47 protein-coding genes, 1 pseudogene and 1 riboswitch (1 of these 49 running past the window's edge) are annotated in these 57,671 nt (G+C 70.7%); of the genes and pseudogenes, 26 read left to right on the plus strand and 22 right to left on the minus strand.

What is annotated here, in order from left to right; all coding sequences use genetic code 11:
* Both ABZX90_RS34885 and ABZX90_RS34890 read right to left on the minus strand, forming a co-directional pair.
* On the minus strand, positions 1-1,293 hold a 1,293-nt coding region (locus tag ABZX90_RS34885; protein WP_355211730.1), incomplete at its 3' end, for a maltotransferase domain-containing protein.
* Between the two features lie 222 nt (positions 1,294-1,515).
* Complete coding sequence (locus ABZX90_RS34890; protein ID WP_351130781.1) at positions 1,516-2,712, minus strand: S8 family peptidase; 1,197 nt, start codon at positions 2,710-2,712, stop codon at positions 1,516-1,518.
* Positions 2,713-3,040: 328 nt separating this feature from the next.
* On the opposite strand from ABZX90_RS34890, the gene ABZX90_RS34895 reads away from it, so the two are divergent.
* Positions 3,041-5,659, plus strand: a complete 2,619-nt coding sequence (locus tag ABZX90_RS34895; RefSeq protein WP_355211733.1) for a glycosyltransferase family 1 protein — start codon at positions 3,041-3,043, stop codon at positions 5,657-5,659.
* 91 nt (positions 5,660-5,750) lie between these two features.
* On the opposite strand, the gene ABZX90_RS34900 is transcribed toward ABZX90_RS34895, so the two are convergent.
* From ABZX90_RS34900 to glgX, 9 genes and pseudogenes are all read right to left on the minus strand, one after another.
* Complete coding sequence (locus tag ABZX90_RS34900; protein ID WP_351130779.1) at positions 5,751-6,251, minus strand: DUF1990 domain-containing protein; 501 nt, start codon at positions 6,249-6,251, stop codon at positions 5,751-5,753.
* A 70-nt stretch (positions 6,252-6,321) separates the two neighbouring features.
* A complete protein-coding gene (locus ABZX90_RS34905) occupies positions 6,322-7,986 on the minus strand; it encodes a M4 family metallopeptidase (RefSeq protein WP_351130778.1) in 1,665 nt (554 codons plus the stop codon).
* A gap of 310 nt (positions 7,987-8,296) precedes the next feature.
* Complete coding sequence (locus ABZX90_RS34910) at positions 8,297-10,360, minus strand: M4 family metallopeptidase (RefSeq protein WP_351130777.1); 2,064 nt, start codon at positions 10,358-10,360, stop codon at positions 8,297-8,299.
* A gap of 433 nt (positions 10,361-10,793) precedes the next feature.
* The gene (locus tag ABZX90_RS34915; protein ID WP_355211738.1) at positions 10,794-11,771 is read right to left on the minus strand and encodes an NAD(P)-dependent alcohol dehydrogenase; all 978 of its coding nucleotides are present in this window, start codon (positions 11,769-11,771) and stop codon (positions 10,794-10,796) included.
* Between the two features lie 215 nt (positions 11,772-11,986).
* Positions 11,987-13,744 carry an ABC transporter ATP-binding protein gene (locus tag ABZX90_RS34920; protein WP_355211741.1) on the minus strand — a complete coding sequence of 586 codons (1,758 nt, stop codon included), beginning with the start codon at positions 13,742-13,744 and terminating at the stop codon, positions 11,987-11,989.
* Positions 13,741-15,646 (minus strand): annotated as a pseudogene (locus ABZX90_RS34925) (ABC transporter ATP-binding protein). The gene ABZX90_RS34920 and the pseudogene ABZX90_RS34925 overlap by 4 nt, the downstream one beginning before the upstream one ends.
* Before the next feature lie 34 nt (positions 15,647-15,680).
* Positions 15,681-17,729, minus strand: a complete 2,049-nt coding sequence (locus ABZX90_RS34930; protein ID WP_355211744.1) for an ATP-binding cassette domain-containing protein — start codon at positions 17,727-17,729, stop codon at positions 15,681-15,683.
* Complete coding sequence (locus ABZX90_RS34935; RefSeq protein WP_355211747.1) at positions 17,726-19,564, minus strand: ABC transporter ATP-binding protein; 1,839 nt, start codon at positions 19,562-19,564, stop codon at positions 17,726-17,728. Before ABZX90_RS34935 ends, ABZX90_RS34930 begins: the two co-directional genes overlap by 4 nt.
* 121 nt (positions 19,565-19,685) lie before the next feature.
* Entirely contained in the window at positions 19,686-22,007 is a 2,322-nt protein-coding gene (glgX, locus tag ABZX90_RS34940) for a glycogen debranching protein GlgX (protein ID WP_351130768.1), read from the minus strand.
* Positions 22,008-22,158: 151 nt separating this feature from the next.
* On the opposite strand from glgX, the gene ABZX90_RS34945 reads away from it, so the two are divergent.
* The 6 genes from ABZX90_RS34945 to ABZX90_RS34970 all read left to right on the plus strand — a co-directional run bounded on the left by ABZX90_RS34945 (position 22,159) and on the right by ABZX90_RS34970 (position 28,825).
* Entirely contained in the window at positions 22,159-23,388 is a 1,230-nt protein-coding gene (locus ABZX90_RS34945; RefSeq protein ID WP_355211751.1) for an Ig-like domain-containing protein, read from the plus strand.
* 180 nt (positions 23,389-23,568) lie between these two features.
* Positions 23,569-24,819 carry an Ig-like domain-containing protein gene (locus tag ABZX90_RS34950; RefSeq protein ID WP_355211754.1) on the plus strand — a complete coding sequence of 417 codons (1,251 nt, stop codon included), beginning with the start codon at positions 23,569-23,571 and terminating at the stop codon, positions 24,817-24,819.
* Positions 24,820-24,922: 103 nt separating this feature from the next.
* Entirely contained in the window at positions 24,923-25,690 is a 768-nt protein-coding gene (locus ABZX90_RS34955) for an enoyl-CoA hydratase-related protein (protein WP_351130764.1), read from the plus strand.
* Positions 25,691-25,985: 295 nt separating this feature from the next.
* The gene (locus ABZX90_RS34960; RefSeq protein ID WP_351130763.1) at positions 25,986-26,489 is read left to right on the plus strand and encodes an ATP-binding protein; all 504 of its coding nucleotides are present in this window, start codon (positions 25,986-25,988) and stop codon (positions 26,487-26,489) included.
* 300 nt (positions 26,490-26,789) lie between these two features.
* Positions 26,790-27,629, plus strand: a complete 840-nt coding sequence (locus ABZX90_RS34965; protein ID WP_351130761.1) for a polysaccharide deacetylase family protein — start codon at positions 26,790-26,792, stop codon at positions 27,627-27,629.
* A complete protein-coding gene (locus tag ABZX90_RS34970) occupies positions 27,629-28,825 on the plus strand; it encodes a hypothetical protein (protein WP_355211759.1) in 1,197 nt (398 codons plus the stop codon). The genes ABZX90_RS34965 and ABZX90_RS34970 overlap by 1 nt, the downstream gene beginning before the upstream one ends.
* A gap of 54 nt (positions 28,826-28,879) precedes the next feature.
* Here the strand turns inward: ABZX90_RS34970 and ABZX90_RS34975 are convergent, their stop codons facing one another.
* Complete coding sequence (locus ABZX90_RS34975) at positions 28,880-29,515, minus strand: GNAT family N-acetyltransferase (RefSeq protein WP_355211762.1); 636 nt, start codon at positions 29,513-29,515, stop codon at positions 28,880-28,882.
* Between the two features lie 54 nt (positions 29,516-29,569).
* Here ABZX90_RS34975 and ABZX90_RS34980 point away from each other — a divergent pair, with 54 nt between their 5' ends.
* The 3 genes from ABZX90_RS34980 (at position 29,570) to ABZX90_RS34990 (ending at position 31,644) form a co-directional block, all read left to right on the plus strand.
* Positions 29,570-30,484: a MerR family transcriptional regulator gene (locus tag ABZX90_RS34980; RefSeq protein ID WP_351130757.1), complete on the plus strand. Its 915-nt coding sequence runs from the start codon at positions 29,570-29,572 to the stop codon at positions 30,482-30,484.
* Between the two features lie 60 nt (positions 30,485-30,544).
* Positions 30,545-30,757: an EF-hand domain-containing protein gene (locus ABZX90_RS34985; protein WP_351130755.1), complete on the plus strand. Its 213-nt coding sequence runs from the start codon at positions 30,545-30,547 to the stop codon at positions 30,755-30,757.
* Between the two features lie 224 nt (positions 30,758-30,981).
* Positions 30,982-31,644, plus strand: a complete 663-nt coding sequence (locus tag ABZX90_RS34990) for an NAD(P)-binding domain-containing protein (protein WP_351130753.1) — start codon at positions 30,982-30,984, stop codon at positions 31,642-31,644.
* Between the two features lie 40 nt (positions 31,645-31,684).
* Here ABZX90_RS34990 and ABZX90_RS34995 read toward each other — a convergent pair whose 3' ends face one another.
* From ABZX90_RS34995 to gcvT, 7 genes are all read right to left on the minus strand, one after another.
* Entirely contained in the window at positions 31,685-32,227 is a 543-nt protein-coding gene (locus ABZX90_RS34995) for an MOSC domain-containing protein (protein ID WP_351130752.1), read from the minus strand.
* Between the two features lie 87 nt (positions 32,228-32,314).
* Positions 32,315-33,487, minus strand: coding sequence for a N(5)-(carboxyethyl)ornithine synthase (locus tag ABZX90_RS35000; protein ID WP_351130750.1), 1,173 nt, complete (start codon positions 33,485-33,487; stop codon positions 32,315-32,317).
* Between the two features lie 220 nt (positions 33,488-33,707).
* Positions 33,708-34,265, minus strand: coding sequence for a glycoside hydrolase family 25 protein (locus tag ABZX90_RS35005; RefSeq protein ID WP_351130749.1), 558 nt, complete (start codon positions 34,263-34,265; stop codon positions 33,708-33,710).
* 232 nt (positions 34,266-34,497) lie between these two features.
* A complete protein-coding gene (locus ABZX90_RS35010) occupies positions 34,498-35,865 on the minus strand; it encodes an L-serine ammonia-lyase (protein ID WP_355211769.1) in 1,368 nt (455 codons plus the stop codon).
* 162 nt (positions 35,866-36,027) lie between these two features.
* Positions 36,028-37,290, minus strand: a complete 1,263-nt coding sequence (gene glyA, locus ABZX90_RS35015) for a serine hydroxymethyltransferase (protein ID WP_351130745.1) — start codon at positions 37,288-37,290, stop codon at positions 36,028-36,030.
* 11 nt (positions 37,291-37,301) lie between these two features.
* Complete coding sequence (gene gcvH / locus ABZX90_RS35020) at positions 37,302-37,679, minus strand: glycine cleavage system protein GcvH (RefSeq protein ID WP_261705604.1); 378 nt, start codon at positions 37,677-37,679, stop codon at positions 37,302-37,304.
* A gap of 158 nt (positions 37,680-37,837) precedes the next feature.
* Positions 37,838-38,971 (minus strand): glycine cleavage system aminomethyltransferase GcvT, encoded by a 1,134-nt coding sequence (gene gcvT, locus ABZX90_RS35025; protein ID WP_351130744.1) that lies wholly within the window; start codon positions 38,969-38,971, stop codon positions 37,838-37,840.
* Positions 38,972-39,118: 147 nt separating this feature from the next.
* A riboswitch (glycine riboswitch) is annotated at positions 39,119-39,215 on the minus strand.
* Between the two features lie 203 nt (positions 39,216-39,418).
* On the opposite strand from gcvT, the gene ABZX90_RS35030 reads away from it, so the two are divergent.
* The 10 genes from ABZX90_RS35030 (at position 39,419) to ABZX90_RS35075 (ending at position 50,906) form a co-directional block, all read left to right on the plus strand.
* A complete protein-coding gene (locus ABZX90_RS35030; RefSeq protein WP_351130742.1) occupies positions 39,419-40,087 on the plus strand; it encodes an AAA family ATPase in 669 nt (222 codons plus the stop codon).
* 62 nt (positions 40,088-40,149) lie between these two features.
* Positions 40,150-40,926 carry an enhanced serine sensitivity protein SseB gene (locus tag ABZX90_RS35035; RefSeq protein ID WP_351130741.1) on the plus strand — a complete coding sequence of 259 codons (777 nt, stop codon included), beginning with the start codon at positions 40,150-40,152 and terminating at the stop codon, positions 40,924-40,926.
* Between the two features lie 229 nt (positions 40,927-41,155).
* Positions 41,156-41,956, plus strand: a complete 801-nt coding sequence (locus ABZX90_RS35040) for an enhanced serine sensitivity protein SseB C-terminal domain-containing protein (protein WP_351130739.1) — start codon at positions 41,156-41,158, stop codon at positions 41,954-41,956.
* 475 nt (positions 41,957-42,431) lie between these two features.
* Complete coding sequence (locus ABZX90_RS35045) at positions 42,432-43,430, plus strand: ABC transporter permease (protein WP_351130737.1); 999 nt, start codon at positions 42,432-42,434, stop codon at positions 43,428-43,430.
* Between the two features lie 59 nt (positions 43,431-43,489).
* The gene (locus ABZX90_RS35050; protein WP_351130736.1) at positions 43,490-45,241 is read left to right on the plus strand and encodes an ABC transporter substrate-binding protein; all 1,752 of its coding nucleotides are present in this window, start codon (positions 43,490-43,492) and stop codon (positions 45,239-45,241) included.
* A 72-nt stretch (positions 45,242-45,313) separates the two neighbouring features.
* Positions 45,314-46,321, plus strand: a complete 1,008-nt coding sequence (locus ABZX90_RS35055) for an ABC transporter permease (RefSeq protein WP_351130735.1) — start codon at positions 45,314-45,316, stop codon at positions 46,319-46,321.
* Positions 46,318-47,415, plus strand: coding sequence for an ABC transporter ATP-binding protein (locus ABZX90_RS35060; protein WP_351130734.1), 1,098 nt, complete (start codon positions 46,318-46,320; stop codon positions 47,413-47,415). The genes ABZX90_RS35055 and ABZX90_RS35060 overlap by 4 nt, the downstream gene beginning before the upstream one ends.
* 35 nt (positions 47,416-47,450) lie before the next feature.
* Positions 47,451-48,695 carry a dipeptide ABC transporter ATP-binding protein gene (locus tag ABZX90_RS35065; protein WP_351130787.1) on the plus strand — a complete coding sequence of 415 codons (1,245 nt, stop codon included), beginning with the start codon at positions 47,451-47,453 and terminating at the stop codon, positions 48,693-48,695.
* A gap of 106 nt (positions 48,696-48,801) precedes the next feature.
* The gene (locus ABZX90_RS35070; protein ID WP_351130733.1) at positions 48,802-50,193 is read left to right on the plus strand and encodes a M1 family metallopeptidase; all 1,392 of its coding nucleotides are present in this window, start codon (positions 48,802-48,804) and stop codon (positions 50,191-50,193) included.
* Between the two features lie 47 nt (positions 50,194-50,240).
* Positions 50,241-50,906, plus strand: coding sequence for a trimeric intracellular cation channel family protein (locus tag ABZX90_RS35075; RefSeq protein ID WP_351130732.1), 666 nt, complete (start codon positions 50,241-50,243; stop codon positions 50,904-50,906).
* Here the strand turns inward: ABZX90_RS35075 and ABZX90_RS35080 are convergent.
* A complete protein-coding gene (locus ABZX90_RS35080; protein ID WP_355211779.1) occupies positions 50,806-52,209 on the minus strand; it encodes an alpha/beta hydrolase-fold protein in 1,404 nt (467 codons plus the stop codon). The two genes, ABZX90_RS35075 and ABZX90_RS35080, sit on opposite strands and share 101 nt — an antisense overlap.
* 160 nt (positions 52,210-52,369) lie before the next feature.
* Here ABZX90_RS35080 and ABZX90_RS35085 point away from each other — a divergent pair, with 160 nt between their 5' ends.
* Complete coding sequence (locus ABZX90_RS35085; RefSeq protein ID WP_351130730.1) at positions 52,370-53,230, plus strand: thioesterase family protein; 861 nt, start codon at positions 52,370-52,372, stop codon at positions 53,228-53,230.
* A gap of 332 nt (positions 53,231-53,562) precedes the next feature.
* Here ABZX90_RS35085 and ABZX90_RS35090 read toward each other — a convergent pair whose 3' ends face one another.
* Positions 53,563-54,153 carry a TIGR03086 family metal-binding protein gene (locus ABZX90_RS35090; RefSeq protein WP_355211782.1) on the minus strand — a complete coding sequence of 197 codons (591 nt, stop codon included), beginning with the start codon at positions 54,151-54,153 and terminating at the stop codon, positions 53,563-53,565.
* 102 nt (positions 54,154-54,255) lie between these two features.
* Between ABZX90_RS35090 and ABZX90_RS35095 the strand changes: the two genes are divergently transcribed.
* Both ABZX90_RS35095 and ABZX90_RS35100 read left to right on the plus strand, forming a co-directional pair.
* Positions 54,256-55,218, plus strand: a complete 963-nt coding sequence (locus ABZX90_RS35095) for a YafY family protein (protein ID WP_355211785.1) — start codon at positions 54,256-54,258, stop codon at positions 55,216-55,218.
* Positions 55,219-55,352: 134 nt separating this feature from the next.
* Positions 55,353-55,721: a hypothetical protein gene (locus tag ABZX90_RS35100; protein ID WP_355211788.1), complete on the plus strand. Its 369-nt coding sequence runs from the start codon at positions 55,353-55,355 to the stop codon at positions 55,719-55,721.
* A 128-nt stretch (positions 55,722-55,849) separates the two neighbouring features.
* On the opposite strand, the gene ABZX90_RS35105 is transcribed toward ABZX90_RS35100, so the two are convergent.
* Entirely contained in the window at positions 55,850-56,476 is a 627-nt protein-coding gene (locus tag ABZX90_RS35105) for a TetR family transcriptional regulator (RefSeq protein ID WP_351130724.1), read from the minus strand.
* A gap of 184 nt (positions 56,477-56,660) precedes the next feature.
* Here ABZX90_RS35105 and ABZX90_RS35110 point away from each other — a divergent pair, with 184 nt between their 5' ends.
* From ABZX90_RS35110 to ABZX90_RS35120, 3 genes are all read left to right on the plus strand, one after another.
* Positions 56,661-56,828: a hypothetical protein gene (locus ABZX90_RS35110; protein ID WP_351130723.1), complete on the plus strand. Its 168-nt coding sequence runs from the start codon at positions 56,661-56,663 to the stop codon at positions 56,826-56,828.
* Between the two features lie 240 nt (positions 56,829-57,068).
* Positions 57,069-57,281: a DUF4190 domain-containing protein gene (locus ABZX90_RS35115; protein WP_351130785.1), complete on the plus strand. Its 213-nt coding sequence runs from the start codon at positions 57,069-57,071 to the stop codon at positions 57,279-57,281.
* A gap of 143 nt (positions 57,282-57,424) precedes the next feature.
* A protein-coding gene (locus ABZX90_RS35120; RefSeq protein WP_355211792.1) for a cysteine desulfurase family protein crosses the window boundary here: on the plus strand, positions 57,425-57,671 show its 5' portion. It continues 923 nt past the right edge of the window; 247 of the gene's 1,170 nt are visible here — the first part of the coding sequence; its start codon is at positions 57,425-57,427; its stop codon lies off the right edge, out of view.

Consider the following 57,671-nt stretch of genomic DNA (forward strand, 5'->3'; position numbering starts at 1 on the left):
GCCCTCGGGGGAGCCGATGGCCCAGGGCACCCCGACGTCCTCGGGCGTGGCCGACAGCGTGTTGTCCGGTCCTTTGCGGTAGGTGGTGCCGATGGAGTGGATCGGCGGGAGGTAGACGACGTCGAAGCCCATCTCCGCGATCGCGGGCAGGCGTTCGGCGGCGGTGCGGAAGGTGCCGTGCACCGGCGGGTCCAGCTGCCCGCTCTCCGAGCGCGGGAAGAACTCGTACCAGGAACCGAACAACGCCCGCTCCCGCTCCACCAGCAGCGGCAACGGCTCGGACGACGTCACCAGGTCGCGCAGCGGATGCCGGGCCAGGACCTCGTCCACCTCGGGTGTGAGGGCGGCGGCGAGCCGGGAGGCGACGGGACGGCCGGTGTCGCGCAGCGCGTCGACGGCCCCGAGGACCGTGTCCCTGCCGCTCTTGCCCTTGGGCCCCTTCGGCATGGCGGCGACCGCCCGCTCGTACAGCAGGGCGCCCTCCTCCAGCACCAGTTCCGTGTCCAACCCCGCCGGGATCTTGATCCCCGCGTGATGCCGCCAGGTGGTGATCGGATCCCCCCACGCCTCCACCGTGTACGTCCAGCGGCCCTCCTTGCCGGCGCTCACCGCGGCCCCCCAGCGGTCGGTGCCGGGGGCCAGCTCGCGCATCGGCGTCCACGGGCCGACGCGGCCGTCCGGATCGCGCAGGACGACATTCGCGGCGACCGCGTCATGACCCTCGCGGAAGACCGTGGCCGAGACTTCGAACTGCTCGTCCACCACCGCTTTCGCGGGACGGCGCCCGTGCTGCACGACCGGGCGGACGTCGAGGACGGGGATGCGCCCCACGGCCGTCGCCGTTGAGACCACGGGGGCGGGGGCGGGGGCGACGGGGACATCGGCGGTACGGGTGGCGGGGACGGCGGCCTTGCGCGCCCTGGGAGCGGACTTGGCCGTCCTGGGCTTGGATGCGGCGCTGCCTGCCTTGGGAGCGGACTTGCCGGTCTTGGGAGCGGACTTGCCCGTCTTGGGCTGGGAAGCGGACGTGCCCGAAGCGGACGTGCCCGAAGCCGAGGCGTTGGGAACGGAGGTGCCGGGGGCGGCGGATTCGGTGGCGGAGGCTGTCGCCCCGGAGGCTGTCGCCCCGGATTCCGTCGTCCCGGAGCCGGCCGCGCCGAGGGCGGCCGGGCTGCTGCCGCCGGGGGCGGCGGAGGGTTTGTCCGGAGTACGGGGACCGGCTTCGGTCTTGCGTGTTCGGGGTGTCTCGGAGGTGGTCGTCGGGGGTGGCGACGTGTGGTGCGTGGCGGGCATGACCGCTCCTGTCCGCGTCAACGTGGGTGGGCGGATGAGGGTGTGGGGAGGTGGGGCCTGCGGGTGTACCGGAGGAGCCTTCCCACCCTATGCGGGTGAGCATTCCGGCACTTTGTTAACTACTCACGCGTATGTCTACACACAAGACCGGCCTCGTCCCGGGCAGGCGAGGCCGGTGCGGTGTGGCCGAATCACCCTGGTTGTACCAGCGTCGCACCAGGGTCAGCCGACTTGCAGGAGTTTGTTCGGTGAACCCGGGCCGACGCCCGACAGCTTTCCCGAGGCCGCCCGCTTCACCAGCGCCTTCACCACCTGGGCCGGTGCGGCCCTCGGATGACCGGCCAGATACAGCGCGGCCGCTCCGGCGCCGTGCGGACACGCCATCGACGTACCGGAGTAGGTCGCCTTCCCCGTATCGCTTGTGTACGAAGCCGACGTGATGGCGACCCCCGGCGCGAAGAGGTCGAGCGCCGACCCGGTGTTCGAGAAGCCCGCCCGAGCGTCGGTCCGGTCGCTCGCGCCGACCGTGAGGGCCTGGGCGACCCGGGCCGGGGAGTAGAAGGCGGCCGGCAGTCCGTCGTTGCCGGCGGCGACGGCGTAGGTGACGCCGGAGGCGATGGAGTTGCGGACGGCCGTGTCCAGCTGGGTGTTGGCGTACCCGCCCAGGCTGAGATTGGCCACGGCCGGCTTCCTCGCGTGCCGGGTGACCCAGTCGATGCCGGCGATGACCTGGGCGGTGGAGCCGGCCCCCTGGTCGTCGAGGACGCGGACGGCGACGACCCGGGCCTTCTTGGCGACGCCGTACCCGGTGCCGGCAATGGTTCCGGCCACATGCGTGCCGTGGCCGTTGCCGTCCTGTGCCGTCCTGTCGTTGTCGACGAAGTCCCAGCCGGAGCTCGCCCGGCCCCCGAAGTCCTTGTGGGTGACGCGGACGCCGGTGTCGATGACGTACACGGTCACCCCCGAACCCGACGGGTCGGGTGCCGCGTAGCGCTTGTCGAGCGGCCGGTTCGGCTGGTCGATCCGGTCCAGGCCCCACGAGGGAGGATTGCTCTGGACGCGGTCGAGCATCACCCGGGTGTCCTGGACGACCGAGGCCACGCGGGGGTCCGCGGCGAGCCGCCGGGCCCGTCTCTCGTCGACGCGCACGGCGAAGCCGTTGAGGGCCGTGCCGTACGTATGGCTGATTCTCGCCCCGTACTGCTCGGCGATGCCCGTGCCGGCCGACGACGGAGCCCGCGTACCCCCCTTCAGCGTCACGATGTAGCTCCCGCTGACGGAACCGGGGTCCCCGGCTCCGAGTATCTGCCCCTCCGGGGCCGCCTGGGCGGGCGGGGCGATGGCCGAAAGCACTCCGGCCGTCGTGACCGCTGTGAGACCCGCCGCCCAGCGCAGACGCCACTTCCTCGTCCGTGCCATGACTGGAGTTCCCCTCCTCAACTCGACGTACGCAGGCCGGGGCCGACCGCTGTGGGCAGGGTCCGGCCGTACGTCACCTGGCGAGCCTCTCGTGCGGTGCGAAGCACCACAAGGCCGCCCAGGAGGGCGGAATCGGCCATACCGTCCCCGAGGTGCCCGCGAAGGTTGCGTCGATTTCTCGCCGACGTCACACAGTCGGCCCTATCCGGGGCCGCGCCGCGATGCGCCGTGTTGCGAAGGCACCCTCGCCGCTAACGTCGTGGGTGACGAAGGCCGCACACCGCCGTGCGGCCCTCTGCCTCGTACGTCCTCCGTGAAGGTGGAACTCGTGAAGGCGATCCGCAGATTCACCGTCCGACCCGTTCTCCCCGAAGCCCTTCACCCGCTCAGTGACCTGGCACGCAACCTCCGTTGGTCCTGGCACGCCGAGACCCGCGACCTCTTCCAGTCCGTCGACCCGGAGCGCTGGGCCGCGTCCGGCGGCGACCCCGTACGACTGCTCGGCAGCGTGTCGGCCGCACGGCTCACGGAGCTCACGCAGGACAGCCGCTTCCTGCGCCGCCTCGCCGAGGTCTCCGACGACCTGCGCGAGTACGTGACCGGCGAGCGCTGGTACCAGACGCAGACCTCCGATCTGCCCGCCGCCATCGCCTACTTCTCGCCCGAGTTCGGCATCACCGCCGCGCTCCCGCAGTACTCCGGGGGCCTCGGCATCCTCGCGGGCGACCACCTCAAGGCCGCCAGCGACCTCGGCGCCCCGCTGATCGGCGTGGGCCTGCTCTACCGGCACGGCTACTTCCGCCAGTCGCTGTCCCGCGAGGGCTGGCAGCAGGAGCACTATCCGGTCCTCGACCCCAACGAACTGCCCGTGGTGCCCCTGCGCGAGGACGACGGCACGCCCGCCCAGGTGTCCCTCGCCCTGCCCGGCGGCCGCGCGCTGCGCGCCCGGATCTGGCTGGCCCAGGTCGGCCGCGTCCCACTGCTCATGCTCGACTCCGACATCGAGGAGAACGGCCTCGGCGAACGCGGGGTCACCGACCGGCTGTACGGCGGCGGCAGCGAACACCGCCTGTTGCAGGAGATGCTGCTCGGTATAGGAGGGGTGCGCGCGGTCCGGACGTACTGCCGGCTGACCGGGCACCCGCAGCCCGAGGTGTTCCACACCAACGAGGGGCACGCGGGGTTCCTCGGCCTGGAGCGGATCGCCGAACTCGCCGACGAGGGGCTGGACTTCGCGTCCTCGCTGGAGGCGGTCAGGGCCGGCACCGTCTTCACCACCCACACCCCCGTGCCCGCCGGCATCGACCGCTTCGACCGGGAGGTGGTCGCCCGCCACTTCGGCGCCGACGCCGAACTCCCGCGCATCGACGTGGAGCGCATCCTCGCCCTCGGTATGGAGACCTATCCCGGAGGCGAGCCGAACCTCTTCAACATGGCCGTGATGGGGTTGCGTCTCGGCCAGCGGGCGAACGGGGTCTCGCTGCTGCACGGCCAGGTCAGCCGGGAGATGTTCTCCGGACTCTGGCCGGGCTTCGACCCCGAGGAGGTGCCGATCACCTCGGTCACCAACGGCGTCCACGCGCCGACCTGGGTGGCGCCCGAGGTGTTCCGCCTCGGCGCCCGGCAGATCGGCGCGCAGCGCACCGAGGACGCGCTGACCGTCGGCGGTTCGGACCGGTGGGACGCGGTGGCCGAGATCGCCGACCAGGAGATCTGGGACCTGCGGCGGGTCCTGCGGGAACAGCTGGTCGCGGAGGTACGGGACCGGCTCCGGGCGTCCTGGCGTCAGCGCGGCGCCGGTACGGCCGAACTCGGCTGGGTCGACGGAGTGCTGGACCCGGACGTCCTCACCATCGGCTTCGCGCGCCGGGTCCCCTCGTACAAACGCCTGACCCTCATGCTGCGCGACCGTGACCGGCTGATGGACCTGCTGCTGCACGCCGAACGGCCGGTCCAGATCGTCGTGGCGGGCAAGGCGCACCCCGCGGACGACGGTGGGAAGCGGCTGATCCAGGAGCTGGTCAGGTTCGCGGACGACCCCCGGGTGCGCCACCGGATCGTCTTCCTGCCCGACTACGGCATGGCGATGGCGCAGAAGCTGTACCCGGGCTGCGACATCTGGCTCAACAACCCGCTGCGCCCGCTGGAGGCGTGCGGTACGAGCGGCATGAAGGCGGCGCTCAACGGCTGTCTCAGCCTCTCCGTCCTGGACGGCTGGTGGGACGAGTGGTTCCAGCCGGACTTCGGCTGGGCGATCCCGACCGCGGACGGCACCGCGACCGACGACGACCGCCGTGACGAGCTGGAGGCCGGGGCCCTCTACGACCTCCTCGAACAGCGGGTCGCCCCCCGCTTCTACGAGCGCGGCCAGGGCGGTCTGCCCGACCGCTGGATCGAGATGGTCCGCCGGACACTGACCCACCTCGGTCCGAAGGTCCTGGCCGGCCGGATGGTGCGCGAGTACGTGGAGCGCCTGTACGCCCCCGCGGCCCAGGCCCACCGTTCGCTCACCGCCGACACGGCCCGCGAACTGGCCGGCTGGAAGTCCCGTGTCCGCGCCGCCTGGCCGCAGGTCACCGTCGACCACGTCGAGGCGTCCTCGGCCACCACGACCGCCGAACTCGGCACCACCCTGTCGCTGCGCGTCCGCGTCGGCCTCGGCGACCTCGCCCCCGACGACGTGGAGGTCCAGGCGGTCGCGGGCCGCGTCGACACCGACGACCGCATCGGGGACGCGGTCTGTGTCCCGCTGAAACCGACCGGCGGCCCCGACCTGGAAGGCCGCTGGGTGTACGAGGGCCCGCTGTCCCTCGACCGCACGGGCCCCTTCGGCTACACGGTCCGCATCCTGCCGACCCACCGCCTCCTGGCCTCCGCCGCGGAACTCGGCCTGCTGGCGGTGCCTTCGGAGGAGATGGGGGAGGGGGCGGGGGTTCTGTTGCGGTGAGGCGCGGGGGCGCCGTCAGGGCCGGCCGTGCGCAACGGCTCGCCCTGACGGCGCCGTTTCCGGCCCTCCGGCCCGTGGATCCCGGGGGGCCTCAGCTGTCGAGCCCCGCGCACAGCCGTCGCAGTACCTTCCCGCAGCGCTGGGCGTACGCGTGCTGGAGGCCTCTCGTGGCGGCGCCGCCCGCGCGGGCGTACCACTTGGCCGCGCGGCTGAAGGCCGTGATCGTCAGCCAGACGGTGCCGTCGCCGGTGCGGGAGACGACGAACGCCTCCTCGCCACACTCGGGATGGCCGGAAAGCGTTCCGTAGGCCCAGGCGGTGCGACGGGGTTCCTCGGCCGTCCAGACCACGCGGCAGGGGGCCTTGATCGGGCCGAGACCGACCGTGACCGCGACGCCCGGTGCCGCCTTGTCGGCATCGCAGACCATGCCGATTCCCATGGCGCGGTGCAGCTCCCAGGTCATCAGGGCATCGGAGGCGCGCCGGAAGACGGCCTCGCCCTCGCCGATCCGGAAGCGGACGTGCAGTCGGTGGAAGCCCGGGGGGCAGCGGTCCTCGCGGGTCGCGCCCACGTCCTCGTACGTGTAGGGCATGGGGGCAAGAGTAAGGCGGCACCCGGGGCTGTCCTTGCCCGGGTGCCGCCTTCGTTCGACTACGCGCGTACTAGCTGACGTTGACCGCGGACCAGGCGGCGGCCACCGTCTTGTACTCCGTGCTCGTGGAGCCGTACAGGGCCGACGCCGCGGAGAGCGTGGCCGTGCGGGCGCCCGCGTACTTGGTCGTCGACGTCATGTAGGTCGTCAGCGCCTTGTACCAGATCTGCAGCGCCTTGGCCCGGCCGATGCCGGTGACCGTGGTGCCGTTGGACGTCGGGGAGTTGTAGCTGACCCCGTTGATCGTCTTGCTTCCGCTGCCCTCCGAGAGGAGGTAGAAGAAGTGGTTCGCGACGCCGGACGAGTAGTGCACGTCCAGGTTGCCGACGCTGGAGGACCAGTAGTTGGCGGAGCCGCCGTCCTTGCTGGGCTGGTCCATGTAGCGCAGCGGGGTGCCGTCACCGTTGATGTTGATCTTCTCGCCGATGAGGTAGTCACCCACGTCGGAGGAGTTCGCCGCGGCGAACTCGACGCCCGTGCCGAAGATGTCGGAGGTCGCCTCGTTCAGACCGCCGGACTCGCCCGAGTAGTTCAGGCCCGCGGTGTTGGCGGTGACGCCGTGGCTCATCTCGTGGCCGGCCACGTCCAGCGAGGTCAGCGGGTGCGTGTTGCCCGAGCCGTCGCCGTACGTCATGCAGAAGCAGCTGTCGTCCCAGAACGCGTTGACGTACGCGTTGCCGTAGTGGACCCGGGAGTAGGCCGCGACGCCGTTGTTCTTGATGCCGCTGCGGCCGAAGGTGTTCTTGTAGAAGTCCCAGGTCGCCTGCGCGCCGTAGGCGGCGTCGACGGCCGCGGTCTGGTCGGTGGTCGAGCTGGAGGCCGCGCCGGTGCCCCAGACGTCGTCCGCGTCGGTGAACAGCGTGCCCGCGGAGGAGCTGGTGGTGTGGGACTTGTTGTACGTCTTGTGGCTGCCGCGGGTGCCGTCGGTCAGCTGGTACGTCGAGCCCGACAGGGTCGTGTTGAGGGTGACCGTGCCCGAGTAGAGGCTCTTGCCGGTACCGGTCTCGACGCCCTGGTACTCGTAGAGCTTCTTGCCGGTGGCGGCGTCGGTGATGACGTGCAGCTCGTTGGGGGTGCCGTCGTCCTGGAGGCCGCCGACGACGGTCTCGTAGGCGAGGGTCGGCTTGCCGGTGGCGGCCCAGATCACCTTGCGGGGCGCCTTGTCGGCGGTGGTCTTCTCCGAGCCGGCGGTCTTGGCCGCGGTGAGCGCCTGCTTCTCGGCCTTCGCGGTCGTGACCAGCGGCTTGAGCGAGGCGACCTTGATGGCGGTCTTCGTCGCCTTCGTCACGCCCTCGGTCTTGCCGGCCTTGGTCTCGTGGACGACGAGGTCGCCGCCGAGGACCGGAAGTCCGTTGTACGTGCGCTCGTAGCGGGTGTGGACGGTGCCGTCGGCGTCCTTGAGGACGTCTCTGACGACCAGCTTCTCCTTGGCACCGAGGCCTATCTCCTGGGCCGTCTCCGCCGTGGCGGCGTCGGCCTTCTGGATGAGCGCGGTGCGCGCGGAGTTGGAGAGCAGGACGGGCGAACCGGCGAGGGGGGTGGTCTTGCCGGACGGGAGCGCCGCGGTCTGGGCGGCGGCACCGGTGGTCAGACCGGTGGTGAGCAGGGCTCCGGCCGCGACTGCGGTGGCGATGGCCAGAGTGGTGCGCTTGTGACGCGCGTAGAGGGGAGTCACGCAAGCTCCTTCTTGTGGGGGCGTCCGAACGGCGTGGGGTAGCCGGAGGGACGATGGTGAAGTTGCGGTGCGGGTGAGCCGTGCGGTGGAAGCGTGCCATCCCAGGCGCGTACATGTCAGGAGCCCATAAAGACCTTGGCCGAAAATCGTCGATCAGGTGAACAGTCGGGTGACCGGGCGTCTCGCGGGCCGCCGTCAAGGGAGGGTCAAAGCAAACCTCTTGGCGGGCAAAAGAGGGCGCCGCCCCGGGGAGTTGAACCTCCGGGACGGCGCCCTGGCGCACTGTCTTCCTACGGGCTTCCGCCGCGGTTTACGGGAAGGTCAGCTTCCAGCTGTTGATGTAGCCGACGTCCTGGGCCGCCTGGTCCTGGACCTTCAGTTTCCAGGTGCCATTGGCGACTTCGGAGGACGCGTTGACCGTGTAGGTCGCGTTCACGTTGTCCGCCGAGTCGGACCCGCTGAAGTTCTTCAGGCGGTACGTCGAGCCGTCGGGGGCCACCAGATCGATCACCAGGTCACCGCGCCAGGTGTGCACGATGTCCACGGCGACCGCGAGGTTCGACGGGGCGTTGCCGGTGCGGCCGCTGACCGTGATCGACGAGGTGACCGCCGCGCCGTTGTCCGGAATTGATACGTCGGCCGTGTTCTCGAACGACGTACCGCCACCGCCGCCACCGCCCGGACGTGAACCGACGTTCACGGCCGCCCAGGCGTTCTGCACCGCTGTGTACTCGGCGCTCGTCGTGCCGTACAGCTCACCGGCCGCCGCGAGCGTGCCGGTGCGGGCCGCCGCGTAGTTGGTGGTCGAGACGAACTTGGTGGTGAGCGCGCGGTACCAGATCTGCAGCGCCTTGTCGCGGCCGATGCCGGTGACCGGAAGCCCGTCGGAGGTGGGCGAGTTGTAGCTGACGCCGTTGATGACCTTGGCGCCGCTGCCCTCGCTCAGCAGGTAGAAGAAGTGGTTGGCCACACCCGACGAGTAGTGCACGTCGACGTTGCCGACACCGGAGTACCAGGAGTCCTTGGAGCCGCCGTCCTTGCTCGGCTTGTCCATGTAGCGCAGCGGGGTGCCGTCGCCGTTGATGTCGATCTTCTCGCCGATGAGGTAGTCGCCCACGTCGGAGGCGTTGTTGGCGTAGAACTCGACACCGGTGCCGAAGATGTCGGAGGTCGCCTCGTTCAGGCCGCCGGACTCGCCCGAGTAGTTGAGGCCCGCGGTGTTGGCGGTGACGCCGTGGCTCATCTCGTGGCCGGCCACGTCCAGCGAGGTCAGCGGGTCGGCGTTCCCGGACCCGTCGCCGTACGTCATGCAGAAGCAGCCGTCGTCCCAGAACGCGTTGACGTACGCGTTGCCGTAGTGGACGCGTGAGTACGCTCCCACGCCGTTGTTCTTGATGCCGCTGCGGCCGAAGGTGTTCTTGTAGAAGTCCCAGGTCTCCGCGGCGCCGTAGTGCGCGTCGGCGCCGGCCGTCGCGGCGTTCGACGTGGTGCCGTTGCCCCAGGTGTCATTCGTCTGCGAGAACAGCGTGCCGGTGCCCGACGTCCCGTGGTTCAGGTTGTACGTCTTGTGGGCGCCGCGCGCACCGTCGTTCAGCGTGTAGGTGGAGCCCGACTGCGTGGTCGTCAGGGTCACCTGGCCGCTGTACTGGGTGTTGCCGATGCCGTTCTTGATGCCCTGGTACTCGTAGAGCTTCTTGCCGGTGGCGGCGTCGGTGATGACGTGCAGCTCGTTGGGGGTGCCGTCGTCCTGGAGGCCGCCGACGACGGTCTCGTAGGCGAGGGTCGGCTTGCCGCTCGCCGCCCAGATCACCTTGCGGGGCGCGCGGTCGGCGGCGGTGCTCTTCGAACCGGCGGCCTTGGCGGCGGACAGGGCCTGCTTCTCCGCCGTGGTGGCGGCGACCGCGGGCTTGAGGGTGGCGACCTTGAGGGAGGCCTTCGTCGCCTTGTAGACGTGCCCGGTCTTCCCGGACTTGGCGGTGTCGACGACCAGGTCGCCGCCGAGGACCGGAAGTCCCTCGTACGTCCGCTCGTAACGGGTGTGGACGGTGCCGTCGTGGTCCTTGATGACGTCCCGGGCCACGAGGCTCTCGCCGGCGGCGAGGCCCAGGTCCTTGGCGGTGGCCGCCTTGGCCGAGTTGGCGTCGCGTATCAGCTCGGCGCGCTGCGAGGCGGTGAGCTTCATGGCGACGGCGCCCGGGTTGACCTTGCCCGCCCGGGGGGCCTGCTCAGGGGCGGCGCTCGCGGCGCCCGACTGGACGGCCGCGGCCAGCAGGGCGGAGACGCCGACGAGGGCGACACCGGCGATGCGGCGCTTGGTGATGTGGGAGGTGCGTCTGTGGGGAGAACTGCTGCTCAACACTGACTCCTTCTGCATGGCCGCGGGTCGCGCGGCCAGGGGAGACCGGACGATGGGTGACCCGTCCGGGCAGAACTGGGCGTTACGCGGAACCAGGTGCATGGGGTCGTACGGCACGACACGGCTGGCATAGCTGTGAGGTTGCTGTGAAGTAGCCGAGGGAAGAGTGGCAGGGGATGACGCTTTCTGTCAGGACCGCGTCAGCACATTGGCCGGAAATGGTCCGTTGTCCGGGGCGTCATGTTCGGTAAACGAACTGTCCGCCGGAGCGTGCGCCGATCTTCCCTCGCGAGTGAGGAGGAATTCGCTCCTCGGACACGCGCCGGGAACGGCGCCGCAACGACCGGCCCCGCGGGGAGAACGCCCGCGGGGGATCCGGATCCCCGCCGACCTGCGGGGAGTTGAGAACCGACAGCGCGCGCCGGGACGGGTGCCCGGGCGGCCGCCGGGGTCACACCGTGACGACGACCTTCGCCCGGGCGTGCTCCACTTCCAGATAACGGATGGCCTCCGGCACCTCGCTCAAGGACGCGTACGTCCGGTCGATGGCGGGGGTGATCTTCCCGGAATCGACGAGTTCCCGCAGGGTCGCGAGGTTCGCCCCACTCTGCTTCGCGGTCAGGGTGAGGATCCGCTGACCGACGAAGCGCGACACCGCCGGTCCCCTCAGGATGAGCCCCATCGGCCCGAAGAGACTGCCGCCCTCGGACACCCCGCCGCCGGACAGCACGAGCGTCCCCTTGGGCGTCAGCGCGCGCCGGAACGCGGTCAGGGAGCGATTGCCGACCAGGTCGAGCACGACGTCGTAACGCTGCCCCTCGCGGGTGAAGTCCACCGCGGCGTAGTCGATGACGCGGTCCGCGCCGAGCGAGCGCACCAGGTCCGCGTTCCTCGCGCTGCACACGCCGGTCACCTCCGCGCCGTACGCCTTGGCGATCTGCACGGCGTAGGTGCCGACACCGCCCGACGCGCCGTTGACGAGGACGCGCAGTCCCGGCCGCAGCGGAGCGACGTCGCGCAGCCCGATCAGCGCGGTGTTCCCCGCCAGCGGCAGTGCGGCGGCCTGCTCGAAGGTCAGACCCGCAGGCTTCGTCTCCACCACGTCGTCCGGCGCGCACACGTACTCGGCGAACGCCCCGTCGGCCTCACCGAACACCTCGTCCCCGGGACGCAGCCGCGTCACGTCGGGGCCGACCGCCTCGACCTGCCCCGCGAAGTCCCGCCCCCGGATCCGCTGCCTGGGCCGGCGGGTGCCGAACGAGAGCCGGGCCAGATACGGATCGCCGCGCATGAGATGCCAGTCGTAGGCGTTGAGCGAGACCGCCTTCACGCGCACCAGCACCTGGCTTCCGGTCGGCACCGGCTTGTCGACGTCCCTCAGCTCCAGCTCGTCGGGAGAGCCGTACCGGTCCTGGGTGATCGCTAGCATCGGAACTCCGTAAAGCACCCGTACGGTGCGGAAATTGATCGGCTGGCCGAGGGAGCGCCACTGCTTGCGAGGCTAGCCGAGCACCCGGTGCACGGGAATCCGGGACAAGCCCTAGGGGGACACCGGAGGGACACACGCGACGGCAGGGGTGAGAAGCAGGGAGCAGGGGAGCAGCGGTGCGGGTGCCCGGCCGGCCACCGTGACCGGCCCCCCGATCAGCCGTCGGCGGGCCGGCGCTCCCCGTGCCACGAACGCCACAGCGCCGCGTAGGCGCCGTCGGCCGCCACCAGGTCCTCGTGCGTGCCCAGTTCGGTCAGCCGGCCGTCCTCCATCACCGCGACCCGGTCGGCGTCGTGGGCGGTGTGCAGCCGGTGGGCGATGGCGATGACGGTGCGGCCTTCGAGGACGGCGGCCAGCGCGCGTTCCGTGTGCCGGGCGGTCGTCGGGTCGAGGAGCGCCGTGGCCTCGTCGAGGATCAGGGTGTGCGGGTCGGCGAGCACCACCCGGGCCAGCGCCAGCTGCTGGGCGCGCGAGCCGTCGACGGGGAGGGCCTCGGGACCCAGCTCGGTGTCCAGCCCGTCCGGGAGCTCCCCGGCCCAGTCGTCGGCCCCGACCGCCGCCAGCGCCGCCCACAACTCGGCGTCACCGGCGGCCGGTTCGGCGATGAGCAGGTTGTCGCGGACCGTGCCGAGGAACACATGGTGCTCCTGGGTGACGAGTACGACCTGCCGGCGCAACTGCTCGGGGTCGAGGGCGACGACCGGCACCCGCCCGACCGTCACCGTCCCGCTGCCCGGCGCGTCGACGCCCGCCAGCAGCCTGCTCAGCGTGGTCTTCCCGGCGCCGGAAGGGCCCACGACGGCCAGTCGCTCCCCGGGCCGCACCGTCAGGTCGACCCCGCGCAGCACCTCGCCGCCGCGGTCGTAGGCGTACCGCACGCCGGTGACGTCGATCCGGTCGTCCACCGGTGCGGGCGAGCCGGCCGGGACGGTGCGCGGCGCACGGGCCAGGCCCTCCACGCGGGCGAACGAGGCTCCGCTGCTCTGCAGTTGCTCGACCTGGTTCAGGATCTGGTCCAGCGGCTCGGCGAGCCGGTGCAGATAGAGCGTCGCGGCGACCACCGTGCCGAGGCTCAGCGTGCCCCGGGCGTGCAGCGCGCCGCCCACCAGAAGCACGGCGACCACCGGAACGACGTACGAGATGTCCACGGCCGGGAAGAACACGCTGCGCAGGAACAACGTCCGCATCCGGCTCACCCGGGAGACCTCCAGCGCGTCCCGGCTCGCCCGGATCCGGCGCTCGCCCAGCCCGAACGCCTCCACCGTGCGGGCACCCGACGCGGTGGCCGCGAGGATCTCGGCGACCTCCGAGGTGGCGGCGCCCTCGGCGAGATAGGCGGTGCGCGCCCGACGCAGATACCAGCGCAGCGCGATCGAGATACAGGCCAGGCCCAGCAATCCGCAGCAGCCGAGCAGCGGGTCGATGAAGAAGACGGCGGCGAGGACGAACAGCGCCTGCGCGCCGGAGATCAGCAGCTGAGGTCCTGTGTCGCGCAGCGTCTTGCCCACCACCGTGACGTCGGCGGTACCGCGCGCCGTCAGATCGCCGGTGCCCGCCCGCTCCACGACCGACGCGGGCAGCGTCAGCGTCCGCTCCACGAACTCCTCCCGTACCCGCGCGAGCGTCCGCTCCCCGAAGCGGTGGCCCACGTAGCGGGCCCAGCGCGCCAGCAGCAGCTGGGCCAGTGCGGACACGAGGATGACGAGCGCCGGCCCGTCCACCACCTCCACACCGCCGCCGGCCCGTACGTCGTCGATGATCCGCCCGAGCAGCCAGGGGCCGACCAGACCGGCCGCGGCGGCCAGCGCGTTGAGCCCGAGCACGGCGGCGAACACCTGCCCGTCCGCCCGGATCAGCCGCACCGCCGCCCGCCGTACATCGGCGCGCCCCGCCACCGGCAGATGGACACTCACCGCACGACCTCCTCGTCCAGGCCCGCCACCGGGCCCGCGTCGACCTCCGGGTCCGTACGGGCCACCACGCCCGCGTCGGCCTCCGGAGCCGTACCGGCCGTCACACGCGCGTCCGTCTCCCGACGCCCGTCCGCCGCCGGGTCCGCGTCGGTCGTCGCGCCCGGGTCCGTCTCCAGGCCGGAGTCCGTCCCCGGTTCCCCGTCGGCCTCCAAGTCGCGGGCCACCAAAGCCCGGTATCCCGGCTCCGTCCTGAGGAGTTCGCGGTGGGTGCCCGTGGCCGCGGACTTGCCGTCGACCAGGAAGCAGACCGTGTCCGCGCGGTCCAGCACGAGCGGCGAGGTGCTGGTCACGACCGTCGTACGGCCCGAGCGCGCGGCGCGCAGCCGGGTCGCGACGGCCGCCTCGGTGTGGGCGTCGAGCGCCGAGGTCGGCTCCAGGGCGAGCAGCACCTCCGGGTCGGCGAGGAGCGCGCGCACGAGCCGCACCCGCTGCCGCTGACCGCCGGACAGACTCCGGCCCTGCGCGTCGACGGCCGAGTCGAGACCGCCCGGCAGGCCGAGGACGACGTCGTCGGCCGCGGCCGCGCGCACGGCCCGGGCGATGGTCTCCTCGTCGGGGTCCCGGCGCCCCCCCGACGACTTCGCGCAGGGTGCCCGCGAACAGGTCGGCCTCGTTGTCGGCGACCAGGATCCGCTCGCGCACCTGGGTCAGGGCGACCTCGTCGAGCCGTACGCCGCCCCAGGTCACGTCCGACGCCGCGTACCGGCCGAGCCGGTCCACCACGGCCTCCGACTCCGCGGAGCGGGCGCCGGCCAGCGCGGTCAGTCTCCCCGGGACCACCCGGACCCCGGACTCCGGATCGTGCAGCACGGCCGGGGACCCCGGGGCGTCCAGCGCGTCAGCGGGCCCCGTGACGGGCTCCAGGGACAGGAACCGTACGACGCGCCGGGCGGCGACCACGCCCCGGGAGAGTTCGTAGGCGCAGTCGATGAAGAAGTACACCGGCAGGACGAGGACCGCGACATAACCGTACGCGGACACCAACTCCCCAATGGTGATGGCCCCTTGGGCGGCCAGCCGGGCGGCGATCCAGGTCACCACGGCCAGGAAGAGAGACGGCAGCCCCATGCCCAGCGCCTGGATCCAGCTGGTCACCGCGCCGACCCGGTACCCCTGTTCCCGCAGCCGCTGCGAGTCGCGGCGGAACGCGTCCGCGTACAGCCCTTTGCCGCCGAGGCCGTTCAGGACGCGCAGACCGCCCGCGAGATCGCCGATCCGTGCCGTCAGGACGGACTGCCGTTCGCGGTACCCGGTCTCGGTCCCCTGGAGCCGGACCGTCAACGGCCCGACGAGGACGGCGATCAGCGGCACCCCGAGCAGGATCACCACGGACAGCAGCACCGAGACCGGCAGCAGCAGCGTGGCCACCACGCCGTAAGTGACGACCGCGGCCAGACCGGGGCCGACCACGGTCAGCGACCAGCTGATCGTCTGTACGTCGCCGACTCCGACCGTGACGACCTCCCCCGTTCCGATCTGCCGCGAGAGCGCCGCACCGAGCCGGGCCGCGTGCTCGACGACGACCTTGACCGTACGGAAGTTGGCGTCCATCCGGACCTTGGTCATCGTGCGGTGCCGTACGACACCCAGCCAGGCGTTGAACACCCCGGTACCCAGCACGGCCGCCGTCCAGCCGGCCAGCGCCGTCCCGTCGCCCGGCTCCAGACCGTCGTCGATCGCCCGGGACAGCAGATACGGCGTCAGCGCCGTGAGCCCCATCCACACGGTGGCGACCACCGCGCCGGTGACCGAACGGCCCGCCTGCCGGGTGACCAGCCACCACAGGAACCGCCAGCCGCCCCGGCGATCCGGTGTCCCCGGTTCCGCGTACGCGTCGATCATCCGCCCCTCCGCTCCCTCCACCCGCCGTCCACCGCTATACGAGACTGTCGCGCCATGCCCGGTGCAGATCGGCGAACCGGCCGGTCCCCGCGACGAGTTCGGCGGGCGTGCCGTCCTCGACGACCCGTCCGTGCTCCATCACCAGCACCCGGTCGGCGATCTCCACCGTCGACAGCCGGTGCGCGATGACCACCGCCGTACGGCCCCGCAGCACCGTCGACATGGCGCGCTGCACGGCCCGTTCACCCGGGATGTCCAGGGAACTGGTCGCCTCGTCGAGGATCAGGACGGCCGGGTCGGCGAGCAGAGCCCGTGCGAAGGCCACCAGTTGGCGCTGGCCCGCGGAGATACGGCCGCCGCGCTTGCGGACGTCCGTGTCGTAGCCGTCGGGCAGGGCGCTGATGAAGTCGTGCGCGCCGATCGCCTTCGCGGCCTGCTCGATCTCCTCGCGGGACGCCTCCGGGCGGCCGATCGCGATGTTCTCGGCGACCGTGCCCGAGAACAGGAACGCCTCCTGGGTCACCATGACCACCCCGCGCCGCAACTCGGGCTCCGACAGCTCGCGCAGATCGACGCCGTCGAGCAGGACCCGTCCGTCGGAGGGGTCGTAGAACCGGGCCAGGAGTTTGGCCAGCGTCGACTTGCCGGCGCCGGTCGAGCCGACCACGGCCACCGTCTGTCCGGCGGGAAGCGTGAGCGAGAAGGACGGCAGGACCTCCCCGCCGGTGCGGTACGTGAAGCGGACCTCGTCGAAGACGACCTCGCGGCCGGGGTGTTCGGAGGCGAGCGCCGGCAGCTGCCGCGGCACGGAAGGCTCCGGCACGGACGGCGTCTGGGCCAGCAGACCGGCGATCTTCTCCATCGAGGCCGCCGCGGACTGGTAGGAGTTCAGGAACATGCCGAGACGGTCGATCGGGTCGTACAGCCGGCGCAGATAGAGGACCGACGCGGCGAGCACACCGAGCGCCAGCGAACCCGAAGCCACCCGGTAGGAGCCCCACAGCACGATGCCCGCGACCGCCGTGTTGGCGACGAGACGGGAGCCGACGACATAGCGGGCCATCTCCAGCAGGGCGTCGCCGTTCGTCCTCTCGTGCCGCTGGTTGAGCACCCGGAAGTCCGCTTCGTTGGCGGCCTCCCTGCGGAACGCGCGTACCGGCCGGATGCCGTTCATCGTCTCCGCGAACTTCACGATGACGGCGGCGATCGTCGTCGACCGGACGGCGAAGATGCGGCCCGCCCGGTGCTGGTAGCGGTGGATGAGCAGGTACAGCGGCACGAAGGAGACCACCGCGACCGCGCCCAGGCCGACGTCCAGCCAGAGCAGCATCGCCGAGATGTAGACGAAGGACAGGATGACCGTGACGAGCTCCTGGAGGCCCTCGCTGAGCAGTTCGCGCAGCGACTCGACGTCCGTCGTGGAGCGGGAGATCAGCCGGCCCGAGGTGTAGCGCTCATGGAAGTCGATGCTGAGCGCCTGGGCGTGCCGGAAGATCCGGCCGCGCAGATCGAGCAGCACGTCCTGGTTGACCCGGGCCGAGGCCGTGATGAACGCGTACTGGAGTCCGCCGGAGGCCGCCGAACACAGCAGGTAGGCGACACCGACGGCGATCAGCGGCCCGTGGTCGTCCTGCCGGAACGCGGGTACGGCGCGGTCGATGGCGAAGGCCACCAGCAGTGGGCCCGCCTGCACGGCGGCCTGCTGGAGCAGCAGCAGAACGGTCGTCACGACCACCCGGGCCCTGAGCGGGGCGAGCAGCGAGCGCAGCAGCGTCGCGGTCGCGCCCGGGGGAGTGGGGAGGGTGTCGCGGTCGAAGGGATCGGTGTGCGGCTCGGGTTCCCGACCGGCCCGGTCCTTCCGCCGCCCGTCGTCGGGTCCCTGTGCGGGTCCGGTGTCGGGTCCCTGGGCGGGGCCCGTGCCGGGTCCCTGGGCGGGTCCCTCGGCGGGCCCCGCGAGCGGTCCCTTGCCCGGTTCCTCGTTTGATCCCTGATTCGGTCCCTGGTTCGGTGCCTGGCTCGATCCCTGGTTCGGTCCCTTGTCCGGTTCCTTGTTCGGCGCGGTGGTCGTGGGCGCCGCCGTCATCGGCCGTCCTCCTCTGCACCCGACATCAGATGGGCGTACTCGGCATGCGTGCGCAGCAGTTCGTGGTGGGTGCCGACCGCCGCGACACGGCCGCCGGAGAGCAGGGCCACGCGGTCGGCCAGCAGGACCGTGGACGGGCGGTGCGCCACGATCAGTGCGGTCGTCTCCGCCAGTACCCGGCGCAGGGCGGCCTCGACCGCCGCCTCGGTGTGCACGTCCAGCGCCGACAGCGGGTCGTCGAGCACCAGGAAGCGGGGCCGGCCGACCACCGCCCGGGCCAGCGCGAGCCGCTGTCGCTGCCCGCCGGAGAGGCTGAGGCCCTGCTCGCCGACCTGCGTCGCCGTGCCCTGGGGCAGAGCGTGCGCGAAGTCGGCCTGCGCGACGGCGAGCGCACGGTCCAATTCCGCCCGCCCGGCGGTCTCCGGGGCGCCCATGAGGACGTTCTCGCCGACGGTGGCCGAGAAGAGGGTGGGCTCCTCGAAGGCGACGGCGACGAGTTCGCGCAGCTCCTCGCGCGGCATCGCGGTGATGTCCCGGCCGTCCAGGGTGATCCGGCCGGACGTCACCTCGTGGAGGCGGGGGACGAGCGCGGTGAGGGTGGTCTTGCCGCTGCCGGTGGCACCGACGAGGGCCATGCTCTCGCCGGGGCGGACGTACAGGTCGATGTGGACCAGCACGGGCGGCGCGTCCGCGGGGGCGTCGGGGTAGCGGAACTCGACACCGTGGAACCGCAGTCCGCCCTCGGTGCCGGTGCCGGTGCCGGTGCCGGTGTCCGCGGCTGTCTCTGTGTCTGTCTCTGTCTCCGGCTCCGGCTCCGCCGCGCCGGAACCCGACTCCGGTGTCGCGTCCATCACCTCGAAGTACCGTTCCGTGGCCGTCCCCGCCTCCTGGCTCATCGCGAGGAGGAAGCCGATGGAGTCGACGGGCCAGCGCAGGGCGAGCGCGGTCGACAGGAACGCGACCAGCGTGCCCGCGGAGAGGTGGCCGTCGGCGACCTGGACCGTGCCGAGGACGAGGGCGGCGCCGATGGCGAATTCGGGCAGCGTGACGATGACGGCCCAGATGGAGGCGAGCAGACGGGCCTTGACGAGTTCCGTGCCGCGCAGCGTCCTGGACAGGTCGCGGAACGCGCGCGCCTGGCTGCGATGCCGTCCGAACCCCTTGATGATCCGGATGCCGAGCACGCTCTCCTCGACCACCGTCGTGAGGTCGCCGACCTGGTCCTGCGCCTGCCGCGCCACCTGCGAGTAGCGCCGCTCGAAGAGCCAGCAGACGATCATGACGGGGATGGCCGGGGCGAGGAGCACCAGCCCGAGGGTCCATTCCTGGGCCAGCATGATGGCGATGCCCGCGGAAATCGTCACGGCGTTCACCAGCAGGAACGTCAGCGGGAACGCCAGGAACATGCGGACCAGCATCAGGTCGGTGGTTCCCCGGGACAGCAGCTGGCCCGAGGCCCAGCGGTCGTGGAAGGCGACCGGCAGGCGTTGCAGATGCCGGTACAGATCGGCGCGCATGGCCGCCTCGACCCCGGCCAGCGGCCGTGCCACCAGCCACCGGCGCAGCCCGAACAGACCGGCCTCGGCGATGCCGAGCAGCAGCAGAACCAGCGCGCCGAGCCACACGCCCGCCGGATCGTGCCCGGCGACCGGACCGTCCACCATCCACTTCAGGACCAGTGGGAACACCAGCGCCATGCAGGACGCGAGCACCGCGACGAACGCCGCGCTGAACAGGCGGGCCCGCACCGGCCGCACATACGGCCACAGGCGCAGCAGGCTGCGTACGGTCGAACGGTCCGGGTGGCGCGGGGCGGCTGCATCTGGTGTGGGCATCACGGGCGAGCCTACGTTTCACCACTGACAGTGCCCACCGAGTTTTCGGCGCACCTGAATCGTTCGAGGAGCCCGGGACCAGCGCGCGGACGCCGGCCGGGCCGGGCGTCCGGGCTCGCTCTCAGCAGACCTTCAGCAGCAGCACGGACCGCGCCGGCACCGTGATCGCCGTTCCCGCCCGGTGCACGACGCCGGGCGCCTCGGTCTGTTCCTCCCGCGAGGTGTCCACGAGCACCTCGTACCGCGCGGCCCAGGGCATCCCCGGCAGGTCGAACCCCGCCGGCCGGTCCCCGGCGTGCAGCACGGCGAGGAAGCTGTCGTCGACGACCGGGTTGCCCCGCGCGTCCCGGCCGGGGATGTCCCGGCCGGACAGATACATGCCGAGGGTCGCGGCGGGCGCGTACCAGTCCCGCTCCGTCATCTCGGTGCCCCGCGCGGTGAACCAGGCCAGGTCCCGCAGTCCGTCGGCCGAATGGGCCCGCCCGGAGAAGAACGCCCGGCGGCGCAGCACGGGATGCTCGTGCCGCAGCGCGATCAGGCGCGCCGTCAGCTCGAACAGCGCCCGCCAGCCGGGGTCGTCGAGCTGCGACCAGTCGACCCAGCTGATCTCGTTGTCCTGGCAGTAGGCGTTGTTGTTGCCCCGCTGGGTGCGCCCGAACTCGTCCCCGGCGACCAGCATCGGCACCCCGGTCGACAGCAGCAGCGTCGTCAGTAGATTCCTCAACTGGCGCCGCCGCAGCGCCTGTACGCGCTCGTCCTCGCTCTCGCCCTCCGTCCCGCCGTTCCAGGCCCGGTTGTCGTCGGTGCCGTCCCGGTTGCCCTCGCCGTTCGCCTCGTTGTGCTTGCGCTCGTAGGACACGAGGTCCCGCAGGGTGAAACCGTCGTGCGCGGTCACGAAGTTGACGGAGGCGTACGGACGCCGTCCGCCCCACGCGTACAGGTCGCTCGACCCGGACAGGCGGTAGCCCAGGTCCCGTACGTCGGGCAGCGCACCGCGCCAGAAGTCCCGGACGGCGTTGCGGTAACGGTCGTTCCACTCCGTCCACAGGGGCGGGAAGGCGCCTACCTGATAGCCGCCTGAGCCGACGTCCCACGGCTCGGCGATCAGCTTCACCCGGCGCAGTACGGGATCCTGCGCGATGACGGCGAGGAACGGCGACAGCATGTCGACGTCGTGCATGGACCGGGCCAGGGCGGCCGCCAGGTCGAAGCGGAAGCCGTCGACGCCCATCTCGGTCACCCAGTACCGCAGCGAGTCCGTGATCAGCCGCAGCACCTGCGGCTGCACGACGTGCAGGGTGTTGCCGCACCCGGTGTAGTCCGCGTAGCGGCGGGCGTCGGACTGGAGCCGGTAGTAGCCGCGGTTGTCGATGCCGCGCAGCGACAGCATCGGGCCCAGCTCGCCCGCCTCCGCGGTGTGGTTGTAGACCACGTCGAGGATGACCTCGATCCCGGCCGCGTGCAGCGCGCGCACCATCCGTTTGAACTCGCCGACCTGCTGGCCGGTCGTGCCGGAGGCGGCGTATCCCGCGTGCGGGGCGAAGTAGCCGATCGAGTTGTAGCCCCAGTAGTTCTTCAGACCCCGGCGCAGCAAATGGTCCTCGTGCGCGAACTGGTGCACCGGCAGCAGCTCCACCGCCGTCACCCCGAGGTTCACCAGGTGCTCGACCGCGGCCGGGTGCGCCAGTCCCGCGTACGTCCCGCGCAGGTCCTCCGGGATCCCGGGGTGCAGACGGGTGAATCCACGGACGTGAAGTTCGTAGATCACCGAGTCCGCCCACGGGGTCTTCGGGCGGTGGTCGTCCGACCAGTCGTCGTCGTCCTGGACGACGACGCCCTTGGGGACGAAGGGCGCCGAGTCGCGGTCGTCGCGCACGGTGTCGGCGACCTGCTGCTGGGGCCAGTCCCGGACATGCCCGTACACCTCCGGCGGCAGGCTGAAGTCGCCGTCCACGGCACGGGCGTACGGATCGAGGAGCAGCTTCGCCGGGTTCCAGCGGGCGCCGGTCCACGGGTCCCAGCGGCCGTGCACCCGGAAGCCGTAGCGGCGGCCGGGGTACACACCGGGGACGAAGCCGTGCCAGATCTCGTGGGTGAGTTCGGTGAGCGGGACGCGTGTCTCGGCGCCCTTCTCGTCGAAGAGGCACAGGTCGACGGCCTCCGCACCGCCCGCCCACAGCGCGAAGTTGGTGCCCGTGGTGCCGTCGGGCCCGACCCGGAAGCGTGCTCCGAGCGGAGTCGGAGCACCCGGCCACACGGAGACGGGGGGCGACGCGTGGCGCCGTGCGCCGTTCACCGCGGGAGCGGCCGGCCCCGCCGCGGGCTCCGTGGCCGGCGGTGCGGCGGCGGACTGCTCCGCCGGGTCCATGGCGGTCTGCGCGGGCAGCCCGCCGCCCGCGGCACGTCCCTCGTGGACCGCCTCCTGCTCGGGTGCGCTCGACACCGGTCAGCCTCCCACGGCTCGTGGAACGGCACGAAAAAGGGTGCACGGCGTCCCGGCCGCAGCTCCTTGTCGCGTCGTCCTCCCCACTGTTCTGCCCAGAGCGTGGCTCGCACTCACGTTTCCCCGGAGGGGCGGCGTCGTTGGGTCCCTTGTGAAGCACGTACAGACGCGCGCGCGGCGCGCAGGGGCCGCGCTGGCCGCCGTACTGACCTGGGCCGGCCTGCTGGCCGGAGCCTCCGGCTGCACCTCCGACGGGATCTCGAAGGGGATCGGTGAGGCGTTCGGCAAACCACGTTCGCCCGAGGACGTCATCCACGTCTCGCCCGACGACGACACCAAGGGCGTACGCCCGCGGGAGACGCTGCGGGTACAGGTGCCCAGCGGGCGCCTGGAGTCCGTGAAGGTCGTCAAGTCGCAGGACGCCCAGGAGGCTCCGGTGCCGGGGCACATCGCCGACGACGGTCTGAGCTGGAAGCCGGACGAAGCGCGGCTCGCCCTGGCCGCCAAGTACACGGTCGACGTGGTGGCCCTGGACGGGCAGGGGCGGCGCTCGGCACGGCACACCACGTTCACCACGGCCGTCCCCGACGAGCGGTTCATCGGATACGTCACGCCGGAGAACCGGTCCACCGTCGGCACCGGCATGATCGTCTCCCTCGAGTTCAACCGGGAGATCGAGAACCGGGCCGCCGTGGAGCGCGCCATCCATGTGGAGGCGCGGCCGGCGGTCGCGATCCGCGCGCACTGGTTCGGCGACGGCCGCGTCGACTTCCGTCCCGAGCGGTACTGGAAGCCGGGCACGAAGGTCACCGTGCAACTGCGGCTGCGCGATGTCGAAGCGGCACCGGGCGTGTACGGACTCCAGTCCAAGACCTTCTCGTTCACCGTCGGACGCAGCCAGCTCTCCCTGGTCGACGCCCGCGCGCACACCATGGAGGTACGCCGCGACGGCAGCCTCCTCGCCACGGTGCCGATCACGGCAGGGGCGCCCAGGACGACGACGTACAACGGGAAGATGGTCGTCACGGAGATGCTCGAAGTGACCCGGATGAACAGCCGCACGGTCGGTTTCGGCGGCGAGTACAACATCCCGGACGTCCCGCACGCGATGCGCCTCACCGACTCCGGCACCTTCCTGCACGGCAACTACTGGGCGCCGGACGCCTTCGGCAACGCCAACGTGAGTCACGGCTGCGTGGGCCTGCGGGACGTGAAGGGCGGCAGCTCGGACACCCCGGCAGGCTGGTTCTTCGACCGCAGCCTCATCGGGGACGTCATCGAGGTCGTGCACAGCAAGGACAAGTTGGTCGCCCCCGACAACGGACTCGGTGGCTGGAACATGGGCTGGAAGGCGTGGAAAGCGGGTGGAGCGGTGAAGTAACCCGATATACGGGTATGCGCACGGTGGGCTCCAGCCGCGCCCCGTACGGCCGAAGTTGGGACTGAACGGTGACCTTCCCAGGGAGCCATCGCTCCAGGTCGTGTGATTAATTAGCGCGATACGCGCGTGGGACGCGCTGGAGTGCGGGCCTGATCAGGCCGTGCGAGGGGAGAAACAATTTTGAACGGGCGACCGATATCGGGGGCGTCGGTTGGCGCGCGGACACGCAAGAGCAAGGGAATTCTGGCACTGCTGCTGGGAGTTCTGCTGCTCGCCGTGACCGCCTGCGGCGGGGGAGGGAGTTCGGACCAGGGGTCCGGCTCCGGCGACGGCAAGGGCAAGGGCTCCAGCGGCACGGCGGACACCAAGTCCTCGCAGGCAGTGGTGACCATCGCCCCGAAGGACGGCGCCGCCGACGTGAAGACCAGCGGCGCCCTCAAGGTGACCGCGGCCAAGGGCAAGCTGACCGAGGTCGAGGTCAAGGACACCAAGGGCAACGCGGTCGAGGGCAGCATCACGGACGGGGGCGCCACCTGGACGCCCTCGACCCACCTCGCCGCGGCCACCAAGTACAAGGTCCACGCGGTGGCCAAGGACTCCGGCGGCCGTGAGGCGGCCGAGGAGGCCGCGTTCACCACGCTGACCCCGAAGAACACCTTCGTCGGCATCTACACGCCCGAGGACGGTTCCAAGGTGGGCGTCGGGATGCCGTTCTCGATCCACTTCACCCGGGGCATCACGCACCCCGAGGACGTCGAGAAGGCCATCACCTTCAAGACCGAGCCGGCGGTCGACGTCCAGGGCCACTGGTTCGGCAACGACCGTCTCGACTTCCGTCCCGAGGAGTACTGGGCAGCCGGTACGAAGGTCACCGTGCACTTCAACCTCGACGGTGTCGAGGGCCGCCCCGGTGTCTACGGCAAGCAGGCCAGGACCGTGAAGTTCACGATCGGCCGCAGCCAGGTCAGCACCGTCGACGCCAAGACCCACAAGATGGTCGTCAAGCGTGACGGCAAGGTCCTCAAGAGCATCCCGATCACCACGGGCAAGCCGGGCTACGACACCTGGAACGGCCAGATGGTCATCAGCGAGCGCCTCAAGGTGACCCGTATGAACGGCGAGACGGTCGGCTACGGCGGCGAGTACGACATCAAGGACGTGCCGCACGCCCAGCGTCTGACCAACTCGGGAACCTTCATCCACGGCAACTACTGGGGTGGCGGCGCCTTCGGCAACTACAACGCGAGCCACGGCTGCATCGGCCTGCGCGACGTGCGGGGCGGTTACGACGGCAAGGTGCCGTCGGCCTGGTTCTTCGACAACTCGATGATCGGCGACGTGGTGGTCGTGAAGAACTCCAACGACAAGACGGTCGCCCCGGACAACGGCTTCAACGGCTGGAACATGTCCTGGTCGGACTGGACCAAGTAACCGGTCCAACTGACCGGTCTTCGTGACCTGTCTCCGGCGGGCCGGGTGTGCTGTGACTCAGCACACCCGGCCCGCTGTCGTTAACGGCCACTAACCTGCTTCCATGACTGTGCATCTCGAAGTGGCCGAAGGCGTGGGAACCATCCGCCTGGACCGCCCTCCCATGAACGCCCTGGACGTCGCGACGCAGGACCGCCTCAAGGAGCTCGCCGAGGAGGCCACGTCCCGGCCGGACGTCCGCGCGGTGGTGCTGTACGGCGGGGAGAAGGTGTTCGCGGCGGGCGCGGACATCAAGGAGATGCAGGCCATGGACCACGCCGCGATGGTCGTAAGGTCCCGGGCCCTGCAGGACTCCTTCACCGCCGTCGCCCGCATCCCCAAGCCGGTCGTCGCCGCCGTCACCGGCTACGCGCTCGGCGGCGGCTGCGAACTGGCGCTCTGCGCCGACTACCGCATCGCCGCGGACAACGCCAAGCTGGGCCAGCCGGAGATCCTGCTCGGCCTGATCCCGGGCGCCGGCGGCACCCAGCGCCTGTCCCGGCTGATCGGCCCCTCCAAGGCCAAGGACCTCATCTTCACCGGCCGCATGGTGAAGGCCGACGAGGCCCTCACGCTCGGCCTGGTCGACCGGATCGTGCCCGCCGCCGAGGTCTACACCGCCGCGCACACCTGGGCCGCCCGGCTCGCGCAGGGCCCGGCGATCGCGCTGCGCGCCGCGAAGGAATCGATCGACGCGGGTCTGGAGACGGACATCGATACCGGCCTGACCATCGAGCGGAACTGGTTCGCGGGCCTGTTCGCGACGGAGGACCGGGAGCGGGGAATGCGGAGCTTCGTGGAGGAGGGTCCCGGCAAGGCGAAGTTCCTCTGAGCCGTCCGCCGCGGCGCTGTCATTTCCGCTGATCCACTTGCAGTTGACGCGATGTCTTACCCGGCGTCCCCCGATGGGGCGGTTTATGCCAGCCTTAAGACAACCTTAAGCGCACCTTGTCGGGGGGCGGTGGTGATTGCCCCCGACCGGCCTGTTCCGGCAGGTCGGGCGGGCCCTCGCCGCCCCCGAACTGCCTCTGGCATATGCCGATCGGACGGTGCGGAATGTCGTGTTCCGGGGGGCGTATTCCTCCGGAACGGCCCCGAAGGGGGTTCTGGACGGCCATGATGGGGGCATGGCGGGGCTGGAGGGTATCGAACAGCCGCGGCGGCACGGAAGTGCGACCGCGGCGCGCTGGACGCCTGCGGTCGAGGACGAACGGGCGCTCAAGGCACTGGAGTTGTTCGGCAATCCCACCGAGGGAGAGGTGCCGTTGCCGTCCCGCCCGGAGTCCGCCGCCACCGCGCGGCGGCTCACCCAGGTCGTGGTGCTGCGGCAGTGGGGGCTGTCCCCGAAGATGACCGAGGACGCGGTCTTACTCGTCTCCGAACTCGTCGGCAACGCCGTGCGGCACACCGGCGCCCGCGTGTTCGGACTCCGTATGCGCCGCCGCCGCGGCTGGATCCGTATCGAGGTCCGTGACCCCTCCCGCGGCCTTCCCTGTCTCATGCCGGTCCAGGACATGGACCTGAGCGGACGGGGCCTCTTCCTCGTCGACAAGCTCTCCGACCGCTGGGGTGTCGACCTGCTGCCCCGCGGCAAGACCACCTGGTTCGAGATGCGCGTCGCCGACCGCTGACCCGCCCCGCCGTACGCAAAAGCCCCGGCCGCTGGGCAGCCGGGGCCTCTGGGGCGCCGCGGAACGAATTGGGGTGTGAACCGCGCCACCGACGACAACCGTGGCCCGGGTCAATGGGTGGAGGTCGCGTCTCTGACTATCGCAGACCGGCCCGACTGATCCAAAAGCAGGGGATCTTGCTCCGCTTACGGGCTCCGCCGACCCCGTGCGACCCCACGCCCGAGATCGCAAAGCGACCCGCACCACCATCCAAGCGGACCAATCGCCGGTTTTTCGGCCGATTCACTCTTAAATGGTCCGGTGACCACGCCCGCCGAAGACCACGCAGCCCCCGCCCCGCCCCGGCGCGCGGCCCTGCTCACGGGACTCGCGCTCACCGCAGGAACCCTCACCGCCGGAGTCACCGCAGGCTGTTCCGCGCCCAGAGCCGCCCAGTCCCACCCCGTCACCCCACCGCCGGCCGCACCCAGCGCACCCCCCGCCAGCGCGACCCGCGGAGCCCCCGCGCTCGCCCCCGCCCCCCGCCGTTATCCCGCCCAGCCCCCCGCCATCACCCACGGCCCCCGCACCCACCCGCCCAAGGTGGCCCTCACCTTCCACGGCCAGGGCGACCCCGCCGTCGCCAACTCGCTTCTCGGCGAAGCCGAGAGGGCCGGCGCCCGGGTCACCGTCCTCGCCGTGGGCACCTGGCTGGACGAGCACCCGGGCCTCGCCCGCCGCATCCTCGACGGCGGCCACGACCTCGGCAATCACACCCTCCGTCACCTCGACATCAACGCGATGTCGCCGACGGAGGCGGCCGCGGAGATCCAGGGCTGCGCGGACCGCCTCAAGCAGCTCACCGGTTCGATCGGCACCTGGTTCCGGCCGTCCCGCAGCCCCCGGGCCTCCCCGCTGGTCGAACGCCTCGCCCGCGACGCGGGCTACCCGCACACGCTCTCCTACGACGTCGACTCCCTCGACTACACCTCGCCGGGAGCCGCCGCGGTCACCCGCAAGGTTCTGGCCGAAGTGAGCCCCGGCTCCGTCGTGAGCCTGCACTTCGGCTACGCCGACACGGTCGCCGCCCTCCCCGCCCTCCTGCACGAACTCGACCGCCGCGGCATGCGCGCGGTCACCACCACGGAGCTGCTGAGCTGATGCTGACGCCACCCTCCCCCCTGCACCGCGTCCTGATCGCCGGCGCCGCCCTCACCGCACTCGCCGCCCTCGCGGGCTGCGGCGGCCCCTCCCGGGACCATGCCGACGAAGCCCTCGGCACCAAGGCCGCCGTCCAGCCCGCCCCGCCGAAGAAGAAGGCGGTCCAGGGTCTGCCCGGCATGCCCCCCTTGCTGGACCCGACGGACGTCTACGCCGCCGACCGTCCGAACCGGCTCTCCCCGGTGGTCAAGGACTTCCCGTCCCGCGTCTACGTGCCCAACACCAACTCCAACACGGTCTCGGTCATCGACCCGAAGACGTACGAGGTCATCGAGACGATCCCGGTCGGCAATCAGCCCCAACACGTCGTCCCCTCCTGGGACATGAAGACCCTGTGGGTCAACAACGACCGGGGCAACACCCTCACCCCCATCGACCCGAGGACCGGCAAGGCGGGCGAGCCGGTCGATGTGCACGACCCGTACAACCTCTATTTCACGCCCAACGGCAAGTACGCCGTCGTCATGGCCTCCCTCGACCGCGAGCTGGTCTTCCGTGACGCGCACACCATGAAGCGCGTCAAGACGGAGCCGGTCAGCTGCTACGGCGTCAACCACGCCGACTTCTCCCCGGACGGCCGCTACTTCATCGTGTCCTGCGAGTTCAGCGGCGAACTGCTGAAGGTCGACACCGAGCGGATGAAGGTGATCGGCAAGCAGAAGCTGCCGTTCCACGGAGCGATGCCGCAGGACGTGAAGATCTCCCCGGACGGCAAGAAGTTCTACATCGCCGACATGATGGCCGACGGCGTGTGGGTCCTGGACGGCGACAAGTTCACCGAACCGACCCTGCTGCACACGGGCAAGGGCTGCCACGGCCTGTACGTCAGCCGGGACTCGCGCGAGATGTACATCTCCAACCGCGGCGAAGGCACCATCTCCATCTTCGACTTCACCCAGAACCGGCTCACCAAGAAGTGGCGCCTGCCCGACGGCGGCAGCCCCGACATGGGCGGCGTCTCGGCGGACGGCAAGATCCTGTGGCTCTCCGGCCGCTACAACGCGGAGGTGTACGCCATCGACACCCGCACCGGGGTCCAGCTCGCCCGCATCCCCGTCGGCAGCGGCCCGCACGGCCTCGCCGTCTACCCCCAGCCGGGCCGGTACTCGCTCGGCCACACCGGCATCTTCCGCTAGGAGGACGCCCGTTGACGGCCCCGGCACCCAGCGGCCGGAACGACGCACGCCGGTTCAGTACGCGCTGAGCAGCGCCTCCGCACCGACGGGACGGTAACCGGCCGCCTGGAACGCCCGCAGACTGCGGGCGTTCCCCGTCGCCACCTGCGCCCAGACCGGCTCGTCGGCGAGGTGCCGCGCCGCCGACGCGAGCGTCCGCCCCAGCCCCCGGTGCCGTACGCCCTCGTCCACCTCGACCGCGACCTCCAGGCGCCCGCCGATCCCGTACCCGAGAACGAGGACCCCGCCGTCCGCGGCCCACGCCCGCACGCCGTCTCGCCGTCTGCGGGACCCGGCGACCCGGGGATGGCCGAGGCCGACGAGCTCCGTGAGCGCGAGGTCCGGCGGGCCGGGGAGCGGGGCGGCGACGGACAGCAGATCGATCGTGTCGTGCGACCGCCCCGTGCGCTCCATGAACGCGGCGAGGAACCGCGGATTCATGGCCGCGGCGAGCGCGTCGCAGTCGACGGCCTTCAGCGCGGCGCGCACCCACCCCTCGTCCTCGTCGGTGAAGACCACGGAGTGCGCGGTGAAGGCGAGGACTCCGGCGTCACGCGGCGAGTGCTGGCGCACGACCATGGTGCCGCCGTCGGGCGGCGGGAAGACCCCACGGGCCGCCGCGTCCAGAATGTCGCGCAGAGTGCCGGGCATGACTGTCCCCCGCCGCTTGAGTCTCCACCCACTGGAAGGCCCAGACTCGCAGACATGATCGACGACGGCACCGGCCTTCTCACCATCGGCGAACTGTCCCGGAGCACCGGCCTGTCCGTCCGCACCATCCGCTACTGGTCGGACGAGGGCGCGCTGCCCCCGGTCGCCCGGTCCGCGGGCGGCTACCGGCTGTACGACGCCGGGTCCGTGGCCCGCCTCGAGCTGATCCGCACCCTGCGCGAACTCGGACTGGGGCTCGGTGACGTGCGCCGGGTGCTGGCGGGCGAGACGACGGTGGCGGAAGTGGCGGCTGCCCATGTGGCGGCGCTGGACACGCAGATCAGGTCGCTGAAGGTGACCCGGGCGGTGCTGTCGACCGTGGCGCGACGCGGCTCGACCGCGGAGGAGATGACACTCATGAACAAGCTGGCGCGGCTCTCGGCCGCCGAACGCGGGCGCATCATCGACGACTTCATGGAGGAGACCTTCGGGGGTCTGGACACCGCCGACCCCGACATCCGTACCCGGCTGCGGTTCAGCATCGGCGATCTGCCGGACGACCCGACACCCGAACAGGTCGACGCCTGGGTGGAGCTGGCCGAGCTGATCCAGGACCGGGGCTTTCGCGCGCGGATGCGCGAGATGATCGAGTTCAACGCGGCGGACCGGGGGCCGGACGTTCCGGCGGGCACGTCCGTGTGGTTCATGAGCCGGCTGGTGCAGTTGGCGGGCGAGGCGCTGGAGCGGGGTGTCGACCCCGGGTCGCCGGCGGCGGACGAGGTGCTGAGCGGGCTGCTCGGCGACGCCGACCGGGCCGCCGTACTGGCGCGCATGGAGTCCGCCGCCCATGCCGAGATGGCCCGCTTCCGGGAGCTGAGCACCCTGGTCCGCGGCATGGAACCGCTGTCGGCGCACCGCGAGGAGTTCGCCTGGGTGGTCGCCGCACTGCGCGCTCACGCGGACCGTTAATGTGACCTCCGTACACAAGGCAGTAACGCACGCAGTGATGCACGACGAAGGGGCGGATCGGTGGCCGACATCGAGGAAGCACGCAAGCAGTTCGAGCGGATCGATACGGACGGTGACGGGTTCATCACCGCAGCCGAGTTCAAGTCCGCTCTCGCCCAGGGCGGCGACTGGAACGTCACCGAGTCGGTGGCGGAGGCCGTCATCGCCAGCCGTGACCTCAACGGCGACAAGGTCCTCTCGTTCGACGAGTTCTGGACCCACCTGAACAAGTGACGCCTGCCGAAGGGGCGCCCACCGGTCTCCCGGCGGGCGCCCCTTCGGCGTACCGAAGCCCGCCCACAAGCCCTAGCGGCACGAGGGCGCGGAGCCGGAAGGGCCGCGGGCGCCCCGGCGTCTTCCGCGGCAGTCACCCGGACGCCGTACGTCCCGGAATAGCGCGTCCGCCCCCGGGGTTGGTGATGCCCATCAGGAGCATCAACCCCGGAAGGGTCTGTCTCATGAAGATCGGCATCATCGGCGCGGGCAACATCGGCGGCAACCTCACCCGGCGGCTCACCGCCGTCGGCCACGACGTCTCCGTCGCCAACTCCCGCGGTCCCCACACGCTCACCGCGCTCGCCGAGGAGACCGGGGCGACCCCCGTCACGGTCGAGGAAGCGGCTCGGGGCGCCGACGTCGTGATCGTCACGATCCCGCTCAAGGCCGTGCCGAACCTGCCGGACGGCATCCTGGACGGAGCCGCCGAGGGCGCCGCCGTCATCGACACCGGCAACTACTACCCCCAGCAGCGTGACGGCAGGATCGCCGGGATCGAGGACGACGGTCTCACCGAGAGCGGCTGGACCGCCCAGCAGATCGGCCACACGGTCATCAAGGCCTTCAACGGCACCTACGCGCAGGACCTCCTCGACCGCGCCCGCCCCGCCGGTGCCCCCGACCGCATGGCCCTCCCGGTGGCCGGCGACGACGCGGCCGCCAAGCGGCGCGTGCGCGACCTGATCGACGAGATCGGCTTCGACACCGTCGACTCCGGCGGCCTGGCCGACTCCTGGCGTCAGCAGCCCGGCACTCCCGTCTACGGCCTCCAGGAAGGCCTCGACGCGGTGAACAAGGCGCTGGCGGAGGCGTCCCCGGAGCGTTCGGCGGAGTTCCGCGGGTAACCGGTACAGCCGGCCCGCAACCGCTCCAGCCGTACGGGGATCAGACGATCTCCAGGGACCGGTGCGGCCCGTCCGGCAGTTCCACCGCCACGCCGTCGCCGGGCCGCACCACCCCGCCGACGAGGACGACACTCATGATCCCGGACCTGAACCGGGCCTTCCCGTCCTCGTCCCGCCCGACGACCTGCTTCAGGAGACCTTTCCTGAACGTGTCGATCTGGGCGCAGGGGTTCCGCAGCCCGGTCACCTCGACGACGGCCGTCGCCCCGAGACGCAGTCGCGTCCCCGTGGGCAGCCCCAGCAGGTCTATGCCCCGGGTGGTGATGTTCTCCCCGAGCTGACCGGCCGCGACCTCGAACCCGGCCTCCCGCACCTCGTCGAACAGTTCCTCGTGGATGAGGTGCACCTGCCGCAGATTCACCTGCGACGGGTCCTTCTCCATCCGGAACCGGTGCTTGACCGTCGTCCCGGCATGGACGTCCCCCTCCACCCCGAGCCCGGCGAGCAGCGTGACGCTCTCCCGGTTCGGCTTGGTGAACGAGTACGTCCCGCTGCTGCTGACCGCGCTGACTGTCCCACCCATGCAATCGCTCCCCGCTCGCCCGGCGGCTGGTCGCGCCGGTGACCAGCGGAATCGTAAGGCCCGCCCGGGGAGAACGGTGAAGGATCCCTAGACCGCCGAGCTCAGCGTGGTCGACGGGGTCTCGGGGGCGTGCGGGTAGGCGGCCGACCGGTGCTGGAAGGAGAGGATCTTCGGGTTCTGGACGACGCCGTCGCGGATCTCGATGGCCTTGCGGACCGTGACGTCGGCGTCCCATGCCGTGGGACCGCTCATGACCTTGCGCAGGTAGGGAAGCAGCGCCTCGCTGATCTCCCAGGTGGCGGAGTTCCACAGGTGGGACGGGCTGTGATCCACCGCGTAGTAGTGGCAGCCCTGCCCCACCGCGGGCATGGGATCGCCGAAGGTGGTCGGGCGGGCCCATGCGAAGCCCATGCCCTCGTCGCAGGCGACGTCGATGAAGAAGGTCCCCGGCCGGAACAGGGCGAGTTCCTCGTCGGTGACGAACATGAGCGGCGCGTCGGTGTCCTGCAGGACGCAGTTGACGATGATGTCGAACCCGGCCAGGTACTCCGCCAGCGGCACGGAACCGGCCGCGGTGACTGCCTGCAGGCGCGACGGATCGTCGTCCTGCTCCTGGAAGTGGCCCATCACGACCGAGGGCATCGGCGAGGCCACCGCCGCGGCGGCGCGCTGGGTGAGCACCGTGACGTCGGAGACGCCCATGGCGCCCAGGCCCGTGACAGCTCCACGCGCTGTGGCGCCGAAGCTGATGACCACCGCGCGCATGCGGCGTCCGTAGCTGCCGGTCAGCCCGCCGAGCTGCAGGGCGTGCAGCACCGAGCAGTAGCCCGCGAGCTCGTTGTTCTTGTGGAACACATGGACGCTGAAGGCGCCCGTGGAGGTCCAGTGGTTCATGGCTTCCCAGGCGATCAGGGTCAGCCGTCGGTCGATGCCGATCTGCGTCATCTTCTCGTCCTGCACGCAGTGCGGCCATCCCCACAGCACCTGGCCCTCGCGCAGCTCGGCGATGTCGTCGTGCATGGGCTTGGGCAGCAGCATGATGTCGCACTCGGCGACGAGTTGCTCGCGGGTGCGCAGGCCCGCCACGAGTGGTCGCAGCGCGTCGTCCGCGACGCCGAACCGCCGGCCGTAGCCCTGTTCGAGGAAGATCTTCTCGCGCAGGTCCGGGGCGATGCGGTCCAGGTGGCGCGGGTGCAGCGGCAGCCGGAACTCGTTCTCCTTGCGGGAGGAGGCAAGTACTCCGAGACTCATCAGACTCATGTGGGGCGGCTCATCTCCGGCCGGACGCGATGTGCTCCGGCCTTTGCCGTTCCCCGAGGGCGACACCGAAATGGATGACGGCGTGCGAGGTGCGCTCGGTACGGCCACGGTACTCCCGTCCCGGCGCCGGGACCCCCGCCGCTCGTTTGAGCTCGACGTACGCGCAGGTCGCCGGCACCGGATCTGCCCGCGGGAGGACAGCGCGGACCGTCGACGATCTCTAGGCGCTGCCGGCCCACGCGCGCAGCGCGGCCTTGCTCTCGAAGTCCGCGACGTCCCTGTCCACCGGCTCGTCGGTGTACTGGTGGAAGCGCCACTTCGCCTGAATGCGGGGTTTGCCGGCGGTGACGTAGTCGGCGATCCAGAGGCCGTCACCGGCGTACGAGGTGGTGTCGACGTTCAGCCAGAAGTCCCGGTTGGTGTAGAGCACCACCCGGTGGTCCGGGCGGAGTTCCCTCACCTTGCGGAGGAAGCGGTCCTTCTCCGCGTTGCTCGCGTGGGTGCCGTCGCCCGTGGTCTCCCAGTCGACGGCGAGCAGATCGCCCGCCTTCTCGGGGGCCTTGCTGACGAAGTACGCGGCCTGGGCGGTGATGTTGCCCGGCCACAGGAAGTGGTAGAAACCCACCACACAGTCCGCGTCGCGGGCCGTTCTCACCTGCGCGGTGAGCTTCGGGTTGACGTACGAGCGGCCTTCCGTCGCCTTGACGAAGACGAAGGAGAGGCCGGCGGTGCCGTATGCGGACGGCTGGTAGGCGCTGACGTCGATGCCTCGCAGCATGGGTGGAGCCTCCGTGCACGGGGGGACGGGCCACGCGGGGCGATGCCCGGTGTCGTGGGGAACAACTGCCTTTCACGTTCCCCCACTTAGCCCACCCCACCCTCGTACAGGTGACCGGCGCGGACGCCCTCGTCCTCGCGGCCCGTCAGGACGCGGCGGGCGTGCGGTGCCGGCCGGACCGGTCGGGCGTGCCGCTGGGCTCGCCGGACCGGGCCGGGTCCATGGCTGTTCGTCAGCACTCGATGATGTTGACCGCCAGCCCGCCCCGGGCCGTCTCCTTGTACTTGACGCTCATGTCGGCGCCGGTCTCCTTCATGGTCTTGATGACCTTGTCGAGGGAGACCATGTGGGAGCCGTCGCCGCGCATGGCCATCCTGGCCGCCGTGACGGCCTTCACCGCGGCCATGCCGTTGCGCTCGATGCAGGGGATCTGGACCAGGCCGCCGACCGGGTCGCAGGTCAGGCCGAGGTTGTGCTCCATGCCGATCTCGGCGGCGTTCTCGACCTGCTCGGGGCTGCCCCCGAGCACCTCGGCGAGCGCGCCGGCCGCCATCGAGCAGGCCGAGCCGACCTCGCCCTGGCAGCCGACCTCGGCGCCCGAGATGGAGGCGTTCTCCTTGAAGAGCATGCCGATGGCTCCGGCCGCGAGCAGGAACCGTACGACGCCCTCCTCGTCTGCGCCCGGCACGAAGTTGATGTAGTAGTGCAGCACCGCAGGGATGATGCCCGCCGCGCCGTTGGTGGGGGCGGTGACCACACGTCCGCCCGCCGCGTTCTCCTCGTTGACCGCCATCGCGTAGAGGGTGATCCACTCCATCGCGTGGGCCAGCGGGTCGCCCTCGGCGCGCAGCTGGCGGGCCGAGTGGGCGGCGCGGCGGCGGACCCGGAGGCCGCCCGGCAGGATGCCCTCGCGGGCCATGCCGCGCGAGACGCATGCCTGCATCACGCGCCAGATGCCGATGAGCCCTTCGTGGATCTCCTCCTCGGTGCGCCAGGCCCGCTCGTTCTCCAGCATCAGGGCGGAGATCGACAGGCCGGTCTCCTTCGTGAGCCGCAGCAGCTCGTCGCCCGTGCGGAACGGGTACTTCAGGACCGTGTCGTCGAGCTTGATGCGGTCCTCGCCGACCGCGTCGTCGTCCACCACGAAGCCGCCGCCGACCGAGTAGTACGTCTTCTCCATGACGAGCTCGCCGGAGGCGTCGTACGCGAAGATCGTCATGCCGTTCGCGTGGTACGGCAGGGCCTTGCGGCGGTGCAGGACCAGGTCGTTGTCGAAGGAGAAGTCGATCTCGTGCTCGCCGAGCAGGTTGATCCGCCCGGAGGACTTGATCTGCTCGACCCGTTCGTCGGCGCCCTCCACGTCCACCGTCCGGGGTGAGGAGCCCTCCAGGCCGAGCAGCACCGCCTTGGGGGTGCCGTGGCCGTGGCCGGTCGCGCCCAGGGAGCCGTACAGCTCGGCGCGTATCGCCGTGACCGGGGCCAGCAGCTCTTCGTTGCGCAGCCGCCGGGCGAACATGCGTGCGGCGCGCATCGGGCCCACCGTGTGGGAGCTGGACGGGCCGATGCCGATCGAGAACAGGTCGAAGACCGAGATGGCCACGGGAACTCCTTGGTGGTTTCGCCGGACGCCGTTGTCCGGCGGAGGTGGTGCGGAACTGCATGGAACGGGGCACCGCGCTCTGCTTCCAGTGTGCGCGGTGCCCCGGACGTCCGTACGAGAAGAACCGTACGGACCCAAACGTACGACCTAGAGCGTACGAAACTACTTCAGGCCGGGGTACAACGGGTGCTTGTCGGCCAGAGCGGACACGCGGATCTTGAGGGCCTCCGCGTCGTAGGACGGCTTCAGCGCCTCGGCGATGATGTCCGCGACCTCGGTGAAGTCCTCGGCGGTGAAGCCGCGGGTGGCGAGGGCGGGCGTGCCGATGCGCAGACCGGAGGTGACCATCGGCGGGCGCGGGTCGTTCGGGATGGCGTTGCGGTTGACCGTGATGCCGACCTCGTGGAGGCGGTCCTCGGCCTGCTGCCCGTCCAGCTCGGAGTTGCGCAGGTCGACCAGGACCAGGTGCACGTCCGTGCCCCCGGACAGGACGTCCACGCCCACGGCCTTCACGTCGTCCTGGACCAGACGCTCGGCCAGGATGCGCGCGCCGTCCAGCGTGCGCTGCTGGCGCTCCTTGAAGTCCTCCGTGGCGGCGACCTTGAAGGAGACGGCCTTGGCGGCGATCACATGCTCCAGCGGACCGCCCTGCTGACCGGGGAAGACCGCGGAGTTGATCTTCTTGGCCAGCTCGGCCGTCGAGAGGATCACGCCGCCGCGCGGGCCGCCGAGGGTCTTGTGGGTGGTCGTCGTGACGACGTGGGCGTGCGGCACCGGGTTCGGGTGCAGCCCCGCGGCCACCAGGCCGGCGAAGTGCGCCATGTCGACCATGAGGTACGCGCCGACCTCGTCGGCGATGCGGCGGAACTCGGCGAAGTCCAGCTGCCGCGGGTAGGCGGACCAGCCGGCCACGATCAGCTTCGGCCGGGACTCCTTGGCGAGGCGCTCGACCTCGGCCATGTCGACCTGACCGGTCTCGTCGCTCACGTGGTAGGCGACCACGTTGTAGAGCTTGCCGGAGAAGTTGATCTTCATGCCGTGGGTGAGGTGCCCGCCGTGCGCCAGGTTCAGACCCATGATCGTGTCGCCCGGCTTGAGCAGCGCGAACATCGCCGCCGCGTTGGCCTGGGCGCCCGAGTGCGGCTGGACGTTGGCGTGCTCGGCGCCGAACAGCGCCTTGACGCGGTCGATGGCGATCTGCTCGACCACGTCGACGTGCTCGCAGCCGCCGTAGTAGCGGCGGCCGGGGTAGCCCTCGGCGTACTTGTTGGTCAGGACCGAGCCCTGGGCCTCCATGACCGCGACCGGAGCGAAGTTCTCCGAGGCGATCATCTCCAGGGTGGACTGCTGGCGGTGCAGCTCGGCGTCGACGGCGGCGGCGACGTCCGGGTCCAGCTCGTGAAGCGGGGTGTTCAGAAGCGACATGCGGTGACTCCTCAGCCGGCGGTGAAGGCGGTGTACTCGTCGGCGGACATCAGGTCCTCGGGCTGGTCGGCGACGCGCACCTTGAACAGCCAGCCGCCCTCGAAGGGCGCGGAGTTCACCAGCGACGGGTCGTCCACCACGTCCTGGTTCGCCTCGACGACCTCGCCGTCGACCGGGGAGTACAGGTCGCTGACCGACTTGGTCGACTCCAGCTCGCCGCAGGACTCGCCCGCGGTCACCGTGTCACCGACCTCCGGGAGCTGGGCGTAGACGACATCGCCGAGCGCGTTGGCCGCGAACTCGGTGATGCCGACCGTCGCGACGCCGTCCTCGGCGACGGACAGCCACTCGTGCTCCTTGCTGTAGCGCAGCTGCTGGGGGTTGCTCATGGCCTGAATTCTCCTGTACGCGGTGGAGTGGTGATGGAGGGAAGCGTGGGTAGCGCGGGCAGATGTGCCCAGGGTCACGTCCGGCGCCCGACGGGGTCGCCCGTCAGTGCCGGCGCCCGACGGGCATCCGTGTCATGTCCGGCCCGTGCGGACCAGTCTTACTTCTGGCGCTTGTAGAACGGCAGCGCCACGACCTCGTACGGTTCGTGGCTGCCCCGGATGTCCACGCCGACACCGGCGGTGCCCGGCGCGGCGTGCGCGGCGTCGACGTACGCCATGGCGATCGGCTTGCCCAGCGTGGGGGAGGGGGCACCGGAGGTGATCTCGCCGATCACCTGGCCGTCGGCGACGACCGGGTACCCGGCGCGCGGCACGCGACGTCCCTCGGCGATCAGGCCGACGAGGACCCGCGGCGGGTTCTGCTCGGCACGGGAGGCGGCCTCCTCCAGCGCGGCGCGCCCCACGAAGTCGCCCTCCTTCTCGAACTTCACGACCCGCCCGAGGCCGGCGTCGAAGGGGGTCAGGGAGGTGGTGAGCTCGTGCCCGTACAGCGGCATGCCCGCCTCCAGGCGGAGCGTGTCGCGGCACGACAGACCGCAGGGGACCAGCCCGGCCGGGGTACCCGCGTCGGTCAGCGCCTGCCACACCTTCTCGGCGTCGGCGGGGGCGACGAACAGCTCGAAGCCGTCCTCGCCCGTGTAACCGGTGCGGGCGATCAGCGCCGGAACGCCGGCCACCGTGCCCGGCAGGCCCGCGTAGTACTTCAGGCCGTCCAGGTCCGCGTCGGTGATCGACTTGAGGATGCCGGGGGACTCCGGCCCCTGCACGGCGATCAGCGCGTACGCGTCACGGTCGTCGCGCACGACCGCGTCGAAACCGGCGGCGCGCTCGGTCAGGGCGTCCAGCACCACCTGGGCGTTGGAGGCGTTCGCCACGACCATGTACTGAGGGGACGCGGCTTCGTGATCGGCGAGGCGGTAGACGATCAGGTCGTCCAGGATGCCGCCGTCCTCCTGGCAGATCATGGTGTAGCGGGCGCGGCCGACGCCGACGGTGGCGATGTTGCCGACCAGCGCGTGGTTCAGGAGCGCCGCGGCCTCGGGGCCGGTGACGGTGATCTCGCCCATGTGGGAGAGGTCGAAGAGGCCGGCCTTCGTGCGGACGGCGAGATGCTCGTCCCGCTCGGAGCCGTAGCGCAGGGGCATGTCCCAGCCTGCGAAGTCGGTCATGGTCGCGCCGAGCGAGCGATGCAGGGCATCGAGCGCGGTGTGACGGGGTGCGGTGCTGCTCATCGGTCTGGCTCCCAAGGCATGACGGCGAGGTCGTTCCTCCCCATCTGTCATCGGAACCTGAGAGGTTCATCAAGACCCCACGAAACGGTGGTCCTGATTTGCACCTTGGGTGGAGCCACCGGTGGGCGGCCCGCTTTTCAGATGTGCCTCGCCCGCGCGGTAACGGTGCCTGAGAGATTCAAGGGAGGGACTTGCTCCTTCGGCGCCCGGGTACACGTACCCAGGACTCTCCCGCGCGGATTCAAGCGGCCGGTATGCAGTTGGCGCGGCCATCATTGCACGCGCCGTCCGATCCTGGCAGTCCGCGGCCGGAGGGTCCGATTCCGGCGGTCCGCATCTGTGACCGGCCTGTGGCAGTCCGTGCACCGAAATGGGAAGCGCCGGGCATTACCTTCTCTTTACACTCGACGGGGATGGGACTCCACATCCAAGGGGAGGACGGTCACGGTGAACAGGACCACGGCGTACGCGACGACCTCGGGTCTCGCGCTGCCCGAGCAGACCGGTGTACCGGCCCGGGAGGCGTGCGGTCCGCTTCCGGCGGCCGTCGTCAGGGACCTCCGGGACCGGGCCGGACACAGCCCGCACGGTCTCCGCTTCGGGGCACGCGACGTCGTCGTGGTCACCGGACTGCCCGGCAGCGGCAAGTCGACCCTGATGCGGCGGGCCGTGAAGGGCGCGCGCGTCGACTCGCAGGACACCCGCGACCGCTGGGACGGGCGCACGGCCCGCCTGCTGCCCTACGCGGTCTACCGGCCCCTCGTCCGCCTCGCGCACTACGCCGGTCTGCGCCGTGCGCTGCGCGGCGACGGCGGAGTCGTCGTGCACGACTGCGGCACGCAGGCCTGGGTGCGCCGCTGGCTCGCCCGCGAGGCCCGGCGCCGGGGCGGCGCGCTGCACCTGCTGCTGCTCGACGTCACGCCGGGCACCGCGCTGGACGGCCAGCGCGAGCGCGGCCGGGGCGTCTCGCGCTACGCCTTCGCGCGCCATCGCGGCGCGGTCACCCGGCTGCTGCGCTCCGTCGAGAAGGGCGACCTGCCCGAGGGGTGCGGATCGGCGGTGCTGATCGACCGGGACGCGGCGGACGTGCTGCGCAGGATCGACTTCGGCCCCTGACCGACGTGCGGGCGCATTAACCTTTCCAGCCGGAACAGTGGTTCGAAGCAGGCGGTAGACAGATGGACTTCCCGGCACAGGCGCATCCCCATCCGCACGGCGGTTGGCCCGGCAACGAGCTGGAGGAGGTGCTGTCCTCCTCCCTCGGTGTGCCCGCGGGGCCCTCGGCGGGCGCCCGCATCGTCGAGGTGCTCGGCCGCAGCTTCGTCTGGGTGCCGCTGCCCAACGGCGGTGGCCCGCAGACCGGTCCGCTCGACCTGCCCACGATGGAGCTCGGGGGCCAGGTGTACGTCCCCGTCTTCAGCTCCGAGGAGCAGTTCCGGCAGGTCACCGGCGGCCACATGTCGTTCACGATCGCGCCCGCCGTGGAGTTCGCCCGCGGACTTCCGCCGCAGGTCGGCATCGCGGTCAATCCGGACGGCGTGGTCGGCGTACCGCTGCCGCCGACCGCCGTCGCCGAGCTGTGCCGGGCCGGGCGGACCCTGCTGGACGGGTCGGCCAGCGGTGGCCGGGTGCGGCTCTTCGAGCCCGACTGGCAGGAGGATCCGGTGGACTTCCTGGCCGCCGCCTCGGCCGAGTTCGCCGGGACCGGCGTCGTCCTGAGCGCCCGCCGCTGTCTGGCCAGCATCGAGGGCGACGATCCGGTCATGTTCATCGGCGTCGAACTCTCGCTGTGGGAGGGCGAGGCCCGCACCCTTCCCCTCGACGCCCTCGGCCGGGCCCTCGGCCGTGTCCCGATGAACATCCCGGTGAACCTGGTTCTCCTGGACGTGACGCAGGACCCGGTCGGCGACTGGATGCGCGCCCAGGTGCGCCCCTTCTACCAGCACGGTCACTGAACGGCGCCCGTCCCGAGGGCGCTCGGGAAGCCGTCCGCACGGCCACGGACGGCCCGCCGCGGCCCGCGATCGGCGAGCTTCGGCTCTCGACGGCTTCCCCCGGCGGAGCGCGATCGCCGCATAAGCTGGTTTCATGGCCCGGTCGAGGTGTTGACGCACGTTCGTCGACCGGTGCCTCGGGCGTAATGGATGGGTTCGTCGTGAATAGTTCGCGAAGGGGCGGTTGAGGGTGAGCGCGTCGGGCACGGCCGCGGCCGGGCAGGTCGAGCACATGCTGCGCCAGGTGACGCCCGGGCGTTACGACGCCTACGAGGCGCTGCTTCGCGCGCTCGCGACCCCGTCGTCCGGCCAGGTGTGGATGCTGCTCTGGCACGGCCAGGCGGGCTCCCCGGACGCCCAGTACGGGAACATGCAGGTGGAAGGCTTCGGGTACGCGCCCTGCGTCACCTCCGCCCAGGAACTCTCGGCCAGCGGCTGGAACCGCTCGTACGAGGTCGTCGACGGGCTGGACGTCGCCCGCACCCTGTACCCCGACCACTTCGGTCTCTGGCTCAACCCGCACGCCCCCGGCGGCGGCCTCGGCATCCCCTGGCTGGATCTGCGCCGGATCGCCACCGGCCTGGAGCGGCAGCCCGCGGGCCCGCTCCGGCTCTCCGAACCCGGTATCGAGATCCCGCAGTTCTACGCCCTGCTCACCCAGAACGCGCATCTGACCCCGGCCGTGCGCTCGCTGCGCCGCGCCTGGGTCCAGCCCGCGCTAGGGGCGCCGTATCTCGCCATCGGCCTCGACCTCTACGACACTTCGCCGCCCGCCGTCGACTCGGTGCGGGCGATGATGCAGCAGTCCATCGGCGCGGTCCCGGACGGGCTGCCCGTCTCCACCGTCGCGATGTCGGACGAGTTCGACCCGGTCGCGATGTGGCTGCGCGCCAACGCCCGGCCGTTCTACGACCGTGAGGCGCACGCGGCCCCCGCACAGGCGCCGATGGCGGGCGGTTACGGCTATCCGCCGGCCCGCGGCGGCTACTGAGGGCGTTCCGCATCCCGGACCCGTCGGACGACAGTGCGAGTACGGCTGGCATCATGACCCTGCGGACGACTCTCGTGTGTCGTACGTGCCGTGCTGTTGACCTGCGGGGATTCAGCCACCTGGGCTAGTTGTCCCAATTTGGTACGGCTTGGCACTTAAAGGGCTCTGGTGAACCTTTCGAACCCAAATGCCCGCCGTCCGGCTCGCGTTACCCACTGTCCGGATAACGGAATCCCCCAACAAGCATCACGGTTGCGCATACTTTCTCCATGAGGCCTGGCACCTGATCGTGGCGGCACTGAAGACTCGCCCATCAGACACGGGACATCGATCCTGTGAGCGAGTGCAAGTCGAATCATCAGCCGGGTCATCGGACCGCACCATCTGCGGTCAACTTCCTGGCGAGCAAGTGAACCAAGCCGCAGACAGCGGCAGGCGTAGGCCGGTCACCACCGGCGAGAGGGGTCGGGTCACTGTGACCGCACCGATCGAGACCACCGCGACGGCAACGGAAGCGCAGCCAGAGGCTGTGCTTGCCGGAGTCGGCAAGGGGCAGATCGAGGGCCGTTCCCTGGGACAGATCGCCTGGACGCGCTTCAAGCGCGACAAGGTGGCGGTCGCCGGCGGTGTCATCGTCGTACTGCTCATCCTGATGGCCATCCTCGCCCGGCCCATCCAGTCGATGCTCGGGCTTGACCCGAACGCCTTCCACCAGGATCTGATCGACCCCAACACCTCGCTCCCCAAGGGCGGTTCGGGCGGCATGAGCGCGGACCACCCGCTCGGCGTCGACCCGAAGTTCGGGCGCGACCTCGCCACCCGTGTCCTGGAGGGCTCCTGGGTGTCGCTGGTGGTCGCCTTCGGCGCCACCATCCTGTCGAACGTGATCGGCGCGATCCTGGGCGTCGTCGCGGGCTTCTACGGCGGGCGGGTCGACTCGATCATCAGCCGCCTGATGGACACCTTCCTCGCCTTCCCCCTCCTGCTCTTCGCGATCGCCATCTCCGCCACCCTGCAGGGCGGCGCGTTCGGCCTCGAAGGGCTCCCGCTGCACCTGAGCGTCCTGATCTTCGTGATCGGCTTCTTCAACTGGCCCTACCTGGGCCGGATCGTCCGAGGCCAGACGCTCGCCCTGCGTGAGCGGGAATTCGTGGACGCCTCCCGGGGCATGGGCGCCAGGGGCCCGTACATCGTCTTCCGGGAGCTGCTGCCCAACCTGGTCGGCCCGATCATCGTCTACTCGACGCTGCTCATCCCGACCAACATCCTCTTCGAGGCGTCCCTGAGCTTCCTCGGGGTCGGCATCCAGCCCCCGCAGGCTTCGTGGGGCGGCATGCTCAGGGAAGCGGTCACCTACTACGAGGTCGACCCGCAGTTCATGATCGTGCCCGGCCTCGCCATCTTCGTGACCGTCCTCGCCTTCAACCTGCTCGGCGACGGTCTCCGCGACGCTCTCGACCCGCGCAGTCGCTGATGCCTGACGCACACCGAGAGACCATCAAGTTTCCGACAATGGAGGGGAACCCGCCCATCATGCGAAGGTCAGCGCTGGCCGCTATTGCGGCCATCGGCTCCGCCAGCCTGCTCGTTGCAGGCTGCAGCAAGGCCGATGACAACAAGAACGACGACACCACCAAATCAGCTGGGGCCAACGCAGCGACCAAGGACGTCGTCAACGCCTCCACGAAGAAGGGGGGCACGGTTACGTACGAGTACTCCGATGTCCCGGACTCCTTCGACCCGGGCAACACGTACTACGCGTACATGTACAACCTCAGCCGGCTGTACGCCCGCCCGTTGATGACGTTCCAGCCCGGCGCCGGCGAGAAGGGCAACACCCTTGTCCCGGACCTCGCGGCCAGTGCGGGTGTCCCGAGCGACGGTGGCAAGACCTGGACGTACAAGCTGCGTACGGGTCTGAAGTACCAGGACGGCACCGCGATCACGTCCAAGGACGTCAAGTACGCGGTCGAGCGCTCCAACTTCGCGCGTGACGTGCTCTCCCTCGGCCCGAACTACTTCCAGCAGTTCCTCGTGGGCGGCGACAAGTACAAGGGTCCGTACAAGGACAAGAGCGGCAAGGGCCTCTCCTCCATCGAGACCCCGGACGACACCACGGTTGTCTTCCACCTGAAGACCGCGTTCCAGGAGTTCGACTACCTGGTCGCCTCGCCGCAGACGGCTCCGGTCCCGCAGGCCAAGGACAACGGCGTCGACTACGTCAAGAACATCGTGTCCTCGGGCTCGTACAAGTTCGACAGCTACGCCGACGGCAAGCAGGCCGTCCTCGTGCGCAACGAGAACTGGGACGCGAAGTCCGACCCGCTGCGCAAGCAGTACCCGGACAGGATCGTCGTGAACCTGAAGGTCAACGCCGAGACGATCGACAAGGACGTCCTCGCGGGCGACGCGATCGACCTCGGTGGTGGCGGTGTCCAGGCCGCGACCCAGGCCCAGGTGCTCAGCTCGGCCGACAAGAAGGCCAACACCGACAACACCTACGGTGGCCGTCTCGTCTACATGGCGATCAACACCAAGGTGAAGCCGTTCAACAACGTCGCGTGCCGCAAGGCCGTGCAGTTCGCGATCGACAAGGTCTCGGTGCAGACCGCCGAGGGCGGCCCGATCCGTGGCGACATCGCCTCCACGGTTCTCCCGCCGGACATCCCGGGCTACGCCAAGTCGGACGTCTATGCCTCCACCGACAGCAAGGGTGACGCGGCCAAGGCCAAGGACCAGCTGAAGGCCTGCGGCAAGTCGACGATCAGCACCAACATCTCGGCGCGCAGCGACCGTCCGCAGGAGATCGACGCGGCCACCGCGATCATCGCCTCGCTGAAGAAGGCCGGCATCAACGCCACCCTGAAGCAGTACCCGTCGGGCAAGTACTTCACCGACTACGCGGGTGTCCCGAAGTTCACCGAGAAGCAGAACATCGGCCTGATCATGATGCAGTGGGGTGCCGACTGGCCCTCCGGCTACGGCTTCCTGCAGCAGATCCTGAACGGCTCCGCGATCGGCGACTCGGGTAACACCAACCTGTCGCAGTACGACAACAAGGACGTCAACGCCCTCCTCGAGAAGGCGATCGGTACGCAGGACAACGCCGCGCGCAACGGCCTGTACACCGAGATCGACAAGAAGACCATGGACGACGCCGTCCTCGTGCCGCTGACCTACTTCAAGGTTCTGCTGGCCCGCCCGCAGTACGCGACCAACCTGGTCTCCACGGCGGCCTTCAGCGGTCAGTACGACTACCTCAACATCGGCACCACGAAGAAGTAGCAGCCCCGGAAGGCAGGTGAAGGCATTGGTGCCCGCGGGCTTAGCGGCCCGCGGGCACCAGCGCCGATCCCCGTGATCTCGTACATCCTCCGTCGGACGGCAGCGGCAGCGATCCTGCTCCTGGTCGTCTCCGCGGTCACCTTCGCCATCTTCTTCCTGCTGCCAAGACTGGCCGGCCAGACCGCCGACCAGCTCGCGCAGCAATACATCGGGAAGAGCCCGTCGAAGGCCGACATCCTCGCGGTCAAGCACAACCTCGGTCTGGACCAGCCCGTCTACGTCCAGTACTGGCACTTCATCAAGGGGATCGTCAGCGGCGCTACCTATGACCTGGGCCCCACCACGGTGCACTGTGACGCGCCGTGCTTCGGGTACTCCTTCAAGACCCACCAGGCGATCTGGCCGGACCTCACGTCCCGCCTTCCGGTGACTCTCTCGCTGGCCGCGGGTGCCGCGGTGATGTGGCTCGTGTCCGGTGTGGCGATCGGCGTGGTCTCCGCGCTCAAGCCGCGCTCGATCTTCGACCGCACCTTCATGGGCGTCGCGCTCGCCGGTGTCTCGCTGCCCATGTTCTTCACGGGCAACCTGGCGCTGCTGCTCTTCACCTACCAGTGGCCGATCTTCGGCCGCACCTACGTCCCGCTCACCGAGAACCCCGCGCAGTGGGCCAACACCCTCTTCCCAGCGTGGTGTTCTCTCGCGCTCCTGTACTCCGCCATCTACGCGCGGCTCACCCGCTCGGGCATGCTGGAGACGATGAACGAGGACTTCATCCGCACGGCCCGCGCCAAGGGCCTGCGCGAGAGCAAGGTCGTGGTCCGGCACGGACTGCGCGCTGCTCTCACCCCGATCATCACCGTCTTCGGCATGGACCTCGGTCTGCTGCTCGGCGGTGCCGTGATCACCGAGACCGTGTTCTCGCTGCACGGCATCGGGCAGTACGCGGTGCAGGGCATCACCGACAACGACCTGCCGAAAATCCTCGGCGTGACTCTTCTCGCCGCGTTCTTCGTCGTCGTGGCGAACCTTCTGGTGGACATGCTGTACGCGGCCGCCGACCCGCGGGTGAGGCTCTCATGACCGAACTTTCCAAGACCGGCGCCGCGCTCGGCGAGCCCGTCTCCTCACCCTCGAACGCGCCCAAGTCGTTCCTCGAAGTGCGTGACCTCAAGGTGCACTTCCCGACCGACGACGGTCTGGTCAAGTCCGTCGACGGGCTCAGCTTCTCGGTGGAGAAGGGCAAGACCCTCTGCATCGTGGGCGAGTCGGGCTCCGGCAAGTCCGTCACCTCGCTGGCGATCATGGGCCTGCACCGGCTCGGCGCGCGCGGCAAGAACGTCCAGATGTCGGGCGAGATCTGGCTGGACGGCCAGGAACTGGTGAACGCCGACCCGGACGAGGTGCGCAAGCTCCGCGGCCGCGAGATGGCGATGATCTTCCAGGACCCGCTGTCCGCGATGCACCCGTACTACACGATCGGCAACCAGATCGTGGAGGCGTACCGCACGCACCACAAGGTCGACAAGAAGACCGCCCGCAAGAGGGCGATCGAGATGCTCGACCGGGTCGGTATCCCCGAGCCGGCCAAGCGCGCCGACAGCTACCCGCACGAGTTCTCCGGCGGTATGCGGCAGCGCGCGATGATCGCCATGGCGCTCGTCAACAACCCCGAGCTGCTCATCGCCGACGAGCCGACGACCGCCCTCGACGTCACCGTCCAGGCGCAGATCCTCGACCTCATCCGCGATCTGCAGAAGGAGTTCGGCTCCGCGGTCGTCCTCATCACCCACGACCTGGGTGTGGTGGCCGAGATCGCCGACGAGGTGCTGGTGATGTACGGCGGCCGGTGCGTGGAGCGCGGCTCCGTCGACCGGATCTTCGAGCAGCCGCAGCACCCCTACACCTGGGGTCTGCTCGGCTCGATGCCCCGTATCGACCGCGAGACCTCCGACCGGCTCATCCCGGTCAAGGGCCAGCCGCCGAGCCTCATCAACGTCCCCTCGGGCTGCGCCTTCCACCCGCGCTGCCCGTACGCGGACCTGCCCAAGGGCGATGTCACCCGCACCGTGCGCCCCGAACTGCAGCTGATCGGCAGCGGCCACTACACCGCCTGCCACCTCTCGCAGGAGGACCGCACGCGGATCTGGACCGAAGAGATTGCGCCGAAGCTGTGACTGAGACGAACAAGACGGACGGCGGGGGCGCGGTGATCCCGCAGCAGGCGGGGGCTCCCGAGCACCGCGCGAAGTCCTCGGAGAACCGCGAGGTCCTGCTCCGGGTCCAGGGGCTGCAGAAGCACTTCCCCATCCGGAAGGGCGTTCTCCAGCGTCAGGTCGGCGCGGTCAAGGCGGTCGACGGCATCGACTTCGAGGTCCGCAAGGGCGAGACGCTCGGCGTCGTCGGCGAGTCCGGCTGCGGCAAGTCGACCATGGGCCGGGTCATCACCCGTCTCCAGGACCCGACCGGCGGCAGCATCGAGTTCGAGGGCCAGGACATCACCCGGCTCAGCGCTTCGAAGATGCGTCCGCTGCGCCGCGACATCCAGATGATCTTCCAGGACCCGTACGGGTCGCTGAACCCCCGTCACACCATCGGCTCGATCGTCTCGGCGCCGTTCCGGCTCCAGGGCGTGGAGCCCGAGGGCGGTGTGAAGAAGGAGGTCCAGCGGCTCCTGGAGCTGGTGGGTCTGAGCCCCGAGCACTACAACCGCTACCCGCACGAGTTCTCCGGCGGTCAGCGCCAGCGCATCGGCATCGCCCGCGCGCTCGCCCTGAAGCCGAAGCTGGTCGTGGCGGACGAGCCGGTCTCGGCGCTCGACGTGTCGATCCAGGCGCAGGTCGTGAACCTGATGGACGACCTGCAGTCCGAGCTCGGTCTGACGTACGTGATCATCGCCCACGACCTCTCGGTCGTGCGCCATGTCTCGGACCGCATCGCGGTGATGTACCTCGGCAAGATCGTCGAGCTCGCCGACCGCACCTCGCTGTACGAGGCGCCGATGCACCCGTACACCAAGGCCCTGATGTCGGCCGTGCCGGTGCCGGACCCCAAGCGCCGGGGCAACAAGAGCGAGCGGATCCTGCTCAAGGGCGACGTGCCCTCGCCGATCGCCCCGCCGAGCGGATGCCGCTTCCACACCCGGTGCTGGAAGGCCACGCAGATCTGCAAGACGACCGAGCCGCCGCTCATCGAGCTGAAGCCCGGCCAGCAGGTCGCCTGCCACCACCCGGAGAACGCCGCGGACCAGGCGCCGCAGGACATCGTCCTGCTGTCGGCGGCGCGGGAAGCGGTGGAGCTGGTCTCCGCCGTGGACTCCGCCGAGGTGTCGGGCAAGGCTCCGGCCGAGGTCGCCGCCACCGGTGAGGAGACCGGCGAGGCCGGCTCCGCGTCGGACTCCGCGGCGTCGGACTCCGCGGATGCGGAAGCCGATCGTCAGGAGTCAACCGGCAAGTAGGCCATGACGACTTGGCAAAGTCATGAGCATGCTCGAACGGGAGAGTGCAGAGTCCTGCGTGTCCGTCTGATCGGAAATGATCGGCACACGTACGAAAGGGACGCTGATGGCACTCTCCCGTTCGGCACGTTTAGGGGCTCTCGCGACCGCGATGGCCTCCTTCTGTCTCATCGCCGCCTCCTCCGCCCCCACCCCGGGCGCCGACGGCATCGGTGACGCCTACTTCCCCCAGCTCGGCAACGGCGGCTTCGACGCCCGCCACTACGCCCTCGACGTGGCGTACAACCCGGACACCGACCGCCTCGACGGTCGTACGACCCTCACCGCCCGCGCCACCCAGAGCCTCTCCGCCTTCGACCTGGACCTCCAGAAGCTGGATGTCACCAAGGTCGAAGTGAACGGCAGACGGGCCCACTTCACGCGGGAGGGCGACGAGATCCACATCACCCCGCGCGGTGTGCTGGCCAAGGGCAAGACCTTCACGGTGACCGTCACCTACGGCGGAGTCCCCGAAGCGCTGAACGGCCCGATCGTGTTCGGCTCCGACTACGGGTGGATGAAGACCCCCGACGGCGTCTTCGTGGCCTGCGAGCCCAACGCGGCCTCCACCTGGTTCCCCTCCAGCGACCACCCGGCCGACAAGGCGACCTACGACATCCGCATCACCACGCCCAAGGGCCTGACGGCGGTCTCCAACGGACGTCTGATATCGACCCGCGACCGGGGCGGCAGCACCGTCGCGCACTGGCGCGAGAGCAGGCCCATGGCCACCTACCTCGCGACGGCGACCATCGGGAAGTTCGACGTGAAGACCGGCGTGACCCCCGCCGGGACACCGATCTACGTCGCCGTCGACCCGGTGCTCGCGAACAGCAACAGCGTCGACGTGTACGGCGTCACGGCCGAGGCCACCGACTACTGGTCGCAGGTCTTCGGCCCGTACCCGTTCGAGGAGACCGGCGCGATCGTCGACGACATGCCGCAGGCGGGATTCTCGCTGGAGGTGCAGTCGAAGCCCGCGTACTCGGCGGTGCGCTCGGAGTCGACCATCGTGCACGAGCTGGCCCACCAGTGGTTCGGCGACTCCGTCTCGGTGGAGCGCTGGAAGGACATCTGGCTGAACGAGGGCTTCGCGACCTACGCCCAGTGGCTGTGGTCCGAGCACAAGGGCATCCGCTCGGCGCACGACTCGTTCGTCGCCGGGTACACCGCGCGGCCCGCGGACGCCGCCTTCTGGCAGATCACGGTCGCCGATCCGCAGCGGGACACGATGTTCGCCTCGGCGGTCTACCAGCGCGGCGCGATGACGCTCCAGATGCTGCGCGAACGCATCGGCGACACCGCCTTCTTCAAGCTGCTCCCCGCGTGGACGAAGCTGCACAGGTACGGCAACGCCAGCACCGCCGACTTCATCGCCCTCGCCGAGCGGATCTCCGGCCGACAGCTCGACGACCTCTTCCAGACCTGGCTGTTCACCACAGGCAAGCCCACCCTCTAGACCTTCCTTCGTAAGGCGCACACCCCGCGACAGGTGAGAATGTGGGGGTGTTCCAGCATCTGTTCAACCCCTCCGTCCAGCACACGCTCGACCTGATCGGCATCTTCGTCTTCGCGATCTCCGGCGCTCTGCTGGCCGTCCGAAAGAATTTCGACGTCTTCGGCATCGCCGTCCTCGCGGAGATCACCGCGCTGGGCGGAGGGCTGCTGCGCGACATCATCATCGGCGCCGTACCCCCGGCCGCCTTCACCGACCTGGGGTACTTCACCACGCCGATCGTCGCCGCCCTGCTCGTGTTCTTCCTGCACCCGCAGGTGGAGCGCATCCAGGTCGGCGTGAACGTCTTCGACGCGGCCGGGCTCGGACTGTTCTGTGTCACCGGCACCGTGAAGGCGTACGACTACGGGCTCGGCCTGACCGCCTCCGCCGCCCTCGGCCTCGCGACGGCCGTGGGCGGCGGTGTGCTGCGGGACGTCCTCGCCAACGAGGTGCCCTCGCTGCTGCGCTGGGACCGCGACCTCTACGCGGTGCCCGCGATCGTCGGCGCCACGATGGTCGTGCTCTGCATCCGCTACGACGTGCTCACCCCGTTCACCAGCGGCCTCGCCGTCGTCACGGCCTTCGTGCTGCGTCTGTTCGCGATGCGCTACCACTGGCGGGCTCCGCGCGCGTGGAACCGCCGCTCGACGGTGAGGGAGGAAGAGACCCCCTGACCCGGCCCGCGCCGTCGCTGCCGGGAGTGCCGTCGGGGCTGCCCGTGCCGGCGGCGCCGGACAAGGCCGCCGGGCCGGCGGTCTTCGCCGTGCTCGCCGCGTCTGCCGTGTCGACCAGGGCGGACGTGCCCGTCGGGTCGGCCAGGTCGGCGGTGCCCGCCGTGCTCCCGGTGCCGGCCGTCCCCGTGTCGAACCGCTGGGTCAGCCAGAGGAACACCTCCGGCAACTGCGGCCGCCACAGCCCCATGTCGTGGCCGCCCGCGCTGCGCGGCAGCAGCACCACGTCCACGCTCGTCGGCGGCCTCGCGATCGTCTGGATCGCCGCGCCCGCCTGATAGCCGTCGCCGGACTCGCCGGAGAAGTAGAGCGCGATCCGGGGCGGGACGCGGTCGGCGCGCAGCATCAGATAGGGATTGTTCCGTCGGCGCAGGTCCGGGTTCCGTCCGGCGAGTGAACTGCGTTCGCCCTTGGGGTCGTTGTAGCCGGACATGCTCACCGCGGCCCGGTAGCGGTCCGGGTGGGCGACGGCCAGCTTGGTGGCGCAGTGCGCCCCGGCCGAGTACCCGGCCGTCGCCCAGCCGTCCGGCGCGGCCACGGCACGGAAGTTGTCCGTGACCATCCTCGGTACGTCGATGCTGAGCCAGCTCTCCGCGTTCACCGTGCCCGGGATGTTCGCGCAGCCGGTGTCCGCGCGGGCCAGCAGGTTGGTGCGCGGCGCGACCAGGATGAACGGCGCGACCCGCCCGTCACGCATCATCGGCAGCAACTGCTCGTGCACCTTGAGCGATCCGAACCACGCCTTCGCCGAGCCGGGATGGCCCGGCAGCAGCTCCACGACGGGGAACCTCCGGTGGCGGTAGGCGGGTTCGTCGTACTGCGGCGGCAGCCAGACGTAGACCTCCGCGTTCACCCCCGACACCCGCCCCCTGAGCTCGGTGACGCGCACCCCGCCGGCCCGCCGCATACGCGGCCCGTCGGCCTGCCGGAAGGTCTGCCGCACCTTGGGCAGGCGCTCCAGCGCGATCCCTCCGGTGCCGTCCGAGCCGAGGTCGACGGCCTGCTGGACGTGGTCGCCGGTGCCCAGGAGGTCGGCCCAGTCGTCGTACAGGCTGTTGGCGTTGTTCACGAGGATGAACACCAGGCTGATCGCCGTGCCCTGGGCGAACAGCAGCATCAGGAGCCGGGCCGCGCCCCGCACGGGCGCCGGTCCGCGCACGCGGGACCACAGGACCAGGGGCAGCACGAGGGCGACGGCGCACAGCGCGATCGCGGTCAGGAGGAACGGCGTCCCGGTGAGGCTCATGTCCATTCAGAGGAGAAGCCGGACCGATTGGTCACGGGTGATTGCGGACACTTGACAAGAAATTGCCGAATCCTCACCCGTTAGGTGGGGTGGCGGGGTGTTCATGTGCCGGAAATGATGAAAGCTACCGCTTAGTAATTTCCTGTTGTACCGTTCACGTATGCCAGAAGCAGCTTCGGTACAGGCCGTACGGGCCACGATCGGCGACAGCGAGTTCGACCGGGACACGACCGTCACTCCGCGCGAGGACGGCGTCTACGACGTCGACCTCTCCGCCGGGTGGACGATCATCAACGCCGTCAACGGCGGCTACCTGCTGGCCGTCCTCGGCCGCGCGCTCGCCCACGCCCTCCCGCACTCCGACCCGTTCACGATCTCCGCGCACTATCTGACCGCGTCCCAGCCGGGCCCCGCGGTCGTCCGCACGGACGTCGTACGCACCGGCCGGACGGTGTCGACCGGACAGGCGTCCCTGTTCCAGTTCGACGACGAGGGCCGCGAGATCGAGCGGATCCGCGTGCTCGCCTCCTACGGCGACCTCGACACCCTGCCCGACGACGTCCGGACGACCGCGGTGCCGCCCGCGATCCCGCCCATGGATCAGTGCTTCGGTCCGCAGGACGCGCCGGCCCCGATCCCCGGCAGCTCGGCGATCACCGACCGGCTGTTCCTCAAGCTCGACCCCGCGACCCTCGGCTGGGCGCTCGGCGCGCCCTCCGGGAAGGGCGAGATGCGGTCCTGGTTCGGACTCGCCGACGGCCGTGACGCGGACCCGCTCTCGCTGCTCCTCGCGGTCGACGCGCTGCCGCCGACGGCCTTCGAGATCGGCCTGTCCGGCTGGGTGCCGACCGTCGAGCTGACCGTGCACGTGCGCGCCCGCCCGGCGCCCGGCCCGCTGCGCGTGTCGATCACCACCCGCAACCTCGCCGGGGGCTTCCTGGAGGAGGACGCGGAGGTTTGGGACACCGCCGACCGACTGGTCGCACAGTCCCGGCAACTCGCCCGAGCCCGCCTCCGCTGACCCGTCACCACGGGCCGGGTGATTCGTGCGGGTGCGGCTCCACCGGCCCGCCGTCCGGGCCCGGTGGTTCGTGACGGCGCGGCTCCCTCGGCCCGCCGTCCGGGCGCTGCGGTCCGCGCGGGCGCGGCCCTGCTGACCGGCGACCCGAGCCGGGTGGTTCGCGGCGGCGCGGCTCCGCCGATCCGACGCCCGCGTCCGGCGGGTTCGTGCGGGTGCGGGTGCGGGTGCGGGTGCGGCTCCGGCGACCGGTCACCGCTTCCGGCGTCCGGCCTCCGGCGGCACCCGGCCCCGCCGGTGATCCGGCAGGCCCTCGGTGGTGGCGTGCCGGCCCGTCAGACGGTCACCAGCGGCCGACGGCCCATCCAGGCCGCCAGCCGCTCGTAGGCGTCGGCCCCTTCGGGGGCAGGCACCACCGAACCGAAGGGCAGCTCGGGGTCCTCGCGCCCCTCGTCCGGCAGCACGCGGCCGGCGATCGCGAGCGCGAACTCGGCCAGTTCCGGGTCGAGTTCGAGCGGTCGCCCCAGAGCCTCGGAGAGGTCCCAGCTGTGCGTGACGGCCTCCATGACATACCCGGCGAGGGCGATGCGCCCAGGAGCCTCACCCCAGGGCACCCGCACCAGCGCGTCCAGCCGGGCGTCGTCCGCCCACCCCGCGCGGGCCCGCGCCCCGGCCTCGTCGTACGCGGCGCTCCAGCCGTCGTCCGGCACGCCTTCCGCGAACGGCCGCACCGCGAGCCCGTCGCCGCCCGCCCCGATCACGGCGATCCGCCGGGTGCCGCCGACCATGTGCGACAGCAACACGCGTACGTCGAAATCGGTGCACGGAGTGGCACCGTCCAGTTGCTCCGGCCGAACGGTTCCGATCAGCGACGCGATCTGCTCGGCGGCTCGGGCGTACAGGGGGCGGGGGTCCATGGCGTTCATGACTACCTCTTCCGTGTCTCGGTGTGCCCTCACCCTCGCCGCATAACCTGACAGACTCCGTCAACATTTGCGGCGGCCTTCGGCGGGCGCGATCCTGACCCTGTGAAGTCCGACCGTCTGCTCTCGATCCTGCTGCTGCTCCAGACCCGTGGCCGCGTCCCGGCGCACGAACTCGCCGACCGCCTGGAGGTGTCGGTGCGCACCATCTACCGGGACATCGAGGCACTGTCCGCCTCAGGCGTCCCGGTCTACGCCGAACGCGGGCGGCACGGCGGCATCGAGCTGCTCGCCGGATTCCGTACGGACGTCACGGGACTGACGGCGGACGAGTCCCGTGCGCTGTTCATCCTGGCCGCCCAGGGCGCGCACGCCGCGCTCGGCCTCGACGCGGCGCTCGGTTCCGCGCTGCGCAAGGTGATGGCAGCGCTCCCCGCGCCCTTCCGGCCGGCCGCCGAGGTCACCAGCCGACGCGTCCTCGTCGATGCCACACGGTGGAAGGGCGGGCCCCAGCGCGCCGTCGACCTGGACGTGCTGCAGGACGCGGTCTTCACCGACCGCCGGGTGCGGCTGCGCTACCGGCACGGCGGGGACACCGAAACGCGTACGTACACGGTCGACCCGTACGGGCTCGTCTCCAAGGCCGGTGTCTGGTACCTGGTCGCCGACCGGCGCGGTGATCCGCGGCTGTTCCGGGCCGACCGGGTCCACGCGGCCACGCTCCTGCCGGACCCGGTGCGGCGCCGCCCCGGTGTCGAACTCGCCGACGTCTGGGAGGTGTTGCGCCGCCAGGTCGAGGAGCGGCCAGGGGCTCTCGATGTCACGGTTCGGGTACGGCGTTCCCGCCTCGACATGTTCGTCCGCCTCAACGCGGCCACCCTCGCGGAGCTGCCCGAGGACGACGGCGCGAGCGAGTGGGTGACCGCGCGCCTTTCCCACGGCTCGGTCCGTGAGGCCCGCACGCTGCTGGCCTTCGGGGACGCGGTGGAGGTCCTCGCGCCGGCCGAGGTACGGGAGGAGCTGGCCGCGACGGCGGCCGCCATCAGCGCGGTGTACGAGGGGGGTTGAGCCCGGCTCCGACCGGCGGCGCACAGGAAGGCACAGCTTCGGCACAGCGCGGCCCTACGTGGATCTGGTGCGCTGGCCCCCCGCTCGTCCGGCTTTTCTCAACCGGTCCACGTGACTTGACTGGGAGTTACCCCATGAACCGTCGTGCACGACTCGTCCCCGTCGTCGCCCTCCTCGCGCTCTCGCCCCTGCTGGCGGCCTGCGGCTCCGGTGACGCGTCGTCCTCGAACAGCAAGACCTCCGACGGGCAGAACTGCACGCGCCCGTCCGGGATGCCGAGCGGCGCCTCCGGACGCCCCAGCGGCGCCCCCTCGGGCATGCCCTCGCGGTCCGGCGCCCCCTCGGGCATGCCCACCGGGAAGGCCCCCTCCGGCAACCCCTCGGGCATGCCGAGCGGTGCTCCCGGCGGCGGCATGGGCGGCGGCCAGGGCGGCTGTGGTGGCCCCGGCGGCGGCCAGATGGGACAGGGGCAGGGGCAGGGGCAGTCGGCCGCGCAGGGCTGACGTATCGAGAAGAGCGTGCCTTCGCACGACGTACGACGTACGACGTACGAAGGCAACGTACGACGTACGACGGTCCAGGGCGGTGCGCCCGCCCTGTGCCGCCGCCCTGGCTCCGCCGCCCGGCGTGGTCAGCCGAGCCAGTGGCGGCGGCCGATGCTGATCAGCCGCATCTGACGGCTCGCCATCCGGGCCACCCGCTCGCGCTCCGCCTCGGAGCCGTCCAGCGCCTCCAGGAACGCCGAGGCCGCCATCAGCATGTGGTCGACATACAGGCCCGCGAGCATCAGCAGATCGTCGTCGCTCCACCCCCGCGACTCGGGATGCTCGGCCAGCGCGTCCTTCACCTCCTCGGCGAACCGCGCCAGTTGCTCGCGGATCGCGTCCCGCACCGGCTGGACCCCGCCGTGCCGCTCGCGCGCGATGAAGCGGACGTGCGCCGGGTGCGTGCCGACGTGGTGGACGATCAGTTCCACGGCGCGGGCGATGCGCTCGTCGCTGTCGCCGGCAGCGGACACCGTGTCCTCGATCATCGGGTGCAGGCTGCCGAGCGCCTCCTCGACCAGGGCCACGCCGAGATCCGCCGTCGAGCGGAAGTGCCGGTAGAAGGCGGTCGGGGCGACTCCGACGGCGCGGGTGACCTCGCGCAGACCCAGGCTGCTCAGGCTCTGATCCTCCAGAAGCCCCAACGCCGCGTCCAGCAGGGCCTGTCGGGTTTTCTGCTTCTGCGCCTGGCGGATGCCGAGAGTGTGACTCATGCCATGCAGTTAACAACTGTTCTCTGGATTTTTAAAGCCGTGAGCGCGCTAGACTCAAAAGTCAGTGAACAAGTGTTACTACAACCGTTCACTGAGTCGTCAAGTCCCGGAAACATCCGTACCTCACCGTCGAGGCACCGGACCGTCCGGGACCGGACTTCGAGACTTCTTCGAGAGGCATCTCATGCTGTTCCTCGTCGCCGCACTCCTGCTGCTCGGCGTCGTCATGGGGTCGGTGGCCCACGCGCCGCTGCCCGTCACCCTCGTCGCCGCGGCCGTCATCGGCGTCTGGCTGGTCGTGTTCGCGCTGCGCGAGCGCACCGCCCGCAGGCGTCACCCCTCCGCCAACTGACCGGTGGTCCCGCACCTTTGCCGACCGGCCGTTGGTCCCACACCTTCACCGACTGACCGTTGGGAGCTGACTCACGTCATGGAACTCACCACGAGCACCACCGGCACGACTCGCACTATGGGCACCACTCACACCACCCGCACCCCTGGCACCGTTCGTGCCGACGAAGCCGCCCGCACCGCTCGCACCACCGAGGCCGCCCGCGCCCCGCGCCGGACCGCCGTCGGGGACGCGGACGGCATGGCCGTGGCCGCCTTCATCCTCGGCCTTGTCGGCCTGCTGGTGCTGAACGTCTTCCTGGGCCCCATCGCCATCGCCCTCGCCTCCGTCGCCCTCTGGCGCGGCACGGCCCGCCGGGGCCGCGCCTTCCTCGGCCTCGGCCTGGGAATCGCCGACCTGGTCGTCCTGGTCGCGGTCATGCAGTTCGACAGCACGGTGTCCTGGAGCTTCTGAGGCGGATCCGCTCGTCGATCCGTTCATAGGCCCGGGCGTGGTGCCGGGGAGCGTGCCGCGACCCCGTGCGCGAGCCGGGGCGGGCGGCCGCGCCGGTGGGGGCCGAGGCAGAGGGAGAGCGGGCCCGTAGAATCGAGCCCACCATGGCTTACCTCGACCACGCCGCGACCACCCCCATGCTTCCCGAGGCAGTAGAGGCTCTGACCGCCCAACTGGGCGTCACGGGCAACGCCTCCTCCCTCCACTCCGCCGGCCGCGCTGCCCGGCGGACGGTCGAGGAAGCCCGCGAGACCCTTGCGGACGCCCTCGGCGCCCGCCCGAGCGAGGTGGTGCTCACCTCCGGCGGCACCGAGGCCGACAACCTCGCGGTGAAGGGCATGTACTGGTCCC

It is taken from the genome of Streptomyces sp. NPDC002935 (genome assembly GCF_040611295.1).
In the GTDB taxonomy this organism is placed as follows: domain Bacteria; phylum Actinomycetota; class Actinomycetes; order Streptomycetales; family Streptomycetaceae; genus Streptomyces.

Bases quoted from the DNA above. Each gene is read 5' to 3' on its own strand.
- glyA (WP_351130745.1), bottom strand. From the start codon at position 37,290: ATGTCGCTTCTGAACACCCCGCTTCACGAGCTGGACCCGGACGTCGCC.
- ABZX90_RS34960 (WP_351130763.1), top strand. From the start codon at position 25,986: ATGGCGGGGCTGGAGGGTATCGAACAGCCGCGGCGGCACGGAAGTGCG.
- ABZX90_RS35085 (WP_351130730.1), top strand. From the start codon at position 52,370: ATGCCAGAAGCAGCTTCGGTACAGGCCGTACGGGCCACGATCGGCGAC.
- ABZX90_RS34935 (WP_355211747.1), bottom strand. From the start codon at position 19,564: ATGCCCACACCAGATGCAGCCGCCCCGCGCCACCCGGACCGTTCGACC.
- ABZX90_RS34995 (WP_351130752.1), bottom strand. From the start codon at position 32,227: ATGGGTGGGACAGTCAGCGCGGTCAGCAGCAGCGGGACGTACTCGTTC.
- gcvH (WP_261705604.1), bottom strand. From the start codon at position 37,679: ATGAGCAACCCCCAGCAGCTGCGCTACAGCAAGGAGCACGAGTGGCTG.
- ABZX90_RS35090 (WP_355211782.1), bottom strand. From the start codon at position 54,153: ATGAACGCCATGGACCCCCGCCCCCTGTACGCCCGAGCCGCCGAGCAG.
- ABZX90_RS34990 (WP_351130753.1), top strand. From the start codon at position 30,982: ATGAAGATCGGCATCATCGGCGCGGGCAACATCGGCGGCAACCTCACC.
- ABZX90_RS34970 (WP_355211759.1), top strand. From the start codon at position 27,629: ATGCTGACGCCACCCTCCCCCCTGCACCGCGTCCTGATCGCCGGCGCC.
- ABZX90_RS35105 (WP_351130724.1), bottom strand. From the start codon at position 56,476: ATGAGTCACACTCTCGGCATCCGCCAGGCGCAGAAGCAGAAAACCCGA.
- ABZX90_RS34975 (WP_355211762.1), bottom strand. From the start codon at position 29,515: ATGCCCGGCACTCTGCGCGACATTCTGGACGCGGCGGCCCGTGGGGTC.
- ABZX90_RS34930 (WP_355211744.1), bottom strand. From the start codon at position 17,729: ATGACGGCGGCGCCCACGACCACCGCGCCGAACAAGGAACCGGACAAG.
- ABZX90_RS34900 (WP_351130779.1), bottom strand. From the start codon at position 6,251: ATGCCCTACACGTACGAGGACGTGGGCGCGACCCGCGAGGACCGCTGC.
- ABZX90_RS35050 (WP_351130736.1), top strand. From the start codon at position 43,490: ATGCGAAGGTCAGCGCTGGCCGCTATTGCGGCCATCGGCTCCGCCAGC.
- ABZX90_RS34890 (WP_351130781.1), bottom strand. From the start codon at position 2,712: ATGGCACGGACGAGGAAGTGGCGTCTGCGCTGGGCGGCGGGTCTCACA.
- ABZX90_RS34955 (WP_351130764.1), top strand. From the start codon at position 24,923: ATGACTGTGCATCTCGAAGTGGCCGAAGGCGTGGGAACCATCCGCCTG.
- ABZX90_RS35115 (WP_351130785.1), top strand. From the start codon at position 57,069: ATGGCCGTGGCCGCCTTCATCCTCGGCCTTGTCGGCCTGCTGGTGCTG.
- ABZX90_RS35005 (WP_351130749.1), bottom strand. From the start codon at position 34,265: ATGCTGCGAGGCATCGACGTCAGCGCCTACCAGCCGTCCGCATACGGC.
- ABZX90_RS35070 (WP_351130733.1), top strand. From the start codon at position 48,802: ATGGCACTCTCCCGTTCGGCACGTTTAGGGGCTCTCGCGACCGCGATG.
- ABZX90_RS35060 (WP_351130734.1), top strand. From the start codon at position 46,318: ATGACCGAACTTTCCAAGACCGGCGCCGCGCTCGGCGAGCCCGTCTCC.
- ABZX90_RS35035 (WP_351130741.1), top strand. From the start codon at position 40,150: ATGGACTTCCCGGCACAGGCGCATCCCCATCCGCACGGCGGTTGGCCC.
- ABZX90_RS34915 (WP_355211738.1), bottom strand. From the start codon at position 11,771: ATGCTAGCGATCACCCAGGACCGGTACGGCTCTCCCGACGAGCTGGAG.
- ABZX90_RS35100 (WP_355211788.1), top strand. From the start codon at position 55,353: ATGAACCGTCGTGCACGACTCGTCCCCGTCGTCGCCCTCCTCGCGCTC.
- ABZX90_RS35080 (WP_355211779.1), bottom strand. From the start codon at position 52,209: ATGAGCCTCACCGGGACGCCGTTCCTCCTGACCGCGATCGCGCTGTGC.
- ABZX90_RS35110 (WP_351130723.1), top strand. From the start codon at position 56,661: ATGCTGTTCCTCGTCGCCGCACTCCTGCTGCTCGGCGTCGTCATGGGG.
- ABZX90_RS34980 (WP_351130757.1), top strand. From the start codon at position 29,570: ATGATCGACGACGGCACCGGCCTTCTCACCATCGGCGAACTGTCCCGG.
- gcvT (WP_351130744.1), bottom strand. From the start codon at position 38,971: ATGAGCAGCACCGCACCCCGTCACACCGCGCTCGATGCCCTGCATCGC.
- ABZX90_RS34910 (WP_351130777.1), bottom strand. From the start codon at position 10,360: ATGCAGAAGGAGTCAGTGTTGAGCAGCAGTTCTCCCCACAGACGCACC.
- ABZX90_RS35000 (WP_351130750.1), bottom strand. From the start codon at position 33,487: ATGAGTCTGATGAGTCTCGGAGTACTTGCCTCCTCCCGCAAGGAGAAC.